We start from the raw sequence: 57671 nt of genomic DNA, 5'->3' as shown, positions 1-57671 counted from the left end.
AGAAGTCTCCAGTGGAAACGGAGCCGGCAAGTCGAACGGCAGCTTCATGACGGTGCCGCATCGCGGTAAGCTGCGCCCATGAATGTCGTGTCGTTCTGCGTCCTGCGCGCCTCCTTGTTCCCCTGGCAGCCGCGACGGGACGCGCACGCCGTCACGGTGATCTGCAAGGCGACCTTCGAGCTCGCGCCCGGCGAGTCGCCGCTCGCCGTGAAACGAGAGGCCGTCTGGGATACGAAGAGCCCCGCGAGCGACATGGCCCCGTTCAAACGAAGGGCCGATGTGCTCGTGCTCGGGCGCGCCCATCCGCCGAAGCCGCCCGCCGTCGGCGCGCCCGCCGCGCTCGTCGCGCAGCTCGGCGTGGGGACCTTGCAGAAGGCGATCGAGGTCCGCGCGGATCGCGGCTGGGTCGCGGAGGGCTTCGGCCCCGTCGCGCCGACGTCGCCTGCGCGTCTTTCGCTCCTCGGAAAACACGCGGCGAGCTGGGATCCCGGCACCTGGAACACGAAGCCGCTGCCCGAGGACGTGGACGGCGCGTACTTCAACCTCGCGCCCGCCGATCAGCAGCTCGCGAACCTCGCGGGGGACGAGCCGATCGTGCTCGTGAACCTGCACCCGTCGTATCCGCGGCTCGAAACGAAGCTCACCCGCGTCGTCCCGCGCGTGACCGTGGAACGCATGGGTGGGCCGCCGCAGGAGGTGCGGCTGCGCTGTGACACGTTGACCATCGACACGGACCGGCAGATCGCGATGCTGGTGTGGCGCGGCGTGATCTTGCTCGCGCATGCGGCGGAGGTCGGGCTCGTCGCGGTCTCGATGGAGGGCGCGGGGCCGATCGCCGGAGGCGACGTGGAGGCGACGATTCCGCTCGCGACGTCGGCGGGGAAAAACGCGCCGCAGGCGCCCGTGCTCCCGTTCGTCGCGGGAGGGCCGGGGCTGCCGAGCATCGCGATCCGCGACGAGGCCCCGCGCGCTTCACCTCCGCCGAAGGACGAGGACGAGGGATCGGGCCCGCGAACGTTGACCCACGTCCCCGCCCTGGCAGCGTCGAAGCCGGCAACGCCGTTCGAGCCGACGAAGCGCCCGGCGCCGGTGGAGGTGACCTCGGAGGCGCCCGATACGAAGCCGCTCGACGTCCCGGCGAAGGAGGAGCGGACGAACGTGCCGCCGATGCCCTTCGACGTGCCCCCGCCGGCGCTCTTCGGCATCGTGGGGAAAGTCGAAATCGAGGCCGCGCCGACGACGGCGCGGGCCGTGGAAAAACCCGCGATGCTCGGCCCCCTCGCGAAGAGCGAACCTACGCCCGCGGAAACCCCCGCCGCGGCCGCAGCGGCCAGCATCGAGCCTGCGCCGACCACGGAGCCGGCGGGCAAGCTGAAGGCGGCGCCGGCCGAGCCCGAGCCGGAGGCGCCGATCGAGCTCACGATCGAGCAGACCGCGGCCATCGCCGCCGAGATCGCCGAAGGGAAAAAGGATCGCGCGAAGGTGCTCGAGGCGCACGGCCTACGCGAGCGCTCGTGGCGCAAGAACGAGCGACGCTGGGCCGACGCGATCGAGGCGGAGTCGGCGCGCGGGACACACAAGCTGCGCGAGGCCTACGACGCGGCGTACGTGGCGAAGGTGGAGTCCTTCCGCGGCCCGATCACGCTGGAGGCGTTCACGCGCCTGCTCGTCGCGATCGAACGTGGCAAGGCGAACGAGGTGCTCGACGCGTTGCGGATCCAGCGCCCCGCGCTCATGCCGATCGTGCGGCTGTGGACCCGGAAGGTGGCGACGGACATGAAGCTCGGGGACGCGGCGAACGACGCGCTCCGGGCCGCGCGGCGGGCGTGAGGCGCGCCTCAGGGCTCCGGGATGCGGAACGGGCCGAGGCCGGGGACACCGATCTCGTGGGTCCGCTCCGCCGCGGCGGCGAGCCGCTTGGCTTGCCGCGCGTGGTGTTCTTCCCAGGTGAGGGGCATGGGCGGTTCGTCCGAGTTGAGCCGCACGCGCTCGCCGGTGATGGAGACGTCGTCGTTCGCCTTGACGACCACGCCGCCGGGCGCGGCCTCGATGCTCACCTCGCGGGCGCGCTCGATGGACGCCTTGCCGACCTCGCGGATCGCGCTGCCGCGCGTGCGCTCGTGCAGGCTCCCGCCGACGTCGAGCGTGGCGTCGCCGGACGTCTGGATCGCGAGGGTGTCGCTCTTCAGGGCGAGGTGCTTCTGGGCGGCGATCTCCAGGGAGACCGCGGAGAGCGAGAGGACGGGCCCCTCGTCGGTCAGGCGAAGCGAGAGGACGAGGTTTCCGTCGGCCGAGCGGACCTTGATGTGCTCTTCGCGGCCCGTCTCTTCGATTTCGATCGATCGTCCGGAGGCGAGCCCGATCGTGCGCGCCGGCGCGGCGAGCGTCTCGCCTCGCGTGGACGCGAGGGCCGCGGGCGGAGCGTTTTTTTCGGCGTCGTCCTTCACGGGGCCATGATAACCGAGTTCGGGGAACGGGTGGCATGACGAGCACGCAGGCAGTCGCGAACGCGAAGAGCACGGACGGCAAGTTGTGGCTCGTCTGCGTGGCGAAACGGGCTTACTCGTTCGGCGGGGGCAAGCTCAGGCTCGCGGACGAGCAGGTGCCGGTGCGGAGGGAGCCGGACCTCGAGGTCGGCGACGACGGCCGCATGCGCGGGCTCCGGGACGACATGGACCTCTTCCCGCCGAAGGTCGCGACCGACGTGATCGTGACGGGGCGGGCGTATGCGCCGGGTGGGAAAGCGCGCGAGGCGGCGGTGCGGGTGGCGGTCGGGAAAAACGCGCGCGTGCTCCGGGTGCTCGGGGAGCGGCGGGCGGAGGTCTCGATCGACGGAGCGGTGCGGTTCTCGGATCCGGCGCCTTTCGAGAGCGTGCCGCTCGCGTGGGATCTCGCGTATGGCGGGTACGACGCGTACGCGCACGACGAGCTTTGCCCGCCGAAGCGGCGGAACGGGCGGAGGATCGAGCCTTCGCCGCGGCAAGAGGGCGTCTTCGCGTACCCGCGGAACAAGGTGGGGCGGGCTTATTTCATCGACGTGGACCGGGATCGGGCGGATGGGGCGTTGCTCCCGCAGATCGAGGATCCAGGCGACCCGCTGACGCCGTCGCGGTTTTTCGTGCCACACTGGAAGAAGTGGCTGGATCAGCCGATGCCTGCGGGGATCGGGTGGGTGCCGCACACGTGGTATCCGCGGATGATGCGGCTCATGGGCGGGTTTCTGGAGCACGATCCGGCGACGAAGCCGATCCGGGAGATGCAATTCGCGGACGGCGAGGATCTCGCGGGTCCGTTCCGGAAAAACGAGGTTTTACCGCGTGGGCTGCAGGGGGCGGCGCCGGGGATGGCGGTGGAGCGATTGCGCGGGGACGAGACGGTGATCTTGCAGGGGCTCGTCGAAGGGCAAGCGGAAACGAGGTTTGCCCTGCCGGGGGAGCGGCCGCGGATCGAGGTGATGCCGCCGGGCAGCCCGAAGGTATTCACGCCGGAGACGGTGCTGCAATCGGTGCGGGTGGATGCGGAGGCGAGGCGGGTCGTGATGACGTGGGCGGGGGTGGTGCGGGTGATGGCTGCGATGGACGCGGCACAGCTCACCCAAACCAAGTTGATCAGCAAGTGGATCTGAAGCGACGTCCCGGGAGCTATTCCTTGTGGCCCGATTCCGGTCGCCAGTGATATCGGGCCGGGTTGCGGACGTATTCGCCCACCGAAATGTACTGTTCCGGCGGAAGCTCCAGAGAAACAGGCCCGCTGGCGTACAACTCGAGATGACAGGCGGCCTGCGGCCAGGCGAGCCCGCAATCCATGCAGTACCTGGCCAACGCCCCCTTGGTTTGGTCCTCCCTCCACGACCTGGTCAAGGTGATCGTATTTCCTCGACACGAGCGAGCAAATTCGCCAGGACAATCAGGGTCGTACAGGCTCGCCTCGAATCGGCCTCCACGGACCATGGCAAACCTCAAGATGGCGAGACCTGCCACGTACAGGTCCCCCGCGACCGCCGCATCGGCTGGGGCCGGCACGGAAGGCCACGCCGGGTCGTCCGGGCAGGCGAGCAACGTCAGTCCCCAGACCTGAAATTCGACCGTCTCGGGGAGTATCCAGCTCGGCTCGAAAAGGACCGTGGCCTCGGTGAAATCGACCCTGTCGAACCTATCGGCTGTGAGATCGAGCATCGCAATCACCCGCCGCCGCAGGGCTTCCTGTAGATACGAGTCCTGGAGTTGTCGGTTTTCAGCGGCCTTCCATCCGTCAGTTTTTGTTGTCCGAAGTCGTGTTCGGGGATCATGCTTCTTTCTTCGACGAACTCGAACCCGCCCTCTTGGGCCAGCGCATCCAGGCGCTGATTGGCATACTTGTTGGACGGTGAGCCCGTAACATAAAGCGTGCCACCTGGCTTCGTGACCCGAGCGACCTCTGCACTGGCGGGGTTGAAGCCGTAGGGATTGATCGCGTGCACCTCGTCGAACGTGGCGTCGGCGAAGGGGAGGCCATTTGCGACGCCGCCGTCGCCGAATTTCACGTCCGGATGCCCGGGGTTGATATCGACGTTCTCCGCTCCCACCATCGGGTTGTCTCCGGCGGCGATGTTCAGCTTGGTCGTGAGCCCCAGGGGATCGACGACGTGGGTCGGACTGCCATCCAGCGCATACGCGTTCACGCCGCCACGCAGCCCCTTGGGATCCGCGCTGCACCACCGGCCGACATCGGGGTCGAAGTACCGGAACCTCGTGCAATGAAGGCCCGTTTCTTCGTCCTCGTATTGACCGAGGAGCCGGAACGGTGATTGCACGGTCCGTGGGTGTCGATCCGTACGATCGGCGTCGCGGTACGTGTTTGTCACCCGCCCCCACGACGAATGCTCCGCCGACCACGCGATCCGCCCCTCCCGGTCGATCAGCTCCTTCGGTACCCCCACCTGATCGACGACGTAACTGAACACCTCCCCCCGCTCCGACTGGAGCAGCGGCACGAACGTGCCTGGTGCATGGATGAAGCAGCGTTTGCCGTGCCGGTCATCGATGTCCTGCGCCAGGACATCCCCATCCCAGACGAAATCGACGGCGTATCGCCGTTCTCCGTATTCGTCGTGAATCTCCTTCCGCATCCGCCGGCCGAACGAGTCATACGTGAAGAGCACCCGCTCGCCCGACGGTAGAACGACCTCGCGCAGCCGATCCCGTGCATCCCAGCGATACGTGGTCCGCTGGCCCGCTTCTTCCTTCGATACCCGACGCCCCCGCCGATCGTACGAATACTTCGCGCGATCCGTGCGGAGCAGCAAGTTCCCCTTGCCAATCTCCCACGGCTCGGCCTCGTCCGCCTGCGCCGGGTTCGCCTCCAGCCCGTCGAGCATCCTCTGGATCGACCCCGCCGCATCATACGCAAACACCTCGCGGAGGCTGCCCCGCTGCGCCTCCACGAGCTGCCCGACCGGATCATATCGATACGCCGTCGCGCCCCACCGCGCATCCTCGACGAGCTTCGCCCGCCCCAGCGCGTCGTATTGCCAGAGCCGCTGCACCACCGCCTGCGGCACGCCGCCGCCCGGTCTCCGCGCCTCGACACGTTGCTCGATGATCCGATCCCTCGAGTCGTATTCGCTCCGGATCGAATACCTCCCCGCGCCGTCTCGCCGCGCCGTCTCCCGCCCGAGTACGTCGCGATCGAACTTGATCTCGTGGCCGTCGTGCGAAACGCCGGCGAGGTTCCCGGGCGCGTCGTACCGATACCGCGTGGTCGCGCCGTCCGGCATCACGCGGGCTGTCCTTCGGCCATGCGCGTCGAGCTCGTACCGGATCCGCTTTCCGTCCTGGATCTCGGCCACGACGCGGCCGAAGCGGTCCCGCTCGAACACCGTGACGACCCGCTTCCCGTCCTGCTCCAAGACCGCGCCGAGGATCCGGCCCTGGTGATCCCGCTCGAACGAGATCGGGCCGTCCGTCGTATCCTCGCGGCGCACGTTGCCGAGCCGGTCGTGTTCGAAGGCGCGATGGCTGCGATCCGGATAATCGATCCGCCCGAGCCTCCCCGCCTTCGTGTACCCGTATTTCAGCACCCGCCCGTCGAACGTGGCCTCCTCGACCACCCTCCCTGCCCCGTCGTAAACGAATTCGTACTTCTCGCTGCGCGGATTCTCGATGCAGCGGAGCTTCTCTCCGGCAGAATACTTGAACCGAAAGGTCTGCCCGTCCGGCTGCACGAGCTTCGTGAGCACGCCCGTCCCGCCGTACTCCATCTGCGTGACCTGCCCCGACGCGTCGACCACGCGGATCGGATTGCCGAGCGGATCGTACGCCGATTGCGTGCTCGTGCCGTCCGGCCTCCGCACGGAAAGGGGTTGCCCCAGGCGATCATACTCCACCGCCGTGAAGCGCCCGAGGGCGTCGGTTCGCCGCACGGGCCGGCCGAGAACGTCGTGCTCGTACGTCGTCCGGGCGCCACGCGCGTCGACCTCGGCCACGACGTTGTGCTGCGCGTCGTGCGTGATCTCCACGAGGATCCCCTCGTCCCCGCTCACGCACGTGAGGCGCCCCTTTTCGTCGTACCCGAGCGAATACCGGACGCCCGTGGGATACTCGACCCGCTGCAGCGCGCCGAACACGTCCCGCGAAAACCGCGTCGTGAGCTCGTCCGGACCGACCCGCAACACCGCGAGATCGTCGTCGTACTCCCACCGGGTCACGTTCCCCGCGGGATCGACCTCCTCGACCTTGTTCCCCCTCTCGTCGTACCGGTACCGCGTCGCCTCGCCGGCGCCGTTCGTCTTGCCAACCAGGTAATTGTGCGCGTCGTATTCCCACGTGCCGATCAGGGTCCCGTCGGGCGTCTCCTCCCGGACGACGAGCCCCGACTCGTTCCAGTGAAGGATCCTCGGCTCCTCGTTCCCCTCGACCCGTGTGATTCGTTTTTCCAGGTCGTACGTGAGGACCAGCGTGTGCAGCCCCTCGTCCCCCCACGTCTTCTTGCAACGCCCGGTCTCCGGATCGTACGCATAATGAAAACTCACGCCGTTCTTCAGCGTGGTCTTCACCATCCGGTGATCCTCGTCGTACGCGTACCGCTCCGTTTGCCCGAGCGCGTCCGTCACGCTCTCGAGCTCCCCCATCTTCGCGTAGGTGTAATCGACCCACTGCTCGAACGAATCACCGACCCAGACCTCGAGCCGCGCGATACGCCCGCCGTGCGTCGTCTTCACGCGCACCTCGCGGCCGGCCGTATCGATCACCCGGCGCAGGCGGCCGTTCGTGTATTCGAGCTCGATGGAGTTTCCGTACGCGTCCCGGATCGACTGGAGAAGCGCCTTTTCGCCCGGCGCCTCGGGGGCGAAATGCCGCACGAGCCGCGTCTTGTGGCTCGTCACCTCGAACGCCCCGCCTTCGAGCGCCCGGAGCGTCAGCCGATCCATCCGGTGGAACGCGCGCTCGCCCACGCGGAGCGCGCGGAAATACACGTCGCGCCCCTCCTCGCTGCGCAGCGAGAGCAGCCCGTCGTCCGTGCGCTCGATCCATTGGTCGAAATCGTGCGCCCAGCCGCCGCGGCCGAGCGAGGTCCGCCGGAGCGCGCGTTTCGACGAATAGTGCCTCTTCCATTCGAACGGAATGGCCCCGGGCAAGACCAGATCGACCTTTCGATCGACGACGTCTCCGCTCGTCAGATCCACGGGGTGCCCGCCTTCGCAACGCACCTCGTCGCAGAGATCGGAGGCTTGCCCGTCCGCGTTCTTCGCCGCGCCCTCCGCCGCCTCCCCGGCCACCTCGTCGCTCTGTTTGGCCGCGGATTCGAGCCCCTCGCCGAGCACCTCGTCCGCGTTTTTCGCGACCCCCTCCACGGCCTCGTCTGCCTTCTTGAAGAACGGGGCAATGAGTCTGTCGCCGAACTTCTTGAGCGCCGCGCCGCCGACGTTCATGACGACCTCGAACGCGAGATCGATCACGAGGTCGACCGCGAGCGAGACCGCGCCCATGAGGAAATCCATCACGGTGGGCGTCGTCTGCACCGTGCCCGGGTCCTCGACGAGCGACGTCGGCCATTTGCCGTACTCCCAGCAATCGGCGTTGAGCGACATCGCTCCGCCGATCACGCAACACGTCGCCTGCTCCCCGCAGATCTGGACGGCGCCCCGCGGCAGCCAGCATTTGTGCGAGCCGAAGAGGATGTGCAGCGGCGTCATCAGATCGAGCGGGCTCGGGAAGATGCCGATGTGCGGCCACAATTTCGAGGGCTCGTGCCCGTGCGTCACCGACGGCACGCCATTGAACATCACCGTCGGCTTCTGCTTGTCGCCCATCGAGAGCGGGTGCAGAAGGTTCAGCTTGAAGAACCACGTCGGCACGAACGGCCAGTGGATTCCATTGTGCCCATCGATCCCGACGAGCAGCCATCCCGCATCGGTGTGGAAATTGTTCGCCATGGCCGCTCACCCCTTCGGGAAAAACTCGCTCGGCGAGAGCACCGCCCGCCGCTCCTCGAATTGCACGAGGCCGTACGTCGCCTTGGCCCGGAAGAGGAACCGCGCTTCACACGCCTCGGCGTCGATGTCGACCGCGTCGAGCCGCGGCACGATCGTCTCGCGCATGTTCCCGACCGACATCGCGATCACGACCGGCGATCGTGGCACCACGAACGCGAGCACCGAGCCTCCGGGGCGCATTCCTGCGAGCACGATCTCGGTCCCTGCGCCGATCGTGTCGAACGTCATTCGCGGCGCCGCGCGGCTGCCGAGCTTGCGGACGCCCGTCATGTCGAGCTCTTGCCCCTTCACCACGTGTTTCGCCCGCATGCCGCCCCAGAGCGGATACGGCGCGAAACAGACGGGCTCGGGGTGATCGTCCCAGGAGCGCACGAGCGCCGCGGGATCTTCGAGCTGCGGGAGCGGCTGATTCTCGGCGCGCGCCTCGTCCGTGTAAAACCCCTTGCCGTCGAAGTTCAGCGGATACCCCGACTCGTGCTCCGGGACGAACGCCTCCTCCCCGTCCATCTCGACGACCGCCGCGGGCGCCTTCGTCACGCCGCCGTACGCATTCTCCCAGCTCATCGCCACCCGCTCGAAGGGGATCGGCGAGCTCGACGCGAGCCCCCCGAGCGCGCCCCGCTGCCAGACCCGCGTCCCGAACACATGAATGTGCAGGTCTGACGAACCCACGCGCAGCGACGCCGTGGCCTCCCGCGCGCGGTCGCCCCGGCGCGGATACACGAAGCCCGTCGCGCACACGGACGTGACCTCCTTCGAGAACATGGCGTCGTGCGGTACCTTCGACCGCGCGTCGAGCAGGAGCGGCCGTTGCCCGGGGACGAGCTCGAGCCCGCCCGGCGCGATCCGGTACGTGATCGCGCAGAGGAACAGCGCCGTGATCCGATCGTCCTCCTCGCCGTTCGGAACAATCGCCGCCGGCAGCGGAGTCTCGTTGACGAATTTCATGCGCGCTCAGTTCAGCTTGATCAGCCCGGCCGTCACGTTCACCGCGCCGCCGCCGTCGATGTCGACCGGCGAGCCCTTCACGCTCACCGTGCCGCCGTTGATGCTGATCGCGCCGCCGTTGATCGTGATCGTGCCCGCGGTGATCACCAGGCTCGCCGTATTGATCTGCGTGAAGGCGGCCCCGTTCAGGGTGAGCATCGTGGTCTCGACCGTCGCCATTGCTGCGGCGTTCACCGTGAGGACCGTCGATTTCAACGCTTGCGTGCCGTCCGCCTTGATCTCCTGCGCCGGCGCCTCGATCTTCTGGCTCGCCCCCGATTTGAGCCCCTGCGGCCCCGTCACCTCGATCGTCTGCTCGCCCCCGATCTGCGCTTTCTGATTCCCCGCGACCGTGATGTCCTGCGTCGCGCCGTAGTTCTCCGTCTGCGCGCCCGTCACGTGGACGTCCTGCGTGCCCGTCACCGTGAGCTTGTCGTTGCTCGAAATGGTCGATTCTCGGTTGCCCGTGACCGTCTCGGTGTGATTGCCCGCCACGGTGACCGACTGGTTCGCGCCGACGTCGACCGACCGATTCGCGCCGACGCTGACCGACTGGTTCGCGCCGACGTTCATGTTCTGGTTCGCGCCGACCGTGACCGACTCGTTGCCCCCCACCACCTCGGCGTTGTTCCCGCCCGCCATCGTGGTCCGGTTCGAGCCCGTCATCTCGTTGCGATCCACGCCCGCGGTCGACGCGCTGTTGTTCCCCACCTTCTCGGTCCGATCATTGCCGGCGTCCGAGTTCCAGTTGAACGGCGTGTGCATCTTGATTTGCTCATTGCCCGCCGTATCGTCGAACGTGAGCTCGTTGAAGGCCCCCGAGGACGGGCTCGACATCGTCTTGAACGTGCTCACCGTGGGCGCTCCGCCCGGCGGCCGGTTCTTCCCGTTGTACACGCGCCCCACGATGATCGGCCGATCCGGATCTCCCTCCTCGAAATCGACGATCGCCTCCACCCCGACCCGCGGATGAAATACCGCGCCCTCGCCGACGCCCGCGAACACCTGATTCACGCGCACCCAGCACGACGTCGGCTCCTTCGCGTGCCGCGCCGTGTCCGTGTCCCAGTGAAACTTCAGGCGGACGCAGCCGATCTCGGCGCCCGGGGGCCCTCCCACGTGGATCTCTGCTCCCTTCGTGCTCGGCTCCGCCGTGACGAAGGCCGTCTGCGAACCGTGAATGCGCGGCTTCGGCGTCACGCGCGCCGGGCGGAACCTCGACTCCGCCACGGAGCCATTCTTCCCGCGCCGCGCGCATTCGAACGTCACGACATACGGCACGCCCGAGAGCGGCATCGCCGTCGCCACGCTCGGCGGCAACACGCCCGCTTGCTCGGCGCGGACCTCGATCTTCGTGACCAGGTATTCGCCCTCGTAGCGTGATTGCGGGTGTTCGAGCGCGAAGATGCTGCCCGCCGCGATCGTGCGGCACGAGCTCTCGCCGACGGCGTAACTCGCCTCCACCTCCAGCCGATCGAGCGTCGCCGCCGCGAGCGGTTTGCCCATGGCCGGCGTCTCCGTGTAGCGCCCCGGATACTCGTGGTAGACGAGGTCCGCGCTCGCCGGCCGCGCCGGCTCGGCGACGGCCATGTCGAGCGTGGGTTGTTTCCAGTTGTAATCGAGGAGCGAGACCTTGCGCGGGCGCATGCGCGCCCCGAGCTTCATCGACTGCACCGCGCGGCCCACGATGCCGGGGCCGAGCGGCTCGAACGGGTCGAGGCGCGTGCGGCCCGCGTCGTTGTCCGAGAGGACGAGCAGGCAAACCCCGTCGCCGTTCTCGTAATGGAACGAGATACCCTCCTCCTCCAGAAGCCGACAAACGAAGGCGAAATCGCTCTCGTTGTACTGGACGCAATACCCGCGCGTGGCCACCTCGTCGATGCGCGAGGCATCCGCGATACGCCACGTGTACCGCTCCATCGCCGGCGAGAAACTCAGATCGTCGCCGCCGTCGGGCTGCGCGTTTGCCCCGACCGCGAGCGTGAGCTCCGGATCGCCTTGCAAGACCGCGTCGATGATCTGCCGCGTGGTCTTCTCCAAAAAGATGCGGCAACGCATGCGGTGCATCGCGCGCGTGAGCGGGGGCGCGAGCACGAGGCGATAGAGCATGCCCCCCGGCACGGGCCCGAGCTCCTCGGCCTCGACGACGATGCCGTGCACGACGCGAAACGAAGGCAACGTCGTCGTGGCGATCCGCAACGTCGCGCGTGCTTGAATGAGCTCGTCCGGATCGAGCTCGGGCGCGGGCTCGCGGGCGAGGGCCGTGATTTCATAACGATACAGGCTCGAGAGGGCCTCGGTCCCGCGCACGGACACGACACGCAGGTGGCTCCACGGCCCCTGCGGCCCGGCCGCGTTTTCCCAGGCGAACGTGAGGTCGGTCCCACCCAGCGCGCCGCCGCCCCCGCCCAGGCCCGCCGCGCCCGCGCGGCTCGCGAGCTCCTCGAACGCCGCGCCGCCCTTCGCCTGGAATGCGCTCACGGCTTTCTCGGCCACGCGTGACGTGATCGCCTTCTCCTCGAAGATCGGCAGCTCCGGCTCGCGCAGGCCGCCGGCCATCTGTGTGGGGTCCCCTCCCGGGCGTTTGACGAACGACATTCTTCTTCTCCCCCGGGTCCACACGAAGCCGCCCGGACGTGTGGGCGCATCCTAAACTCCCTACGTGTACAAAGGAAGAGGAGGACAGCCGCAAGCCGACCGACTCGCTGGCATTGCGGGATTCCCAGCGCTGTCGTCGCTCCTTATGTACCGCGACGCCCACCACTCATCCAGCGACACGAGAATCATCCCCCACAGCCATCCTCCCCCTTCTGCCGCGAGCGCCTCCCCTCTATCCTCCTCGATCTTCCCTTCCGCCACAGGAGGAGCACGCCATGCGTTCCCGCGCGAAAAGCCGACTCTCGCTCGCGTTCCTGATCAGCCTCCCGCTCGCCGCCTTGGCGACGGGTTGCTCCGACGACGCGCCCTCGACCTCCGGCACGACGAACCCCGCCGGCAGCGGCGGCGCGGGCGGCGTCGGAGGCATGGGCGGGAGCGGCGGCGACGCCGGCATGGGCGGGAGCGGCGGCAGCGGCGGCGCGGGCGGACAGGAAGAAATGCGCGGCCCGGTCTCGTTCACCACGATGCCCGTGCTCACCGCGCGCGTCGGCGACCCCTACCTCTACGCGTCGCAGGCCGTTCAGGAAAAAGCCCTGCCCGGCGACACGATCACCTACTCGCTCGCGACGAAGCCCGACGGCATGCAGGTCGACGCCGCCACGGGCGAGGTCACATGGACACCCTCCGCGGGCCAGGAAGGGCCGCAGGCCGTCTCGCTCGTGGCCACGGGCCCCGACGGGCAAAGCGCGAAACAGGACTACACGATCGAGGCCGAGCCCTCCTTCGGCGTCGCCGGCATCCACCCGGCCGCGGGCAGCGCCGCGGGCGGCGAGATGGTCACGATCAGCGGCTACGGCTTCCTCGGCTCCGTCGCCGTCCTCTTCGGCAACATCCCCGCGGCCGACGTCATGGTCCTCGACGACGCCACCCTCAGCGTCACCACACCCCCCGCCGTCGCGAACACGCGCGTCGTCACGGTCAAGATCGACGGCTTCCCGCCGGCCACCTTCTCCCCGGGTTTCACCCACCTGCCCGTCGCCGGTTCGACCGACGTCACGCAGGCCAAACTCTCCTCCACGCTGAAGGTCCAGGGCCTCGGCTTCGACCCCGCGTCCGTCGACACGAACCAGCTCGCGATCCCGGGCCGCAGCGGCACGCGCCGCAAGATCGTCACGAACCAGGCGAACCCCGGTGACCTCGCCTTCGCGCTCGGCGTCGGCAACTCCGAGTCCACGCTCGCGACCGGCGCCATCGCCATCGAGGTCAACGGCCTGCGCTCCAACTGGCTCCCGCTCACGATCACCGACGCGTCGATCCCCGCCGAGCTCGCGGTCACCGGCGTCGACGCGCCCCACGCGCCCGGCGAAACCATGACCCTCACCGGCGCCGGCTTCGTCGGCCTGCAGCCCCAGGACCTCACCGTCACGTTCGCCGGCGCCGCCGCGCCTGCGCCCGTCACCTCGATCAACGCCGCCGGCACGCAGGTCGTCGTGACCGTCCCCGCGGACGCCGTCACCGGCCCGGTGAACCTCGCCGCACCGGGGCGAATGCCGGCGCGGAGCTACGTCGCGGCCACGATCACCGGCACCACGCCCGTCCTCTCCGTGCTCGACACGACCCCGGCCGGCGGCGCTCCCGGCAGCGCGCTCGTCCTCCGCGGCACGGGTTTTTCCGCGAACGCCGCGATGAACAAGGTCACCTTCGACGGCGTGCAAGCCGTCGTCCTCTCCGCCGAGCCCGATCGGCTCGTCGCGGAAGTCCCGGCCGTCGACTTCGGCCCGGCCGAGATCCTCATCGATTCGGCCGGACAAACCACGAACGCCGGCGTCTTCGGCGTCTCGGGTGATTACGACATCCTCGCCGGCGGCGGCCCCGAGGAGACCGAGATCGGCGACGGCGCCGATCCGCTCCTCGCCTCGATCGAAGGTGGGTTCGTCACGACGGACGCGGCCAACAACTATTACGTTGCCGATCGCAAGCGCGTCCGCGTCATCAACGACGGCGCTTCGCCCGTCACGATGTTCGGCAAGACGATCCAGCCGAAGACCATCCAGACCGTCGCGCAGGCGCCCGAGGGCGTCGTCGCCGTCGCGATCCACCCCGTCACCCAGGACGCGTATTTCGCCAGCGGCTTCCGCATCTTCCGGGCCAAGCGCACCGACGGCACCGTCACGCCGTACGCCGGCACCGCGTCGAGCGGCAACGGCGGCAACGGCGGCAATCGCCTGAGCGCGAGCTTCAACGGCATCAGCGACCTCGCCTTCACGGCCGACGGCGCCATCCTGCTCGTCGCGGACAACAGCAACGGCACGATCCGCGCGATCAATACCACGGGCACGGCCACCACGGCCTGGGGCGTCACGCTCGCGGCCGACGCGGTCGATCAGATCGCGAACATCGGCGTCGTCAATCCGCTCACCGTCACGCTCGACGCCGAGGGCAGCATCTACACCGCGACCTCCCTCCAGCTCCGCAAGATCCCCGCGAACCGCCCGCCGGTCGGCGATCCGATGTACGTCGAGAGCTTGCACCTCGCGGGGAGCGGCAACAATTCGAGCCTGCCCGCCGAGGGTTGCCCTGCGATCACCACGCCGCTCGGCATCAACAGCGGCGCCATCGTCGATCCGGTCCGCGGCGACCTCTTCGTCGGCAGCCGCCACGGCCTCGTCCGCCGCATCCGCCCGACCGGCGGGGCCTCGCCGACGACGCTCGACGAAAACGACTGCATCGATTTCGTGGCCGGGAGCTGGGACATCGGCAAGGCCATCCCCAACGCTGGATACACGGGTGACGGCGGCCCCGCGAAGAGCGCCGCGTTCGCGCTCTTCTCGCGCCCGTTCGTCGATCGCAACGGCTCGCTCCTCGTGCTCGCCGAGGGCCGCCTGCGCCGCGTCCTCTTCGACGCCGCCGGCAATCCGGGGCTCGTCGAGACCGTCGCCGGCACGGGCCCGACCAAGCTCGACAACCTGCCCGGGCTCTCGCTCCGCGCCCTGAACAGCCTGAGCTCCATCCGCGTCGACGCGGCGAACAACCGCTACGTCTACACCTCGGACGCGCGTGTCGTGGCCCAGGATCGCACGACGAACCTGCTCACGCCCCTCGCCGGCACGGGCTACACCGGCAACACCATCGGCCCGAACGGCATGGCGCTCGCCTCCGATCTCGCCACCCTGCGCGGCATCGAGCTCGCGGGCGGCGCGATGTACCTCCTCGAGGCGAGCCTGCCGCGCGTCTCGAAGGTCGACCTCGCGACGGGCATGCTCTCCGTCGTCGCCGGCGACGGCCGCGCCGCCACGACCGCCGAACAGCAGGCCGCGGGCCTCGCCGCCGCTGCACGCGTCGCCATCAACACCGGCGCGGGCAAGGCCACGATCGGCCCGAGCGGCGCGCTCTACTTCGCCGACGCGAACTACCTCCGCATCATCAACGTCACGAACCAGGCCATCACCACCTTCGGCGTCACGCTCCAACCCGGTTACATCGACGACCTCCCGCTGAGCCTCGGCCCGAACATCAGCGGCATCGCCTTCGCGCCGAACGGCGACCTCTACGTCGCCTCGTACGATTCCAACGCCGTCCGCCGCATCCCCGCCGCGGGCCCCTTCACCGCGGAAAACGTCATCCCGGGCGACAGCCAGCGTTATGGTGTCGCCAAGCCCGGCGCCCTCTCCGACCTGCGCCTCAACCGCCCGAGCGACATCACGTTCCTCCCGACGGGCGAGCTCGTGATCGCGAACGACTTCGGCCACACGCTCGTCGTCGTCGAGCCCGACGCGAATGGCGTGATCGGGCCTTCGAGCCTCTTTGCGCACGTCTTCGGCAGCGGCGCGCCGGGCCGCCTCGCGACCTCTGGCGCGCCGCCCCTCTCCGTCACGCCGCGCGGCGTCCGTGCCGTCACTGCGGACGGCACGGACCTCGTCCTCATCGCTGGTGAGCGCGTGGTCCGACTGGCAATGCCTTGATCCCGTGCGACTCCCCGGGCCCCACCTCGCAGGCCCCGATGCTGTGCTCCTTCTCCCGCCGCAAGCGTGATTTCCCCATGAAATCCTGGTGCTCGTCCACCGCATCCGCCGTCGCCGCCCGTGCCGCCGGAGACGCGGGCAAGAGCGTGTAATCGCCCCGCGCCGGATCCACGAAGAGCCGCGTCAGCGGCAGCGAAAGCGAATGCCCGTCCTTGCCGGCCTGCTTTCGCCACTCCGACAGCGACCGCACCTGCTCTCCGATCGCCACCCGATCGAGGACGTTCCCGTCGCTCTCCACGAGCTTCGCGTCCTTCTCCGTCACGAGCTCGAGCCCCGCGCGGCGCGAATCCCGGTGATACAGGATGTTGTTCCGCACCACGTTCGGCCCTGCGCTCAATCGAACCTGCAGCGCGCTCCGCGCTCCCTCGGGCATCACCACCGTGTTGTGCACGATCGAGAGCCCCTTCGGCCCGAAACGACCGTCCCCGTCCTCCTCCGCGTCCTGCTCGCTTCCATCCGCGTCGCCGAACGCCACGATGCCCGACGCGGCATTGTCGTAGAGCACGTTCCCCTGGACGATCGAGTCCTGCACGCCGTCGAGGTTGATCCCCGCGCCTTTTCGCTTCTTGTTGTTCGCGAGCAGGCCGGCGCCATTGCCGATGATCAGGTTCCGCTCGATGGTGGCGCCGGTCACGAGCCCGTCGGCCACGCCATCGTAAAAGCTCTTGCCGGACTTGTCGATCTCGGGCCGCTCGCGCATGTCGGCGTTGATCTGCAGGCCGCAGCCGTCGTTGTCGCGCAGCACGTTCGCCCGGACCACGGGCCTATCGCCGCTGTTCGACAGATAGATCCCGTGCTCGCGCCGGCTCCGCCGGACCTCGTTGTTCTCGACCCGGAGGTCGTCCGCGAACGACGAGACGATCCCCCAGCGGCCGTTGTCGACGTACGTCCCGTTCCGGATCACCACGTTCGTCCCGTAAAACACCGCCACCGAGGCCCGCGGCGCGCCGTACGACGAGATCCCGTCGAGGACGACGTGGTGCGATCTCTTCAGGATGATGTTGTCCCGACAAGCGTTCTTGTTCTTGCAATCGGGATCCGGCCGGACGAGCGCGCGCTTGCCGATCGCGAAGATCGTGATGGGCCGGCCGGGCTCGCCGCGCAGCCCGTCCACCGTGAACCGCGAATACTCCCCGTCTTCCACGAGCAGCACGTCGCCGGGCGCCGTCGCCAAGGAAATGCCTCGCTGGATTTCCCGGCACGGCTTGCCGTCCGAGCAATCGTTCGCGTCGCTCCCGAGCGGCGAGACCCGGAATCGCCGCCCGCCCTGCGGCGGCAGAGGCCTCGTCGTCGCGGGCCCGATCGATGCCAGGTTCTGCATGCGCGGCGGCGCGGACGCCGCCTCGCTCGACTCGCCGTGATCACCGGGCGAGGCCGAGCGCGAGCACGCAAGGAGCAAGACAAGCGGAGCGGCGCCCAAGAAAATGCGCATCACAGCACCTCCGCGTGAGTCCTCGAAAGGTAGCGCCCGCATTCGACCCCGTCACGACGAATTGCGAGACAACGCACAAAGCTAGCCGTCCAGGACGCGCGGGAGAGCACTCCGGACGGGGTGGGTTCGTCCGGACTGCGTGAATTCGCTCACGTCGTCTGCTTGGACGAACCCCTTGGACGCTCGGGGGCTACGCTCGGACAAGCCGAGCTACGCCTCAAACCCCCTCAGACCCCCTCGACCCGCGCCTTCGATGCGCCTAGACTCGCGCCGCCTCGTCGCGGGACGCGGCATCCATCCAATTCCAACTCTCCCTGGAGTCAGCCGTGGCCGCCGGACGAACGCGCGTTCAATACGATTGCACCAAATGCGTGGCATTTTGCTGCTCCATCTACGAGCGCGTCGAGGTGACGGCTCGCGACGTCAAGCGGCTCGCCGCCCATTTCGGCGTCACGCCCGAGGTCGCCGAGAAGCGCTTCACCGTGCACCGCTTCGGCGGCCGCATCCTCCGCCGCAAGAAAGATCCTTTCTTCGGCAAGGCTTGCAAATTCCTCCACCCCGAGACCCGCGGCTGCACCATCTACGAAGGCCGCCCCCAGGCCTGCCGCGAATACCCCGGCAAGAGCCGCTGCGGCTACTACGACGTCCTCCAATTCGAACGCGAAATCCAGAACGACCCCACCATCGTCCCCATCGTCCGCCTCACCTTCAAGAAACAGCTCGCGGCCCGCTGAACCGGGCGCGATCCACTGCTGCCGCAGGATGCCCGGCCACCGCGCACGGGCCGCGGCGGGCCCGGTCACGACGAGCCCCTCCCACCGCCGCGAATCTACACTGCCGGCGTCATTTTTCACGGATAGCCCATCGGGCCCTCATGACGCGGGGTGTCGATATGCCTTCGCACGGCTCGGCCCCCTTGCATGCTTCACCTGCCTTTTCGTAGGCTGTGCCAATGGCGATCCTCGATCTCTCCTTCGAGTCCGGCGAGCAGAGCCTCTCGGTGCGGCACTTCTCGGTGCACGAAGGCATCTCGACGCTCTTCAGCGCCAGCATCGTCGCGCGCTCGCCGAAGGAAGACATCGACCTCGAATCGCTCGTCGGCAAGGCCGGCGGCCTGCTCGCGATTGGCAACCTCAACGTGCCTCGCGGCTGGACCGGCGTCGTCAGCCACGCCGAGCAGATCGACGTCGAGCCGCCGACGGGCACCTCGCTCGGGCTCTCCACGTACCTCATCCGGATCGTGCCCACGATGTGGCTGCTCACGCAGCGCAAGGGCAACCGGATCTTCCAGAAGACGTCGATCCCCGACATCGTGAAGAAGGTCCTCGGCGAGTACGGCATCGAGCCGAAGATGAAGCTCACCGAGCCGCACCCCGAGCACGAGTACCGCGTCCAATACGGCGAGACCGATTTCGCCTTCGTGAGCCGCCTGCTCGAGGAAGAAGGCATCTCGTACTGGTTCGGCCAGGCGATGAGCGGCGACAAGATCGTCAGCGAGTTGAACCTCGCGGACGCGCCCACGCGCGGCGAGGCGCGCAAGCCCATCCGCCACGCGGAGAACCCGAACCAGCCCGGCAACAACGAGTGGATCTGCCGCGTCCACCTCGCGCACCAGGTTCGCCCCGGCGCCGCGATGATCCGCGACTACGACTTCGAAAAACCCAAGTTCCTCCTCCGCGGCGAGGCCGAGAAGGCCAAGAAGGAGGACTTCTTCGAGCAATACGTCTACGAGCACGGCGCCTTCACCGACGACAAGGAAGGCAAGCGCCGCGCGGACATCCTGCTCGAAGCCGAGCGCCGCACGAAGCGCGTCGTCTCGTACGAGGCGAACGCCTTCGATCTCGCGCCGGGCGTCATCTTCAGCATCGACAACCACCCGCGCGAGGACCTCGATCCGGGCAAGAAGCTCCTCGTCCTCGAGGCGATGCACGAAGGCACGCCCGACGGCGAGTGGACGCTCTCCGGCGAGGCCACGTTCATCGACGTCCCGCACCGTCCCGCGCAGCGCACGCCGCGCCCCAAGATCAACGGCCTGCAGAGCGCGTTCGTCGTCGGCCCGAAGGGCGAGGAGATCTACACCGACGAGTACGGCCGCGTGCGCGTGCAGTTCCACTGGGATCGCGACGGCAAGTACGACGAGAACTCGACCTGCTGGATCCGCGTGAGCCAGGGCTGGGCCGGCGCCGCGTACGGCATGATGACGATCCCGCGCATCGGCCAGGAGGTCCTCGTCGGCTTCTGGGAGGGCAACCCCGACGAACCCGTCATCGTCGGCCGCCTCTACAACGGCAAGAACCGCGTCCCGTACAAGCTGCCCGACGAGAAGACGAAGAGCACCTGGAAGACGAACAGCTCGCCGACGAACGGCGGCTTCAACGAGATCATGTTCGAGGACAAGGCGGGCAAGGAGCTCTTCTTCGTCCAGGCGCAGCGTGATCTCTCGAAGCTCGTCAAGCGCAACGAGACGGAGCGCACCGGCGCGAACCGCACGATGGTCGTCGGGGCGAACCGATCGAGCGTCGTCGGCGCCGTCGACACCACGCTCGTCGGTTCGAAGTACGCGCTCATCATGGCCAAACCCAAGGACCTCAAGGTCGAGGCCATGGGCAGCCCCGACGTCGAGAAGCAAGAGACCATGATCGAGATGGTCGACGGCAAGATCACGCTGACCACGGGCAAGGCCACCATCACGCTCGACGGGGCCACGATCACGCTGAAGGCCGACGGCGACATCAAGCTCAACGCGGGCGGCGAGGTCGTGATCCACGGCGGCCCGTTCGTGAAGATCAACTGCTAGGAGACCGCCATGCCGCAAGCCGCACGCAAAGGCGATCTGACGGTGCACGGCGGCGTGCTCGCCGAGGGTTCGCCCGACGTCACCATCGGCGGGATGCCCGCCGCGCGCCTGACCGACAAACACGTCTGTCCGCTGCACGGCCCCGGGCCCGTCACGCAGACGTCGTTCACGGTCTTCATCAACAAGGTCGGCGCCGCGCGCGTGGGCGACGCGTGCACCTGCATGATGCCCTCCACCGCGGTCGGCGGAGGCGACGCGGCCAAACCCGACCAGGCGAAGTGGACCTTCAAAGCGGACGGGTCCGCGACGAAGGAAAACAAGTACGCCACCGAGGGCGAGGGCACGGGCAAGACGCTCGGCGAAGCCTGGGACCAGGCGAAGAACAAGGCCGGCGACAAGGCGATCGATCAGGTCGTGAACGGCCGCGATCCGAAGGATCAAGCGTGGAAGCCCAAGGTCGCGCTCGGCGCCAACAAGGAGCTCTGGAGCGCGACCACCGTGCCCAAGGGCCCCGACGGCAAACCCGTCGACAACTACGCGCAGTTCTTCTCCGGCTCGACGAAGGGTTCGTACGGAGCGAGCGCCGAGATCGAGAACGTTCGCAACATGAAGGCGAACGCGGGCGGCAAGGCCGAGGTCGAAGGTTCACTCTTCGCAGCCTCGGGCAAGGCCGGCGACGCGAAGGGCTGGGGTGAAGTCTCCGGCGAGGCGAAGGTCCTCACGGCGAAGGCCGACGCCGCCGCGGGCGGGCAGTTCGAGGTCAAGAACGGCAAGGTCGAGTCCGCGTACGTCGAGGCGGGCGCGGGCGCGGGCGCGTCCGTCGTCGAGGGCAAAGCCTCGGGCAAGAAGACGTTCACGATCCCGCTCGTGAACCTCGACGTCAGCATCGGCGGCGAGGCCTCGGGCGCGCTGCTCACCGCGGAGGCGCGCGCGAGCGCGTACGCGGGCTACCGCGACGGCAAGTTCCAGATGGGGTTCGGCGCGAAGGTCGGCGCCTTGCTCGCGGGCCTCGGCTTCAAGCTGAACATCGAGATCGGCCCCGCCGAGGAGAAGAAGGAGCCCCCGAAGGCGCCCGGCGTCCCCGGCGTCGCGGGCATCGATCCGATCGCGATCGGCTGCATGACCGTGCTCATCGGCGGCACCCCGCCTCCGTACGTCCCCGGCGCGCCCCCGCCCGATCAACCGCCGGGCGTCATCGTCGATGCGGTCGGCATCCGCAACAAATCCCAGGCGCTGACGCTCAAGGCCGCGAAACGCGCGGCGGCGCCGTTCACGCCGATCAAGTGCGACTTCTGAGAGGGAACGAGGCTCGATGGACACCGGCATGAACGAGCACGAGTCCCCCCTCGTCACGACCGCGGCCTTCGCGGACGGCATCGAGCGCCTCGCGCGATCGGGCCGTCTGTTCGCCGCGGTCGACGCGGCGGACGCGCCGTTCGTCGCGGAGAAGGCCACACAAGCGGGCCCTCACGCCGCGGTCTGTCTCTACAAACCCAAGGACGCGAGCGAGTGGGCCGACGCCGCGCCGTACCTCTTCCAGGTCGATCTCGCGACATGGAGCTGGCTGCGCGAGGGCCTCACCGAGGATCCGAGCCTCTGCATCTTCGCGATCGCCGACACGAACCTCGAAGGCGTGCGCCGTCATTTCCGCCGCTACCTCCTGGTCCAGTCGCCGGCGGGCACGAAGATGAACTTCCGCTTCTACGATCCGCGCGTGCTCGTCACGTGGCTCGACTGCTGCACCGCGCAGGAGCTCGACGACTTCTACGGCCCCGTGAGCGAGTACGGCATCCCCACGGAGGACGGCCTCGGCGCGCTCTTCTGGAAGCGCCTCGTCGAGGGCGCGCCGCGCAGGCGCGAGGAGCTCCTCTACAAGCTGCGCCCGGCGCAGATGCGCGCCTTCTCCAAGGCCTCGGAGGAGCGCTTCACGGATCGCACGGTGAACTTCCTCCAGGCGCAGTTCCCGGACGCGCGGGAGGAGCCGAGGCCTTCGCTCAAGTTCTTCGTCGCCGACCAGATCGATCGCGCGCGCACGCTGCACGGCTTCACGACGGAGCTCGAGCTCGTCACGTACGTGATCACGGCCTGGGCGCTCGGCGGTGATTTCGATACGGCGATGCCGGCCGTGGCGGACACGCTCGCGGCCAAGCACCTCTCGTCCGGTGACAAGGCCGCGTGGATCTCGGACTTCACGCGCAAGCTTCTTCGTACGCTCGAGGAGACCTGAGTCATGCCTGGTGGCGGTCTATTGCAGAGAGCTTTGGGCGCGGCCTCGAACGCAGCCAAGAAGACGGCCGGCGCGATCACCGGCGGCGCCAAGATGGTCGGCGACGGCATCGTCAGCGGCGCGAAGGCCGTCGGCAATGCCGTCGTGACGGGCGCGAAGGCCGTCGGCAATGCTGCCGTCGCGGTCAAGGACACCGTCAAGGAAGGGGTCCGGGGCGCGACGCGGGCCGTGGCGGACGCCGGCTACAACGCGATCGGCGCCGGCAAGGACGCGCTCGACTCCGGCGCGAAGGCCGTCAGCGACGCCTACGCGAAGGCCAAGGAGCATTTCACGGGCAAACCCCCGGCCCAGCCTTGTATTGCGTGCACCGGCAAGGACGTCGACCACGACGGGGCGATCTTCGGCTACGTGAACGGCAAATGCGTGCCGCTCACGCAGAAGGGCCAGGAGGTCACGCGGGCCGACATCGAGAACGCGAAGAAAAGCGGCTACAACCCATCGTCGAAGACCCATTCGGCCTACGATCCCGAACGGCCGGACGATCCGACGCGGAACACCTCGCAGGCGACGAAGGATTGCTGCGCGAAATGCACCGAGGGCAAACCTCCGCGCACGATCTTCTACGTCAACGGCATCAACACCACGCGCACCACGCATTGCGAGACGCTGAAGCAGCTCGGCGACATGACGTGCGCCACGGTCGTCGGCGTCTACAACGCGACCGAGGGTTTCGCCAAGGACGCGCAGCAGACCTCGAAGGATCGGCGCCTCATCCGTGAAGCGGCGGCGGGCAAGAAGGACCTCACGACGGACGGCCGAAACCCCGCCGTGAACACGCTGAGCGACCTCATCGTGGCCGAGCGCGAGTCGGGTCAGCCGGTCGAGATCTTCGCGCACAGCCAGGGCGGCGCCGTCACGAGCCTCGCGCTCTACGACGCGAACAACACGCTCAAGGCGGGCTCGCCCTCGCCGAACGCGGGCCTCGACCAAAACGTCAAGGTCACGAGCTTCGGCTCCGCGGCGCCGCAATGGGTGAACGGGCCGAAGTACACGCATTACGTGCACGTGAACGACGCGACGCCGATGGTGTTCGGCCTCGGCGACAACCCGAGCAATCACGCGAAATACGCGGGCGGCGGCAACGTCGTCACGTTCTCGGGCGAGCGCGGCCAGGCGGCCGATTTCGAGACGAACGGCAAGAACCTCGACAAGCACTGGCTGCCGGGCATGACCGAATACCACGGCATCGACGACGATCTGTATTTCAAGGCGTACCAGCAGCAGAACCGGAACACCGGCGACACCTGCGGCTGCGGCAAGAACAAATAAGGCGCCGAGGCGGAAGGCAGAGGTACGAACATGGCGACGAACAGCGCGATGCCGCCGGGGCGGGACAGGGCCGAGGCCCTCATGCAGTTCTACGCGCGCAAGGAGAACCGCTACGACGCCGCGTTCGACGCGAACGGGGACGTCTCGTTCGGCGAGTTCGGCTTCCGGCACGAGCCCGAAAAGGACGCGCTCGTCGGGCGCGTCTTCGTGGCGAAGGCGTGGCGCGACGGCGCGCCGGAGGCGCAGATCGACGCTTTCATGAAGGTCGGCCGCGCGCTCAACGATCCGGCGATCGGCGGGCTCTTCGACCAGGGCGGGGGGTATTTCCACCTCGACCCGGACAAACGCATGTATTTCCTGAAGAAGGATTTCCCCCTCGCCACGACGACGCGCGAGGTGCTCGACGAGGGCATGGAGAGGCTCCGGGATCTCGCCGCCACGTGGACGACGCGCTGGTTCGCGCGCGTCGCGGACATCACGCACGGCCGCGCGCTCCCGCCCTTGCGCCCCGTGAAGCAAGACGATCCGGACGACACGATCTGACGTAACCGACGAGGCCGATCATGGCGCTGCTGGAGCTTGCCTTCGAAAACAATGAAGACTCCCTCTCGGTGCGGCATTTCTCCGTCCGGGAGCCGATTTCGGGCTCGTTCGACGTGGGCGTGCTCGCGCGCTCGCGCCTGCCAGGGCTCGATCTCGAGGGGTTCGTCGGGAGACCTGCGGCGTTCCTGATGATGGGCGGCCCGCTCTCGGGCCCGCGCGCATGGTCGGGCGTCGCCAGCCACATCCAGATGGTGCAGGCCGAGCCGACGGGACTCTCGACCTATTTCGTGCGGATCGTGCCGCAGATGTGGCTCCTCAAGCTGCGCAAGCGGAACCGCATCTTCCAGCACATGACGATCCCGGCGATCGTCAAGCAGATCCTCGACGAGTATTCGATCGTCCACCAGATGAAGACGGTCGACGAGCATCAGGAGCACGAGTATCGCGTCCAGTACGAGGAGAGCGATTACGACTTCGTGAGCCGCCTGCTCGAAGAGGAGGGCATCTCCTATTTCTTCAAGCAGGTCGGCGGCGGCAACGCCGGCACGTACACGACCGAGCTCATCCTCTCGGACAAACCCGAGGCGGGCGAGGAGCGCCCCACCCTGCCCTTCGTATACGCGCCGAACCAGGACGCGCGCAAGGAGTTCGTCCGCAACGTCAAGATCGCGCACCGCATTCGCCCCGGCGCGGCGGGCTTCCGCGATTACGACTTCGTGCGCCCCGATTTCCACCTCCTCGGCGACGCCGAGAAGGCCTCGAAGCCCGAGGATTTTTACGAGCTTTACCGGTACACGCCCGCCGGGCTCGTCAAGGATCGGCGCGAGCAGCCGCGCGTCCCCGCGGACACCGAGGGCAAGCTCGTCGCCGACATCGACCTCGCGGCCGCGCGCCGCGGCAAGCGCGAGCTCCAGTTCGACGCGAATGCGTACGACCTCGCGCCGGGCCTGCTCTTCAAGGTCGAGAATCACCCGCGCAGCGACGTCTCGGCGGGCCGCTTCCTTTGCACGGAGGTCACGCTCGAAGGCACGCACGACGGCGAGTGGACGCTCTCCGGGTATGCCGCGTTCGTCGAGGAAAAGACGCGGTTCCGGCCGATGAAGGTCACGCCGAAGCCCGTCGTCGAGGGCGTCGAGAGCGCGATCGTCGTCGGCCCGAAGGGCGAGGAGATCCACACGGACGAGCACGGCCGCGTGCGCGTGCAATTCCACTGGGATCGCGACGGGCAATACGACGATCAATCGTCCTGCTGGATTCGCGTGAGCCAGGGCTGGGCCGGCGGCGCGTTCGGCATGATCGTCCTGCCGCGCGTGAGCCAGGAGGTCTTGATCGCCTTCCTCGAAGGTGATCCGGATCAGCCCGTCCTCCTCGGCCGAGCGTACAACAAGGTCGCGCCCGTGCCGTTCAACCTCCCCGAGCAGCGGACGGTGAGCACCTGGAAATCGCAGTCCTCGCCGAAATCCGAGGGCTGGAACGAGATCACCTTCGACGACGCCGCGGGCAAGGAGGTGCTCTACATGCAGGCCCAGCGAAACCTCTCGAAGCTCGTCAAGGCGAACGAGAACGAGCGGACGGGCGCGAATCGCTCGATCTTCGTGGGAGCAAACCGGAGCTCCTTCATCGGCGCCGTCGACAACGTCATGGTCGGCCAGCGCAGCGTCGCCGCCATGGTCGAGTTCCGGGAGAAAGACCCGGACAAACCGAACGAGCCCACGATGGTGCTCAAGGAGACGATGATCGAGACGATCCACCCGAAGATCTCGCTCACCACGGGCAAGGGCACGAGCATCATCGACGACGCGAACATCAATTTGCTCGCCGATCGCAACGTCGTGCTCAAATCGGGCGGGGACGTCATCATCGAGGGCAAACACGTCTACATCAACACGAAGAGCGTGCCCGGCGGAGCGCCCAAGGTCGAGGGCAGCGCGAGCGACGGCGCGCGAAGGCCTCAGGGCCGCACGCTCGGCGCGGTCCTGGAGACGTTCGGCCAGCCGAAGTCCAAGGCCGTGCGCCTCGCGATGCAGCGCCAGATCATCGGCTTCCGGCCCCCGACGCCGCAGATGTTCAAGATCGCCGCGGAGAAGGGCAGCAGCGTCGCGCAAATGGCCGCCCGGAAGAAGATCGCGCTCCACTTCTACAAGGACAACGGCCAGAAATTCGACAAGGCGCTCGGGAAGGTCCGCAATTACAACTACCCGCAGGAGATCAACGAGATCCTGAGCCACATGCGGGGCATCGATTTCAAGGAGCCCATCTCCGTGGGTCCGCCGCCGCCCGCGCCGAAGCGGCTCACGCAATGGCAGGTCCCGGACGGGTTCAAGGGCAATTACTTCGCGAGCTCCATGGCCACGCCGCCCGACCTCGGCATTGGCAAGCTCGGGACGAAGCAGGATGGCAAGGTCGTCGAGAAGATCGCGAAGCCGTATGCCATTCCCCCGTCCACGCCCTATCTGAAGACCACGGCGGCGAAGATCCTCGACACGTGGAGCGTGCAGAACAAGCCGGTGATGACCCCGGGCGGCATGACCCAGTATTACATCGGCAACAACTCGAACATCCACGAAATCGGCGCGAAGCCCGCCGCCTGATCCCGCATGAACCGTCCGCTCGACAACCGGAAGGATTTCTTCGACGTCCTCGCGCAGACGCAGATCGAGGCCGAGGCGCGCTTCCAGGGGGCGCCGCGCTCCGTCACCTACGAATCCATCGCCCGCCAGCTCGCCGCCATGCAATCGATGACGGCGAAGGGCCGCACGCCCACCGAGGACGAGCGGGAATCCATCACGATCGGCCTGCTCGCCGTCCGCGAGCTCGAGCCGACGCAGGATCCGGACCTCGCTGATTTCATCGAACGCCTGCACGAGCTCAACGGATATTTCACGGCATGGCCACCCAACTAGCCGGACTCCGCTACCAGCACCGCACGCTCCAAGCGCCCGTGCCGAGCGACGCCGTCCTGCGGCTCTGCCGGCTCGCGCCCTCCGGCCATCGTATCGCCTTCGTCCGCGAGGACGGCCCCGAGGGACAAACCGGAATCTGGATCGGCGAGATCCACAATGCCCACTCGGCCCGGCTCCTCGTCCCCTTCAAGCCCGGCCGTATCGAGGACCTCGCGTTTTCCCCGGACGGCTCGCACATCGCATATCGCGTCGCGCCGCTCCTCGGATTCGGCGCGCGCGGCACCATTGGCTGGGCGAGCGCGGATGCGCCGGGCGAGATCCGGCGCGTCGAAGGGACGGGGTTTGGCTGGACAGCCGGTGGCAAAGCGCTCCTCGTCGCGGATCCTTACCGCAAATCGCTGCTTCGTTATGCGCTCGACGAGGAGGAGCCGCGCGCGCTCGGCCCCTTCGAGGACGACGCCGATCCCTCGTTCCCCGCACGTATCGTGGTCTCGCCCGACGGCGAGCACATCGTGTACACGGCCGGGCGCGAGGGCGAGGAGATCTCCGAGGTCTGGCTCGTCAAGCGCGAAAAGGGCGCGGTCGTGACCTCGATCTTCACCGAGATCCCGGGCGGCAACGTCCACATCCTGCCCTTCTGGTCACCCAAGGGCGCGACGCTCGGCCTCTTCTGCGTGCACGAGGAGCAGGAGAAGACCGCGCTCATCGTCGTCCCGCGCCTCGAAGGCGAAGGGCACGTCCTTTACGAGAGCAGCTACCTCGACCCGGCAGAGACGCCCGCATTCACGCAGAGCGCCCGCTCCATCGCCTTCTTCCGCACGGAAAAGCCCGGCGACGAGGAGCGCCCGGCGACGACCCGCCTCGTCCTGCTCGACGTCAAGCGCGAGACCTTCGCCGCGCTCGCCGAGCCGGACGAGGTTTTCGGTACGCCCCGCCTGTTCGACGACCGCACGATCGCCGTCGACGGCGAGGCTCTCGCGCACCTCTTCGTCTTCGACGATCCATCGTGACGAAGGTGCTAGACTCGAATCCAGCAAGGAAGAGCTCGACATGGCGCTCGACGATCCGGATCTCCCGACCCAAGGCGTCTTCCCGAACGAGGAAGAGCTGAAGGATTGCATCACCGTCACGGTCCGGCAGCCTCGCTCGGATCTCGATTTCAGCGTTCTCCTGCCCGACGGCTGGTACCAGCAGCCTGCGCCGGTCGGCAAGATGGACTTCTCCAAGGAGTCCGAGTTCGTCCCGCTCGCGCTCTTCAGCGCGGCGAAGGAGATGCTCCCGCCGATCATCTTCTCGGTCGGCGTCCGCCCTGCGCCGAAGAAGGGCAACGTGGCCGAATGGCTCGAGCGCCAATGTCATCTCCAGCAGCTCGCGCTCCAGCGCATGAAGCTGAACAAGTTCCCGTTCGGCTGGGCCGCGGAGGCGGTCGCGCTGCAGGCGAGTGATTTCGGCAAGCTCAAGCTGCGCATCACGATGTTCGAGGACGGCAATCGCCTGTTCGCGCTCATCGGAATGGCGCCGCTCGACGTGTGGGATGTGTGGGTCGTCCCGCTCGGCCTGTGCGTCAATACGTTCGAGCTCCTCGAGCCGAAGGGGCAGAGCGCGCCGCTCGCGCCGAAGTACGAAGACAAGAAGCCGGACGACGAGTAGCCCGGGGGGCCCGCGCGCCGGGCCCCGGGTGCGCCGGGCACGGAATGGGCATTGCTCTCGGCTGGCGGGCATGAAAGACTTGGCATCCATCGTCTCGAGGAGTAGCCATGTCGACGCAGCGCAACCCGAGCTTTTATTGCCAGGCGTGTCGCATGCAGGTGCAGCTCGTGCACCACGGCGAGCACAAGTACCAGCAGCAGGACGGGGCCACGAAGGACTACGTCTTCGGTCATTGCGCCCGCTGCAACCGCGTGGGGCTCGTCGAATACGAGCACGAAACCGACGGCGCGGCGGCGGAGCCGCGGCAGCTCTGGCCCTCGGTGCTCCGGCCCATCGATTTCGAGCTCCCGCCGCGGGTGATGGAGTCGTACCAGGAGACGCTGCGGTGCGAGGCGGCCGGCGCGTGGATGGCCACGGCGGTCATGGCGCGGCGCACGCTGGAGGTCGTGGTGCGCGAGTTCGCGCCCGATCACGAGCGTTTCCTCGACGGCCTGCGTGCGCTCTACACGAAGGGCCTCATCAGCGAGGAGCTTTGCCGCTGGGGCGAGGAGCTCCGGTTCCTCGGCGACGTCGGCGTCCTGCCCACGGACCCGAAGGCCTCGCACCAGGACGCGAAAGAGGCGCTCGAATTCCTCGGCGCGCTCCTCGAGACGCTTTATCACCTGCGGGAGAAGTTCCGCCGCATGCAGGCGCGACGCCAGCGGGGCCGGCTCGGGGCAGACGCGCCCGAGCGGCCCTCCTGACCGGCAGGCTATAGCTCGATCTTCGACGCGTCGAGCTCGTCGTTCACTGGATCCGCGGCCAGCGTCTTGCTCGGCGGCGGCGCCGTCCCCTTCTCGGCCCATTCCACGAGGGCGTCGAACGCGCGCTCTGCGTAGGGCTGCAGGATCGTGAACTTGTCCTGCGCGCCCTCCTCGGCCCGCGTGCCGTCGAAATCGAAATCGAGCACCCCGTCCGAATGCAGATCCACGTGGCCGCCGCCGGCCACCACGTAGAGCCGATACATGTCCGGATCGCCGTACGCGGTCACCGCGTCGCGATAGGCCTCCGCGTTCGCGATCACCCCGAGCAGCCCGTCCGCGTCGCCGTGGATGCTCACGAGCGGCGCCGAGAACTCGCCGGTGTTCGCGTTTTTCAGGGCAAACGACACGCTCTCCGCCGTCCAGCCCGCGTCCGGCGCCGAGGCCAGGTATGCGTAGAACGGCGGCGGATCCATGTCGTTCGGCGGGAAGCAGCTATACGCCGCGCTCTCGGCCAGATCGTGGCCGAGCAGCTCCGCCTTGAAGTAATACGCCGTGAAGTTGTAGTAACCGATCCCCTTGAATTGCGGCAGCGTCGCCTTCAGCGAATCGAACGCCGTGTTGTAGGCGCCCCAGATCGTCGCCGACGGCGCGCCGAAGCCCGCGGCGATCATCGCGTCCTCGGCCCCCGAGAACGGCGGCATTTGCGTGTACGCGTCCGGCGTCGACAGCGTCGCGGGATCGTAGGCCCACTTCATGGCCAGCGCCGCGCGCTCGTTCGTGCTCACGAGGTGGTTTGCCGCGGCATACTCGGCCGGCGTCACCGTCCCGTCCTTGTCCTTGTCGAGCACCCGCGCGTCGGGCCAGTACGCGCCCGACCAGTCGAGCCCGCCGGCGAAAATCTTCTTCCCGCCGGCCTTCTCGCGCTCGTGATCGAGCTCCAGCGCGCGCCGCACCTGGTATCCGCCGTTCGAGAGCCCCACCGCATACACGTGCGTCGGCGCTTTGCACGTCACGATCTCCAGCGACGTCGCGGCCCACTCCGCGAGATCCAGCATCATCGCGCCCCAGTGCTGCGTCGGGTGCGTCTTCGTCAGGAGCGTCGCGTTCCCGTCGACCCCGCCGTTCGTCATTCCCTTGTTTCCGGCCACGTACGCATATCCGCGCTTCAGCACCCAGGGAACGATCGTCCCTTCGTTCGCGAATTCGCTGCGCGTCCCCGGCGTCCCGGCCACCACGAGCTTGCCGTTCCAATCATTCGGCACCTTCAGCACGATCTCCTGCGTCCGCGTGACCCCGCCCTCGGTCACCGCGAGCGTGCCCGTGACCTCGACGCCGTACACCTCGTCCTTTGGCGCGAGCTTCAGCGAGTGCAGGAGGCTCGCCTGCATCTTCTTGACCTTCGCTTGCTCCTCGGCCGGAAGATCGTCGAACTCGGGCATCCCTGCCTTGAGGCCCCAATACGTGATGTGCGCGAGCCCCCCGCCGCCGCTGCCGTTGTAGAACGTGCGCAGCGAGGCCGTGAGCCCGCCATCGAGCCCTTCGAAGTCCATCGCCGGCACGCACATCGGCCCGGGGGGATTGCACGCATCACCCACGCAGGGCGGGTTTTGCGCCGGATCGTCGCTGCACCCCGCGAGGGATATCGCCGTGAGGGCCACGGCTGCCTGGAATGTGTTTGCCCGTCGAACCAAGGATCGGAAGGTCGTGATCATCGGCCGAATCTAGCAAGGACACCCCGGGCCCCTCAACGTTGGCCTCGGCACGGCGCGCCACGTGCGCAGCCTCGTCGGCAGGATCTCGCGCCGCGCCGCGTCCGCCCTTTCGCAGCCACCTGTCGAATTTCCGCCGGTCGGCGTCGATGTTCTGCACTTTCCGAACAGATGGATCCTTTTTGCCTCCCCCGCCGTCTTGCCGGCACGGCGCGTGCTTCTCCCGTGATAGCTTGCTGGATGCAGCGATCTCCTTTTCGCGCGCCGGCGCCTTCGCCACGAGGTAACACCGTGCGATCACCTCCTCGACGCCTCCTCTTCTCCGCGCTGCTCACCGCCCCGCTCCTCGCGCTCGCGGCGCCTGCCGCGGCGGACGACGCACCGCCTGCGCTCCGCTGGGATCAGCCCGTAAGCTGTTACAACCTGAGGGACGGCAAGACGCTCCGCGTCCAATGCACGCAGGACGCCAAAGGAGAGACGTGCCTCGTCGCCCCCGGCGAGATGGTCGGCATCGGCGATCCGCTCGACAAGGTCCAGTCCTGCACGCCCTACAGCGAGGACACCTATCGCGCGCTCGCGCGCCGCGCCCGCATGGTCCCCGCGGTCGCCGAGGCGCCGCCCGGTTATGCGCGTGGCGAGAGCGGCCGCGCCTTCCAGGTCAAATTCGACCTCTTGAACCGCTTTTACATCGGCGTCGGCTGGGCCCCCACTTTGCAATCGAGCCGCGGCTTCGCCGTCCCCGCGGGCTTTCCGTTTGCCCGGGCGAACGCCGAGATGGGCATCCACCTCAGCATTCTCTCGCCGCGAAAGCGCGCCCGGCACGACCTCCGCATCCTCGAAGGCAGCGCGACCTTCGCCGACCTCGAGCTCCGCGGCACCCTCCTCTCCTACGATTACCAGCACGAGCACAGGCGCCCGCTCTTCTGGCTCAGCACCTTCTTCGGCGAGCCCGACGTGCACCCGATTCTTCCGCGCATGGGCTTCGGCTTCCGCGTCCTCTCCGTCCTCGATCGCCAGCCCTCGTTCCGCGACGCCCTCGACATGGAGTTCGGCGAGTTCCACCTCGCCTGGAACCCCTGGCAATCCGACGACATGTACAGCCACCTCCGCATCGAAATCGGCGGCGATTTCGGCGCGCACTGGCAGGATCGAAAGATCGTCTCCGGCAAATCGGGCAATTATTTCATCGGACCCACGGCCGCGATCGAGTCGCGCGTCAGCCTCGGCAAGGGCGGCCTGCATTATCTCTTCAGTGATCTCACGTTCCGCCGCCCCACCATCGTCTCGGGCGACCTCACGGGCGAGTCCGTCAATCGCCTCGCGGGCTCGCTCGCGTACGAGGGCGTGCTCGTCGCGATCAACGACCAGCCGATCTCGGTCCGCCTCGCCGCCGAGGGCCGCACGCAGAACGATTTCGTGCGCGACGTGCGGGCGGTCGAGCTCCGCTTCTTTGCGGGCCTGCGCATGTCCTTTGGCGCCCCGCCGCGTGTCTTCGAGCCGATGCCTGCCTTCGAGGACCCGTGATCCGACGTTCCCTCACCGCCGCGATCGCCGCGATCGCCGTCACCACCGCGCCCATCATGGCCGCGGCGGATGAGGGAGACTTTCGTCATTCACCCAAGGGCCGCACGTTCCGCGTTCATTTCGATCCCGAAAGCCGCATCCGCCTCGGCGCCGCCGCCTCCGGCGCCCGCACGGAAAATGGCCGGATCACCCCTGCCCTCGAAGTCCACGCAGGCACCTCGGTCCGCCGTCGTTATGCCTTCGGCGAGGGCCCCGCGCGGGTCGAATGGCAATTCGATCAACGCGTCCTCTCGGGCTTCGTCGCGCCCTTCGTCCGCCCGTTCGGCGACATGCCCGCCTTCGACGCCGTGCTCTACGGCGCCGCCGCGCACCGCCACGACCTCTCGCCGCGTATCGTCCTGCCTTCCTCACCGCCGCTCAGCATCCCTTTCCCGTTCGACATCGGCTTCGACGGCGAGATCGGCCGCGTCACCGTCCCGCGTGCCATGCCCACGGGCGCCGCGGACGGCGCGGCCATCCCCTTCCTCCGCGTCTCCGTCGCCCGCGCCACCGCCTACCTCGATCCTTTGCGCTCCAACCATCCCGGCCGCAGCATCGAGATCGGCGTGGGCGTGCGGTACGACCTCGACGTCTACGGCCCCCAGCGCGGCACCGGCCCCGCGGACTCGATCGCGCGCCCTCGCCTCGTGCATCGCGTCGCCCCCGGCACGGCCGGCTCGATTCGCTTCCGCTTCGAAACGCAGGACGGGCTCCTCTCGCTCGACACACGCGCCGAGATCACCCCGCACTGGACCAGCGAGCGCACGTGGAAGCTCGGCGCGCTCGGCCATGCCCGCGTCGAGCGGACGATCCTCGCGATCAACGACGAGCCCATCTCCGCCTTCTTCGAGGGCAGCTATCGCCTCGTCCCGCCCGCGCTCGAGCTCGCCCCGCTGCACGACGTGCGCGCGAGCCTCGGCATCGCCTTCGGGCTCGACCTCACGCCGAACCCACGCGTCACCAAGATCCAGCCGCGCTCGCGGCGGATCCCGGGGACGACGCCCGCTCCCTGAGCGTCGCCCCTTTCCTTGGAGCTCGAACGATCAATGCGCAGGAGGCGCAGGCGCGGGCGCAGGCTTCGCGGCCTTCGTCTCCAGGGGTACGTTCGGGAAAAACAGGGCCCCGATGAACGCGAGGACGCCGAGCACCGCGATCATCCAGAACACCGTCCCGAGCCCCGCGTCGAGCAGCCCCGCGATCCGCTGCACGACGTCGGGCCCGAGCGCGTTCATCCCCTCGCGCGAGAGCGCGCGACTCGCCGCATCCTTCGGCAGCGACGCGTCCTTCTCCAGCGCGGTCACGATCACGCCGCCCATCACGCCGACCGCCACGGCCCCGCCGATCGTCCGGAAAAACATCGAGCTCGCGGTCGCGATGCCTCGCTGCTCCCAGCCGACCGAGGTCTGCACGCCGATGATGAGCGCCGTGTTGGCCAGGCCCATCCCGATCCCGAAGAGCGCGGTCACCACGCGAAGCCCGAGCGGCATTCGATCCGCGACGAGGGGCAAGGCGACCGCGGCCACGCCCGTGCACCCCATGCCGAGGCGAACGAGCGCCCGGAAGCCTACCCTCGGAATGAGCCTGCCGCCGAGCGTGCTCGCGATCGGCCACGTGACGAGCATGGGCGTGATGGAGCTGCCTGCCTCGGTCGGCGTGCCGCCGCGCACGCCCTGAATGAACAGGGGCACGTACGTCAGGATGGCGACCATCGCGCCGCCGATGACCGCGCCGATCGCCGAGGAAAACGCGATCACCCGGCGCGTGAAGAGCCCGAGCGGCAAGAGCGGCTCCTCCGCGCGGGACTCGACGAACAGGAAGGCCCCGAGGAGCAGAACCGTGGCGAGGACGAACGCCCACCTGGACTCGTCGTGCACTCCGGAGCTCGCGAGCAGCAGCGCCGTCACGAAGCTCGCGAGCAGGAAAGCACCTGCGAGATCGAGCTTTCGTTTCTTCCGCTCCACGCGCTCGTGCAGCGCCGTCGTGATGAGCGCCGCGGCCGCGACCCCGAACGGCAGGTTCATGTAGAACACCCACCGCCAGGACACGTTCTGCACGATCACGCCGCCGATGATCGGCCCGACGAGCCCGAAGAAGCCCCACGCCGCGCCGAAGAGCCCTTGCAGCCGCGATCGCTCCTCGATGCCGAAGATGTCGCCGATGATCGTGATCGGCATCGGCTGCATCGCCCCTGCGCCGAGGCCCTGGATCGCGCGGAACGCGATGAGCGCGGGCATCGACTGCGCCGCCCCGCTCGCCGCCGATCCCAGGAGGAAGATCGCGATCCCTGCGAGCAGCACGGGCTTTCGACCGTGCAGATCCGCGAGCTTGCCGAAGATGGGGACCGAGATCGCCGACGTGATCAGGTAGGCGTTCGTGACCCACGCGTAATACTCGATGCCGCCGAGATCCCCGGTGACGGTGGGCATCGCGGTGGCCACGACGGTCGCCTCGAGCGCGGCCATGGCGAGGGCGAGCACGAGGCCCGCGACGGTCAGGCCTCGATGCGTGCGTCGTTCGTCTGGAACCGACATGGCAAGGCCGTGTGGTTACTCCGCCACGACCACACGCGCAACCACGGCTCCGATCAGAACACGCCGAATTGCCGCACGAGCCCGGCGATCTCTTCGTCCTCCAGGAAGAAGACCTGATCGAGCCCGTCCTGGAAGGTGTAGGTCAAGTTCGTCGCTTCCTTCCAGAGCGCGTCTTGGTTGAAGGCTTCGAACGGGAGATCGGAGAGGTGTCGACGTTTGTCCTCGTCCGAGAGGATGGCCATGAAGGCGTCGTACGAGCTCATCACCTTCTGCGCGGTCTCGACGGAGATCGCAGGCCGAAGCAGGACCTCGCACATCTGCTCGAACGGCGAGAGGCGGAGACGCTCACGGAGGTAGCGGACGACACGTGTCGGATCCAGGCCGCCCTCACCGCGCCGAAACTCGCCCTTGCCAAAGAGCTCGAGCGAGAAGCACGCCAGCATCCCGCTCGCGAAGAGCAGCTTGCGGCTCATGCGCAGCTTGATGTTGCGCAGCGCCCAGCCGCCCTTGAAGCCCTGCTTGTTCACGAAGTCGACGGTGATGGTGCGCCAGTACCGGATGATGTCGTTCAAGAGGACACGCGGCACGAGCTTCGAACGCTTGGAGAACAAAAGACCACGGTCGTCGGAGACGTAGCGGTGCAGCACGAGGTCGACGACCCGATCGAGCGCCTCCCTCTGGCCGATCGCGATCGACTCGAGCAGGAGCAGGATGCGCTGCGTGGTGTTGCGGTTCGTGTCGTCGTGGCCCCCGATGAGGTGCAGCAAGGGGTGGCTGAAGGACACGTTGTCGAACACGCCGAACGGGCTCGGCGGCTGGAACTTCGCCGCGTCGAGGATACGCGTGATCGCCACGGCCTCTTCGAAGTGGACCCGGTCCGCGCGCCCGTCGACGAGCAGCGTCCAGTCGATGTCGCTGCCAGGCGTGTACTCGCCGCGAGCAAACGAGCCGAAGACGACGATGCTCGCGTCCTCCGGATCGTGCCCGCGGAGAAGCTCGCGGAGCTTTTCGAGCGTCCGCGCGGAGAGGTCACGCGCGGCGAGCACGTGCGGAAAGGCGCGGTTCGCCTTCGCTTCGAGCCGCTCAATCACCTCGGATTTCGCTTCCATTCCCGTTTTCCTGAGGGGTCCGGACACTAGCACATGCCTCCCGTGGACATCGCGACGATGAGCCGACTATCCTCCGCCCATGGCGAGAGACGTCACGCGCATCCGTTCGAGGGACGAGTTCGTCGCGCTCCTCCGCCGCGTCGCCGACGCGGTCGAGCGAGGCGAGCCGTTCCGCGTCCAGGTCGGCGGCGTGCGGGTCACGGTCCCGTACGACGCCGAGCTCTCGGTCGAGCACGAGGCCGAAGGCGACGCCGAGGAGATCGAGTTGCAGCTCCGGTGGCGCCGCGGGCAAGCCACGAGCGACAGCGCCGACGACACATGAACGACGGCACGACACGCGGGCGTATCTCCGTTCATCCGAGAGGGTTCGGCTTCCTCGTCGCCGAAGCCCCGGCGCCCGTATCCGCGTTCATCGCGCCGCCGGATCTGAACCCGTTCCTCGACGGCGACATCGTGACCGCGCGGCTCACGTCCGAGGGCAACGGCCGCTTCGTCGCGAGCGAGCTCGCGCTCGTCAGCCGCGCCCGCGCCGAGGTCTTCGGCAGCGTCGTCCTGCGCGGCGGCAAGCGGTACCTGCGGATCGATCGCTCCGTGGCGAACACCGACTGGCCGCTCGACACCACGAACGAGCTCGCCGAGGGCACGCACGTCGTGGCCGAGGTCTCGGGCGATCGCCTCGTCGTCGCGCGTGTCGTCCCCGAGGGAGCCGATCTCGGCGTCGAGCGTTGCATCGCGCGGCACGGCCTGCGCGCGGTCTTCGCCGAGTCGCTCGAGCGCGCCGCCGAGGAAGCAGCCACGCGGCCGATCCCCATGGAGCGGCGGCGCGATCTGCGGAGCGTCCCGACCGTGACCATCGACGCGGCCTCCACGCGGGACATCGACGACGCGCTCTCGGCGTACCCGGCCGATGCGAGCGGCGCGCTCCGCGTGCTCGTCTCCATCGCCGACGTCGACGTGTTCGTCCCCGAGCGCTCGCTCCTCGATCGCGAGGCGCGCCTGCGCGGCACGAGCGTCTACCTCGCGGGCCGCGTGCTCCCGATGCTCCCCGAGGCCATCTCGTCGCGCGCGGCGAGCCTCGTCGAGGGCGAGGACAGGCCCGCGCTCACGGCCGAGCTCCGCATCGATCCCGAGGGTCGCATCACCGCGGTCGACGTCTACGAGAGCCTCGTCCGCTCGCGCGCGCGCCTCACGTACGATGCCGTCGACACGTTCCTTTCCGAGGGCCACGCCGAGGGCGTCCCGCACGCCGTCGAGAGCACGCTCCGCTGGCTCCGCACCGCGGTCGCGCGCCTCAGCACCGTCCGCGCGGCGCGGGGTGGCGTCAACCTCGCGCGCGAGGAGGCGCGTATCGAGCTCGACGCGCGCACCGGCGAGCCCACCGCGATCGAGGCGCGCCGCGAGACCCCCGCGCACAGGCTCGTCGAGCGGCTCATGGTCGCGGCGAACGAGGCCGTCGCCGAGTGGCTCGTCGCGCGTGGCCTCCCGGGCATCTTCCGCGTGCACGACGAGCCCTCGCCCGAGCGCGTCCGCACGCTCGCGCAGCTCGCGCACAACTTCGGCATCGAGGCCGGCTTCGGCCCGCGCCTCTCGGCCCGCTCGCTCGCCGCGTTCGAGACGCAGATCGCCGGCGCGCGCTTCGAGCCAGCGATCCGCACCGTGCTCGGCCAGGCCCTCGGCCCGGCGCGCTACACGCCCGATCCCGGCCCGCATTTTGGCCTCGGCGCGCCGCTCTACCTGCATTTCACCTCGCCGATCCGCAGATACGCCGACCTCCTCGTGCACCGCATCCTCAAGCGGTACCTCGAAGGCCATCGCGATTACGAGGACATCCGCGCCGGGCTCGCCGTCCTCGCGGCCGACTGCGACCGTTCCTCGCAAAACGCGGGCAAAGCCGAGGCCGAGCGCCACCGCATGCTCGTCGCGCGCCTTTATGCCGGCCGCCTCGGCGAGGAGGTCTCGGGCAACATCGTCGCGCTGAAGCCGTTTGGCCTGCTCGTACAAATCGCCGGCACGGGCGCGATGGGCTCCATTGCGATGGAAGCCCTCCCCGGCGGCCCTTTCCGCACCGACCTCGCCGCGCAGGCGCTCATCGGCCACGGACAGCGGTTTGCCGTGGGCGACCGCATCCAGGCGACCGTCGCGGCCGTGCATGAGGAGCTCGGGAGGATCGACCTCGTCCCGACGCGATGACGAAGGCGCGTCGGAGGAGGACGAGGGCGCTCCGCGTGATGACGACGGCGTTCGGCGGGATGACGACGGCGTCCGGACGTGATGACAACGGCGTCCGGCGGGATGACGACGGCGCTTGCCGATGGGTCGGGGCCGGATGACGACGGGCTCGGGGCCGGGTGACAACGGGCTCGGGGCCGGGTGACGACGGGCTTGACCCCGATCGAGGGGCGAGTAACGAAGAGCGTGCCCGCATGAGGATCTCGTCTCTGACGCTGACGCACTTTCGTGGCTTCGAGAGCCTGGAGCTACGCTTGCCCCCGGAGGGACCGGCGGTCCTCATCGGCGTGAACGGTGCGGGCAAATCGAGCGTGCTCGATGCGATCGGCATGCTCCTTTCGACCTTCACTGCGCTCGCATTCGGGGACTCGGTGCGTCGCGCGGAGGTGAAGCTCAGCGACGGCGACATCAAGATTGGGCATGAGGGCGTGGTCGTCGACGCGACGGTCCGGATGGACGAGGAGGACGCACACTGGGGACTTCGCTCCGATCGCTCCCGCCGGTCGCCTGCTGCGAAGAGAGAAATTCTCCGAGGAGCGCAGGTTCTCCAAAAGAACCTGGCGTTGGTTAGAGACATAAACATCCCCGTGCTCTGCTTCTACTCGGCGAACAGAGCACTCGCGAGCGAGGTCCACGGAGAGCCGACGACCGCTCCGTACCCGCAACTCCAAGCTTATGATCGAGCCTTCCGACACGGCGTCGGAGCATTTCAGGATTTCGTCCGCTGGTTCCGGCTCGAAGAGGACCTCGAGAATCAGGTCCGCCTGCGTGAGCGCCCGGAGCATCGAAACCCTTCCCTCGAAGTCGTCCGGTCCGCGCTCACGCGATTCCTACAAAACCTCGGCGGGGCGCGGTTCTCCGATCTGCGGATCGAGCGGAGCGCCGCGGCGAGGGAAGGCTCGCTCGTCATCAACAAGGACGGCGTTCCCCTGCGGATCGAGCAGCTCTCCGAGGGCGAAAAAAACACCCTCCTCCTCGTCTCCGATCTGGCCCGGCGCCTCTCGATCGCCAACCCGCGTCAGGAAAATGCCCTCCTCGGGGAGGGCATCGTGCTCATCGACGAGATCGACCTGCACCTCCACCCGGGCTGGCAACGCGAGATCTTGCCCGCCCTCGGCGAGACCTTTCCGGGCATCCAGTTCATCGTCAGCACCCACTCCCCGCAAGTCCTCAGCCGGATTCCCAGGGAGCACGTCTTCATCCTCGAAAACTTCGGGCTCGTTCGGGTCACGCCGCCGACGTACGGCCATGACGCGAGCTCCATCCTCGCGGAGGTCATGGGGCTCTCGGCGCGGCCCAAAGACGTCGAGGAGAAGATCCGCAATGCCGCGCGCCTCATCGACGAGGAGCGCATCGACGAGGCGAAGGCCGCATTGAACGAGCTCATCGCGCTCCTCGGCGAGGAGGACGCCGACATGGTCCGGCTCCGCGCCCTCCTCGGCTTCCTCGACGGCTGACCATGCGCACGATCGAGAAGGGCAAGGAGCCGCAGAGCCTCCGGCTCCATCGCAAGGCCGGCGGCACGTACGAGACCTATGCGCAGACGGACGAGCTGCGGGCATCGCTGCTCGCGGCGCAAGGGCACATCTGCTGCTATTGCATGAAGCGGATCTCGCTCCGGACGATGAAGATCGAGCACTGGGCCTCGCAGAGCGACAACGAAGACAGGACCGTCGATTACGACAACCTCATGGGCGCCTGCACGGGCGGCGACGGGGAGCGGAAGGCCCTCCAGCACTGCGACACATCGAGGGGCAATACGCCGCTGAAGGTGAACCCGCTCGATAGGACGCAGCGCTGCGAGCGCCTCATCGGGTTCCTCGCCAACGGGGAGATCTTCTCGACGGATCCGGAGATCCAGAAGGATCTCAACGAGACGCTCAACCTGAACAACGAGCGCATCAAACCAGCCCGGCAGAAGATCCTCGACAGCCTGCGCCATCGGCTCGGCAAGGAGACACCGGGCTACTGGACACGCGAGATGCTGGAGCGTGAGCTCTCCGCGTGGAAGAAGCTCAATGCAAGCGGGATGTATCGCGAGTACTGCCAGGTCGCGATCTACTTCCTCGAAAAAATGCTGAAGCATCGCGGGACATGACCCGACGCGCGGTGCGCCATCCTGCTCTCGCCCACATTCCCCTTGACACGGCTCGCCCGCTCGCCGAATTCTCCCGCCATGCCCCTGGAGCCCAGCGACGACCCGATCCACACCCTCGAAATCCTCGCCGCGAAGGTCGGCGCGCCCCCGGCGGGGCTGCTCGACGCGCTGCTCGCGGGCACCGATAATGAGCAGCTCACCGAGAAGGGACGCGCGATCGCCACGAGTCGGCTCGTCGTCGATGGCGTGCGGCTCTATCAGGAGGCGTACAAGTTCTGGCAAGACGCCGCCGACACCCAGAAGAAGCGCCTCAAAGGGTTTTCGCTCCCCCTGCTCGCCGTCGCCGTGCATCAGCTCCACGCGCTCCACGCGCAATCGCAAAAAGTCGCGAACGACGCGACCGACGAGGTGAAGACGCGAGCCAAACGCGCGGCCGAGGCGAGCCGCGCGGCCGCGCACGGGGTCGCGCTGCGTGATCAGGCCGCATCGTCCATGCGCGACGCCGCAGGCCTCGATCCCGCCTTGCGCGCGGAGGTCGACAAGGTGGTGGGCACGGCCGATACGCCGGACACGCTCGCGCGCGGGCTCCACAACCTCGCCGAGGTCCTCGACGCGTGGCTGAAGTCGCCCGCGGGCTCGCCCATCCACGCGCGGATCACGCTGGCGAGCCTCGATGCAGCGTACGCGGCGGAGCTTCGCGCCGCGGCGAACGCCGTGCAAACAACCGCGGCGCAAGCCGGCGAGCGCAACGCCGCGCGTGCCGCCGCGCAAGCAGGGCTCGATCGAGAAGACGGCGTCGCGATCCTCCTGCTCGGGCAGATCGTACGTGCCTTCGACGCAGCGAATGATCTGGATCCGACGATCCCGCGCCTCCTTCCGAACTCGACGCGGCGGCTGTTCTCCCGGCGGACGAAGAAGAAGGAGACAGGCGCGGCGGAGGCGTAATCACTTCCCCCGCCTCACCACCTCGAACGCCATTCTCCGAAGCGCCGCCCGCAATCCATCCCGCAACGTCCCGTACGTCGGCACGCCCGAAAGCGGCGCATCGATCCCCACCAGCGTCCTTGCCACCTCCGGGCTCACGCCGACCACCGCGCATCCCGCCCCGAGCAGCCGCGTCGCGCTGATCGTTTGCAAGAGCCGATGCGCGGCGCTCTCGTCCACCGACCGCATCCCTGTGATGTCGAGCAGCACCTCGCGTGTCTGGAGCCGCTGAATCGCCTCGAGCACGTCATCCGTCACCCGCTCGCCTCGCCGCTCATCGAGCGTCCCCACGAGCGGAACCACGAGCACGCCGTCCCACACTTGAATGATCGGCGCCGAGATCGCCTGGATCAGCGCGATCTTCTCTTCGAGCTCGGCCGTCCTCGCGGCCACCATTCGTTCGAGCTCGGCTCGATGCTCCGCGACGAGCGCCTCGTTGCGCTTCTCGGTCGTGATGTCCTTCACCTGCACGAACACGCCGATCGCCGCGCCGTCTTCGCCGCGCACCGGGGCATACACGTTCTCCCAGTAATTCCGCTGCAGCGCCTCGTCGCCGTACGCCTCGATCACCGTGAATGCCTCGCCGGCGAGCGCGCGATCGAAGTTCACGCGGGCTTTCTCGCGATCCGCGGGGGCCTTGATGGCCTCCAGCATGCTCAGACCGAGGCGGATATCGACGCCCCAGATCGCCCGCATGACCCCTTCGTGCCGGGGATTGAAATGGATGTATCGGTATTCCCGATCGAGCGCGAACATGATCGCGCCGGGGATGTTCTCTCCGATGGCTCGGAGCACGGCCGCCGCGGCGTCGCCTTGGATCTTGCTCATCGATCGAGCATCATCGATCCACGGCGTTTCGCGCGCAACCGGCTCGTCACCGCGTGGCTCCACCTACTTCTGCAGCACACCGGCCACCACGAGCAGCTTGATCGCGATTCCCATCAAGCTCTCGCCCGCGATCCACCCGCTCGACACCGGGACCGTCAGACGTTCGCCGAGGGCCGGCTTCGTCTTGCGCAGCACGTGCGCGATCGTCGCCCCGATGAACATCGCGATCGCGTTGCTCGCCGGGATCACGAGCGCGATGCCGAGGCCCGAGGGCGAGGGAATGAACGGGAGCAGCTTCTTCGGCGCGAATCGCTCCGCGAGCGCGAGCACGACCCCGAGCACGAGGCCGATCACCATCGCCCGGTCCGCCCCCGCGGGCAAACCGCCGAGCCCGCCTGCGAATGCCTTCGAAACGCCGGCCCACACGAGGCACGAGGGCGCGGGCCATTCCTCGCTGCCGAGCACGGACGGGTCCGGCATGATGAGCCAGAAGGCCGGCACCACGACGAGCGCCCCGGCCACCACGCCGAAGAGCTGCCCTTTGAGCTGCTGCCGCGGGCTCGCGCCGAGCAGCCACCCGCTCTTCAGGTCGGTCAGCAAATCCGCCGAATGCAGCCCGACCCCGCCCGTCACGTTCGCGCTCATGATGTTGCCGGCGAGATTGCCGGGCGTCAAAAGCCCGTACACCGCCTGCGTCACCGGCCCGAGCGCCTTCGTCGGCGTCACGTCCGTCTCGCCCGTCACGCGCGCCGCGACGAACCCCATCACGACCGCGAGCGGCACCGCCACGATCCCGGCCCAGAACGGGATCTTGAAGAGGAAACCCATCAAGAGGATCACGATCGGCGCGAGCACGGCGAACCCCGCGGGGAACCACCAGGCCGGGCACTCCACCGCCGCGATCGGCTCCTCCTTCTCGGATTTCTTCGCGCCGCCCGTGAATATCCCCGACAAACCCCGGAACGACCGGACGATGCTCTTGTAATCGAGCAAAAAGCTCGTCAGGCCCGAGGCCACGAGGATCGCGGCGCCTGGCCAGAGCGTCCACCCGACGATCGCCTTGTAGCTCACCTCTTTGATCGCGTGCTCCGCCGCGAGCCGCGGCGCGAGGATCGCGTAGCCGGCCATCCCCGACAGCAAGAGCGACCATGCCGTGCGGAAGCTCATGAGCGCGCCCGCGCCGACCAGCACGAGCTCGCAGTTCAGCATGATCGTCCAGTCCTTCGCCGCGCGCCCCGCGATCGTGAAGGGCAGCGCGATCGAGCTCGGCAGGTTGAACGGGATCCACGCCGCCTTCGCGTCCCGCAAGAACGCGAGCAGCGCGCCCATGAGCCCCGCGATCCCGAGCAGCCGCGCCTTCTCCTTGCCCGCGCCCGCGCCTTCGGCGCCCGCGTCTCCGTGGTGCACCGCATCGTGCATCGAGCGCAACGTCTCGGCCGTCGCCGTCCCCGTCGGGAAGGCGAGCGCCTCCTTGTTGATGAGCTGCCGCTTGATCGGGATCGCCGCGAACACGCCCATCGCCGCGATCACGCCGAACCAGAGCATGAGCCAGATCGCGCTCGGCCGCATCGTCGTGACCATGAGCAGCGCGCCGAACGCCGCCATGTTCCCGCCGCCCGTCATGTACCCGGCCGCGGACGCGACCGAGCCCATCGCGTTGTTCTCCAGGATCGTGAACTCGCTCCTCGTCAGCTTCGCCGCGCGAAGCAGCTCGAAGACGGCGAACGCCAGGATGCACGCGGTCAACGTGACGCCGAGGCTCCACCCCGTCTTGAAAAAGACGTAGAGGTTGGACAAACACATCACCCCGCCGATGAGCATCCCGGCGACGATCGCGCGCGGCGTGAGCTGTTTTTCCCCTTTGCGATAGACCGTATCGAGCCATTGTTGCTCGGGGTCCTTCGCGGGTGCGTTCTCCGTCCGGGCGGCGGACTCTTCAGGCGCGGCGGGCTCGGCGGTGGGGTCCATCGTGGTCATCGCGGGTTCGGCGCGAGCGTACCGGAGATCGTTCGAGGTGCGAAGAAAAACCTACTCGTCCAGCGCCGGGAGGATCGTCACTTCCAGCGCGCTCGGCATCGCCTGGGAGCGATACACGCGGTGCGTCGCCTTCGTGTAATCACCCGGCTTGGCCTCGAAGATGTTCGGCACGAATTTCTGCGGGTTTCGATCGATGAACGGGAACCAGGTCGATTGCACCTGGATCACGATCCGGTGCCCGCGTTTGAAGGTGTGGAACACGTCGTTCACCGCGAACTTCACCTTCGTCGGCTCGCCCGGGACGAACGGCTTCGGCGCCTCGTAGCTCTCGCGGAACCGGCCGCGGAACGGCTCGCCGCGCACGAGGGTCTGCTGGCCGCCGCGGTCCTTCTTGCCGTCCCACCGGTCTTCCTTCTTGAACCCCGGCATCTTTCCGGGGTTCTCGTCGATGAGCTTCACCACCCAGTCCGCGTCGGAGCCCGTCGTGCTCACCCACAGCTCGGCTTCGAGCGGACCCGCGAGCGTGACGTCCTGCTCGAGCGGCTCCGAGCGATATTCGAGCACGTCGGGCCTGCGCGACGCGAACCGCTGATCCTCGGCCATGTAGCTCGACGACCAGCCATTCGCCATCTCCTGCGTGTACGGCACTGGTTTGTCCGGGTCGCTCAGGTATTCGTCGCTCTCGGCCTCCGCGTTCTTCGGCGGCTCGAACGACAGCGCGCCGCTCCCTTGCAGATAAAGCCGCCCCTTCTTCGCCTCGCGCGGGGGCCAGGCGTCGAGGCGCCGGAAGCGATTGGCGCCCGCCTCGAAGACCAGCGCCTCGGCGAGCTCCGGGTCCGGCCCGTCCTTCAGGTGATGCTTGAAGAACGCGAGCTCGAGATCCTGGAGCACGGTCGACGTCGCGAACCCGAACTCCGCGTCGCCGAGCTTGTCCCCGGGCCCGTGGTTCCAGCCTCCGTGTTTCCACGGCCCCATCACGAGCGAATTCTTCGCGCCCGGGTTTTGCGCCTCGATCGCGCGGTACGTGGCGAGCGGGCCATAGAGATCCTCGGTATCGTAAAACCCTCCCACGACGAGCACGGCGGCCTTGATGTTGCGCAGGTGGGGCAGGATGTTCCGGGCTTGCCAGAACGCGTCGTAGTTCGGGTGCGCCACGATGTCGCGGAAGAACGGGCGCTCGCCCTTGAAATGCTTCGCCTCGGCCTCGGACAAGGGCCCCGCGGAGAGGAAAAACCGATACGCGTCCGGCGTCCCGTAGTCGACCCCCTCCCAGTCGTCCTCGCTGTCCTCCGTGGGCTTCGGCCGCGGTTTGTCGAACGAGCCGAAGAAATGGAACGCGAGCTGCAAATTGAAGGCGCCGTGCCGGTGCATGTCGTCGCCGCGGAACCAGTCCCCGATCGGCGCCTGCGGCGAGATCGCCTTCAAGGACGGGTGCGAGTCGATCGCGCCCGCCGACGAATAAAACCCCGGATACGACACCCCGAGCATGCCCGCGCGCCCATTGTTCCCGGCCACGTTTTTCGTCAACCACTCGAGCGTGTCGTACGTATCCGTGCTCTCGTCGATGTCCTTCGGCCCCTTCTTGTCGAGGTGCGGGCGCACGTTCACGAACTCGCCCTCGGACATGTAGCGGCCGCGCACGTCCTGATGCACGAAGATGAAGCCCTCCTTCTCGAAGGCCTCCGTGAGAAAACGCCTGCGATACCGATCGGCCCCGTACGGCCCCACGGAGTAGGGCGTGCGCATCATGAGGAACGGATACTTCCGTGATGGGCTGGCGTCGTTCGGTACGTACACCGCCGTGAAGAGCCGAACGCCGTCGCGCATGGGAATGCGATACTCGTATTTCGTGTAGCGCGACCGGATGAACTCCGCGCGCGCGTCCCGCGCCTCGCCCTCGCTCGAAGGCGCGGGCGCGGCGGCGGGCGCGGCGAGCGGCGGCGGCGTCGGGGCGGCCTTCTCTTCGACCCGACACGCGGGCAAGGCGAGGATCGCGAGGACGAGCGGGGACGTGCGGGCGAGAAGAACACGAGCGGACACGAACGAACCTCCTGGGGGCGCCGGGGGCGCACAGGATAGACGCCAGCCCGGGCCGTTGTGACCAAAATTCAATCGACGTGCCTCGTGCCGCGGCAGTGGTAGCCTCGGGACATGACGAACAAGCCGGAAAAGCGCCCGGAAGCCTGCCCTCGGCCCGGACGCGAGGAGGCCACGCCTGCCCTCCGCGTGCCCCCGATGGCCCTGCGCGCCGCGCTCCTCCTCGCCCTCCTCGTGATCGTCGCCCTCCGCATCCGGGGGTTCGTCCCGAAAGACCCACCGCCGAGCGCGTCGCCGCAAGGGTTTTCCGTCGATCGCGCCGCGGCCCACGTCACGCGCCTCGCCGCATCTCCGCGACCTCCGGGCACCTCGGGCCACGACGACGCGCGGGATTTCATCCGCGGCGAGCTCGCGCGCCTCGGCATTTCGGTGGAGATCCAGCGCGCCACGGCGCTCGGCACACACTGGGGCGTGCCGTACGACGTCGCCCGCGTGGAAAACCTCGTCGCGCGTTTGCCCGGGCGCGAGCGGGGCCCGGCCCTCGCGCTCGTCGCCCATTACGATTCCGTGCCCAATGCCCCCGGCGCGGCCGACGACGCGAGCGGCGTCGCCGTCCTGCTGGAGACGGCCCGCGCCCTCCGCGAGGGCCCGGCGCTCCGCAACGACGTGATCTTCCTGTTCACGGACGCCGAGGAAGCCGGCGTCCTCGGCGGGAACGTATTCGTCCAGGAACACCCGTCGTTCCGCGACATCGGCCTCGTGCTGAATTTCGACGCGCGTGGCACGCGCGGCCCCGTCGGGCTCATCGAGACGAGCGCCGGCGCCGGCGCGCTCGTGCGGCATTTCGCGGACGCCGTTCCGGATCCCGTCGCGTCGTCGCTCTTCCCCGAGATCTCGCGCCGCCTCGGCCACCAGACCGATTTTTTTCCCTTCCGAGAGGCCCGCGTGCTCGGGATGAATTTCGCGTTTGCCGACGGCGCTACCCATTACCACGCGCCCGTCGACGACCCGGCGCACCTCGACCGGCGGACCCTCGCGCACGCGGGGACGCTCGCGCTCGCCCTCGCGCGACGCTTCGGCGACATCGATCTCACGACCCTCGGGGCCGAGCCGGTCGTCTATTTCGACGTCCCAGGCCTCGGCCTCGTCGTGTACGGCCGCGCATGGGCGCTGCCGATTGCGATGATCCCCGCGGCGCTGTTCGTCCTCGCGCTCGTTTTCGCGATCCGGCGCGGGCAAGCGCGCCCCGCGCGTGTGCTCGCCGGGCTCGGCGCGCTTCTTGGCTCGCTCGTGGTCGCGGCCGCGCTCACGGTCGGGATCGTCGCCGCGCTGCGCGCCCTCGCGCCCGCGTGGGGCGTTTTCCGCGGAGATCCCTTCGATCCCGGCCTCGCGCGTATCGCCTTCGCCCTGCTCGGCGCCACCGTGTATGCCGCCGCCTATCGGTTTTTCCGGGCACGCCTCTCCCCATTCGAGCTCGCGCTCGGCGCGGCCGCGGCCTGGCTCCTCCTCGCCCTCGCGACGGCCGCGCTCCTCCCGGGCGCGAGTTTTCTTTTTGCCCTCCCGCTCGCCGCGTCCCTCGCGGGCTTGCTCGTCTGGCAAAGGCGCCCTTCTCCGCAATCGCCGTCGAGCGGCCTCTGGCTCCTGCTTTCCGCGCTTCCCGCGCTCGTCCTCGTCGTCCCGGTCCCTTACCTCCTCTTCATCGCCCTCGGGTTGCCCCGCGCCGCGCCGGCGGTCGCCGTCGTCGTGCTCCTCGCAGGCCTCATCGCCCCGCTCTTCGAAGTCCTCGGCGCGGGCGCCTCTCGAAAACCCGCGCTCGGCCTCACCGGCGTTTGCGTGGTCCTGCTCGGCCTGGCCGTCGCGACGAACCCATTCTCGCCGGCGCAGCCCCGCCCTGCATGCCTCGCATATGCTCTCGACGCCGATCGACGTGAAGCCGCCTGGACGACGACCGATCAAAAGCCGGCTCCCTGGACGGCCTTGCACATCCCGGAAGCCACGCGCCGCGCCCCGCGATTTTCATTCCACGGCCAGGGCACGCTCAGGCACGAGGCCGAGGCGCCGCCGCTCGACGTCCTGCCTCCCCAGCTCGAATCCCTCGGCGACACCCTTCACGACGGGATCCGCACCCTCCGCTTTCGTCTTCGCTCGGGCCGGAGCGCGCCGTTCGTCCTCGTCTCCGTCACCTCCGAGGCGCCCATTCGCGGCGGCACGATCGACGGGCGCCGCGTGGACGAGCCGAGCGAATTTCGCCCGACGACCGACGAGCCTTGGGGTTTCACCTTCCAGGGTTTGCCCGCGGAGGGCATCGAGTGGTCCATCGACATTACGCCCGGCGCGCCCGTATCGGTGCGCGTGGTCGATCGGACCTATGCCTTGCCCGAGCAGCTCCTCCGCGCGCCGATGCCCGCGGACCTGATGCCGATGCCCTTCCGGATCGCCGGCTCGACGTTCGTCGCCGTCGAGCGCCGCTTCGGCGCGGGCCCCTGAATCAACCTGCCTTCATCCTCGCCCTTTTTCTCCTCTGCCCGCTCTCGGGCTTCTTCGTCTCGACGCGCAGATGCTCCCAGAGCGGCAGCGCGGGCACGATCGGATCCTCGGCTTCCGTGATCGCGCGGCGAAGAGCCTGCGTATCCAGCGGCCCGCCTTTGGGCCACAGCACCTCGCCTTGACCATCGGCCACGTTGTGGAGCGCGTCGATCACCTTTCCGCGCGTCACGCCGAGCGTATCGTGCACCAGAAGCCCAGGACGGAAAGGCTCTTCACGCTCCACGAGCGCACGCTCGAACGCCTCCTCGTCGAACGCCGCGTTGCCCTCGGTCCCGAACCCGAGCTCCTGCGGCGAGGCCGCGATCGTCTTTTTTTCGTACGTCTGGACGAGCCCCTTGTCGATCGCGACGCGCTCGCCCTCCCCGTCGATCATCGCGCGGCCGTCGAATCCGTCGGGCGTAAAACGCATGGCCACGTCGTAGTCGTTCATGTCCGACGACGCCCACGCCACGTATTGCCAATCGCGCGCGCCTGCCCTCCGGAGCGCGTCGGCCGGCGCCGCGGCCCAGTCGTCCACCAGGAACACCTCGCAGCCGAACGAGAATGCCTGCGATTTGAGCCGGAAATTTCCGGGGATGTAGAACACCGCCTCGACGCGCGGGCTCACGGCGACACGCACGAGGCTCTCGCCCGCGAAACCCGGCTCCGCGTCGGCCCACGGATCCGCGATGGTTTTCGCCGAGCAGCGACGTTTGTCGTACAGGTACGCGACGAACAGGTAGCTCACGGTATCGAGGAAAGCATGGTGCAGGCTGGATGACAACTCGTCCCGCCGACGAACCAGCGCCGATGGTACGAACATGAAGCATCTATCGCTGGTCTTTTCCGTACTTATCGTCGCCTCGTCGATTTCGTGCCTCGTCTCGGACACCCGATAGCTGCAACCCCCGCGGACGACGACGGCGGCGGCCTCCCCCACGACGGCCGCCCCGGAAGCGCCGCCGCCAGCGCGTAGTGTCAAGTGACACTTGACACTTGGCAGACCCGACGGGTAGAAGCGAGCCATGGAGCTCGACAAGGCCCAGAGCGGCGGCGAGAGGGCGAACGAGGCGCGAAGAGGCAGCGGGCCCGCGGCGCTCCTGCCCGCCACGATCGTCGTCCGGCTCGAAGCGCTGGTGCGCGACGTGCGCACGGTCTTGAACGACTTCACCGGCGCGCGCCCCGCGCCCTACTCGGTCCGCGAGCCGCTCGCCCGGCACCTCATCGCCGTCACGCCCGAGCCAAGCCCCGGCATCACGCCGCGCAGGCTCCGCGTCACCCGCGTCGTGCGCGAGACCAAGGACGCCGTCTCGCTCACGCTCACCGATCCCGAAGGCCGCCGCATCACGTTCGTGCCGGGCCAGTTCTTCACCGTGCTCGTCACGCTCGCGAGCGGCGAGGTGCTCCGTCGCGCCTATTCGATCTCGAGCCTGCCCGACGAGGACGGCGCCGCCGCCGAGGTGACGATCACCATCAAACGAATGCCCGGCGGGCGCGCCTCGAACCACCTGAACGAGCGCGTTGCGGAGGGCGACGTCCTCGACGTGCTCGGCCCCTCGGGCAACTTCATCGTGACGCCGGACCCCGCCGCGCGAAGGCATCTCGTGCTCATCGCGGGCGGCAGCGGCATCACCCCGCTCGCCTCGATCACGCGGACCACGCTCGCCCGCGAGCCCGAAAGCCGCGTCTCGCTCGTGTACGGAAACCGCGGCGAGGCCGACGTCATCTTCCGCGAATCGCTCGAATCCCTCGCTCGAGACCACGCGGACCGCTTCACGCTCCGCCACGTGCTCTCCGATCCACCCGAGGGTTTCACCGGACGCACCGGCCTGCTCGATCACGACAACGTCACGCGCGAGCTCGACGCGATCGCCGCGTCCTCGGGCCTCGACGCGGACGCCGCCGAATATTACGTCTGCGGCCCCGAGCCGATGATGATCGCGGCGCGCGAGGCCCTCCTCGCCCGCGGCGTCGAGCCCGCGCGCATCCACGAAGAACGATTCTCCGCGCCCGCGCGTCGCACGACGCCCGAGCTGCCCAAGGCCTCTGCCCTGGTCGAGATCCGCCTGCGCGGCCGCACGAAGATCGTCTCCGCGGCTCCCGGACAAACCCTGCTCGAAGCGGGCCTCGGCGCGTCCCTGCCCATGCCTTTCTCGTGTACGATGGGCGGGTGCGGCGTGTGCAAGGTGAAGCTCCTCTCGGGGAACGTGACGAGCGAAGAGCCGAATTGCCTGCACGAGGAGGAACGGAGCCAGGGGTTCGTCCTCGCGTGCGTGTCCCACGCGGCAGCGCCGTGCACGGTGGAAGTCCCGTGATGGACGTCGCGATCGCGAGCAAGGAGCCCGCGCGTCCCGCGGTGGACCGCGAGGCCTATCCGTATCGCATGAAGGACCTCTGCGAGCGGACGGGCCTGCCGCGGCAGGTCATTCATTTCTACATCCAGCAAGGCCTCGTGCCGGAGGGCCACAAGACCGGCCGCAACATGGCCTATTACGGCGAGCCGCACCTCGCCCGCATCCTCCTCGTGCGCAAGCTCCAGCACGAGCGCTTCCTCCCGCTGCGCGCGATCAAGGCCCTGCTCGAGGAGCGCGACGAGGCCTTCAGCCCCGCGCAACGCAGGTTCGTCCACGAGGTGAAGGCGCGCCTCAGCGCCACGCTCGGCGCGCGCGCGGACAAACCCACGACCGCGGACGCGAACGAGCTCATCAAGAAGCTCGGTCTTTCACGGAAAGATCTCGAGGACATGGTCGAGCTCGGGCTCATCGCGGCCGCCGAGGAGCACGACGCCTCGGGCCGCGCGCGTCTCGTCGTGGCGAGCGACGACACGTGGATCCTGGAGACGTTCGCCGAGTTCCGGCGGATCGGCTTCGACGAGTCGATCGGTTTTTCGGCGCGCGACATCCTGATGTACGAGGAGGCCATGGGCGCGCTCTTCACCCGCGAGGCGAAGCTCCTCGCCGAGCGCCTCTCCTCGCTCTCGCCCGAGCAGGCCGCGTCCATGGTCGAGCGGGCGTTGCCGCTCATCAACGCCTTTCTGGTCCGCTACCACGACGCTCTGGCGAGGAACTTCCTCGCGACACTTTGAGGTGCAACGGTTTTCGGAGGAGACACGACATGTTCGACACGAGCCGGCTCACGAGGTTCCTGCCGCCGAGGATGCAATCGCAGATCGACGCGTATTTCGAGGCCCTCGACGTCCTCCTCTCGGTCAAGGATCCCAAGGTGCTCGGCGCGCTCGGCCCCTCAGGCGTGCGGGGCTTGATCCTGCACCGCGGCAAGCAAGGCACGCCGACGGACATGCCCGCGACACACGTGGCCCATTTCGACTGGACGTACCCGAGCGATCAGCCCGAGATGGCCGACCTCTACCGCCGCGCCAAGGTCGGGCAGTGGAACGGCGACGACCTGCCCTGGCACACGAGCGTCGATCCTTTTGATCCCGAGCGCCCGCTCATCCCCGAGGAGTTCCTCTCGTTCGAGGAGATCGAGGCGCTCGGCATCAAGATCGACAAAAACGAGCGGACACAGCTCAGCTACAGCATGTGCGCCTGGATGCTGAGCCAGTTCCTGCACGGCGAGCAGGGCGCGCTCTTCGCCGCCGCGCAGGTGACCGAGGCCGTCCAGTTCTTCGACGGCAAGCTCTACGGCGCCACGCAGGTGATGGACGAGGGCCGCCACGTCGAGGTCTTCAACCGCTACCTCGATACGAAGCTCCACAAGCTCTACCAGATCAACGACAACCTCTTCGTGATCATCGACTCGCTCATGACCGACGGCCGCTGGGACATGAAGTTCCTCGGCATGCAGATCATGGTCGAGGGCCTCGCGCTCGGCGCGTTCGGCACGCTGTACAAGCTGACGAAGGAGCCGCTCTTGAAGGAGCTGCTCAAGATGGTCATCCAGGACGAGGCGCGGCACGTGCATTACGGCGTGTGCGCGCTGCGCGAGCACTTCACGAAATACATCACGGAGCGCGAGCGGCAGGAGCGTGAGGACTGGGCGTTCGAGGTCGCGCTGCTCATGCGCAACCGCTTCGCCGCATACGAGGTCTACGACGAGTGGTTCGAGGGCCGGATGACGCGCGCCCAGTGGCGAGGGGTGGTGGACCGGTCGAAGGGGATGGTGGAGTTCCGGACCACGATGTTCAGCCGCCTCGTGCCGAACCTGCGCGAGATCGGCCTGCTCTCGCCGCGGATCATGCCGCGGTACGAGGAGGCGGGCCTCATGCGGTACTTCGGCGGGCTCGCCGCCGACAAACTCACGGCGGACAAGCTCCTCGCGGATCTACATTGAGTCAGGGCGAGACGGAGATCGTGACGGTCGTCTCGTCGGGGTAGCTGAACGTCCCTTTGACCTCGAACGGATCGAGCCCGGTCTGGCAGCCGCCCTCGCAGTTCTCCATGGCGTTCGCGAAGAGCGGCACCGTCGCCTCCACCATGCCCGGCGCGACGGCGAAGCCCTGGGAACACTCGGAGGGCTTGATCCCAGCGGGATCCGCCTTTTCGTAACAGCTCGCAGGCATGGCGACGCGCTGGTAGAGCAGGCCCTTCCAGGGAAATGTCACCGTCGCGCCCGGCTCGATCGAAGGCAATGACGAGTCGAAGCAATCGAGCGGGAACTGTTCGAGCGTTCGGCCGTCGTCACACGTGACGTCGAGGACCGTGAGCTCGGCCCTTCCCGATGTCGCCCCCGCAGGCTCCCCGAGCGGCTGGAGGGAGAACTGCGCGTCGCACATACCGCTGCGCAGGTAAACAGGCGTGGAGCGGTCGTTCCGGACGACGATCTCGACCTCGCCCGCGGAGGCCTCCGACATGAAAGGCGCGCAAACGTCGGCCGGCTCGTTCGTCCCGGAGCCCCCCTCGCCGCCGCTGCAGCCGGAGAGCGCCGCCGAGAGCCCTCCGAACACGAACAGCCATTCTTTTTTGATCACGTGTCTCTCCGTGCCCATCACGATCCCTCGAGTCCGCGCCAAGGCTTCGGGAAGAAGCGCCATTTGCCATTCACGAACGTGAGCCCGTCGAACGCCATGCCGATCGTCTCGCCGGGCTTGACGAACTTGAAGCGATACCAGCGCACGCCCGGCTTCATCGCCTCCACGGCCTTCTTGTATCCGCCGGGGAAATTCGGCCCGTCGCCCTGGCCCGCCGCGATCTCCTCCGTCGTCGCCGAGAACAGGAGGAGCTGGGTTTGTCCGTCGTTCGGCTTGACGGCCGCGTTCGGGTCGGACCACATCTTCTTGTAATGCGATTCGAGCTTGCCCGCGGCCTCTTCCTTGAAGACGGCCTTGTAATCCTCGGCCGTCGGTTCGAGCGGCTTCGTGAGCGCCGCGTGATCGACGCCGGGCTTCAAGAACTGTTCGAGTAGCGCCTTCGCCGCGTCCATGTCCCCGCCGCCCGACGGCGCCGCCGCGCTCTCACCCGCGCCCTTCTGCCCCGGCGCGGCCTTCCCCTCGGCGCCGGACGCCGAGTCGGATTTGCTGCACCCGGCGGAGCAGAGCATCACCAAAGCGAGCGATATCGCAGACAACGAACGAATGGACACGGACACCTCCCTCGGGCGCGCGAGCGCCCCGGCGCGCGAGTCTAGGCGACGAGCGCGCCGGCCGTAAACCCTGGCCCGCGGGAAAAAGGCGCGGGAACGTGCTCAGAACACCTGCCCGGACGCGCCCGCGGTGCCCGCGCTCCCGGGCGAGGTGCCGCCCGCGCCGCCGGTGCCGGGCGTGAGCGTGTTGCCAGTGACCGAGACCAGGGGGCTACCGACACGATACACGGCAAACGAGGGGCCGCCCGCGCCGCCGCCGCCGTGCCCGCCATTGCCACCCTTGCCGCCCGTACCACCATTGCCGCCCTGGCCCACCTCGGCCGTGCACGTCGCCGCGCCCGAGCCGCCGCTCCCGCCGGTCCCGCCCGTGGCGCCCGCGCCGCCGCTCCCGCCGGCCCCGCCCTTCGCGCTCTTGATGGTATTGCCCGACAGGGCCATTCCGTTCGAATTGATGATGAAGAGCCCGAACGATCCCCCGCCCGCGCCGCCGCCGCCGCCGCCGGTGCCGCCGCATCCACCCGCGCCGCCGCCGCCGCCGCCGTTGCCCGTGCCATTGATGACGAACGCCCCGGTCTGGCCGCCGCCGCCGCCGCCGCCGCCGCCGCCATTGCCGTGCGTGCCGGTCACGCCGGTGACGCCCGCATTGCCGACCCAGAACAGGCTCGCGGTCGATCCGCCGCTGCCGCCTGCTCCGTTTCCGCCGTTCGGCCCCGCCGAACCATTCTGACCGCCGGCGCCGTCCGTTCCCGTGTTGCCAGCCGAGCCGCCGATGCCGCCGGCCGTGCCACCGACGCCCGAGAGCCCTGTTCCGCCGGCGGACGCGTCGCCGCCCTTGCCACCGAGGCCGCCGGTGCGGCTGCACGTGCTCGTCCCGCCCGAGCCGCCGGCGGCCGGCGTGCTCGAATCGCAGGCGCCGGGCCCGCCCGCGCCCCCGTTGCCGCCGTTGCCGCCGACCGTCCCCGCGGCCCCGGCCGCCCCCGGCCCGGCTGCCCCGGCGGAGAGCGTGCTGTTTTTCAGGACGAGCGACGCGCAGTTGTTGCAATACATCGCATAATTCGAGACGCCCGCCGTGTTCGTGTCGAGCGTCTGGATCGTCATCCGATCGACGGTCATCGCCATGACGAGGTCCTTGCCCTCGACCGCGCTCACGCGGCCGTTCAGCACGGTGCTCGATTGAATGGTGGCGACGTAGGCCGCGCTCCGGGCCCAGTTGTTCTGCGCCGAGTACCCGCCGTACACGGATACGCCGTTCGCCAGCACGACGCGGCCGTCGTAGAGGCCCTGCGACACGTAGACCTGCTTCTTGCCCTGCACGACGGCCTTCGAGATGCCGGCGGAGATCGTGGCCATCGGGGACTCGCGCGTGCCGGCGTTCAGGTCGTTTCCGGTTTTCGCGACGAACACGGCCGCGGAGGCGTCGCCGTCGATGCCGTCGCAGTTCGTGTCGGCGAATCCGTCGTCGGGCAGGTCGGCCCCGACGAACTGGCATTCGCAGCCGTTCTGCGGGGAGCCGTCGACGTCGACATAACCGGGCAAGCAGGAGACGAGCTGGCACATGCCGGACGAGCACGTCGATTGCGCATTGGGGATGAGCATCCCGCAGTTGTTGTTGCAGCCGCCGCAGTTCGACGCGTCATTGAGGAAGTTCGTCTCGCAGCCGGTCGCGCCCATGCCGTCGCAGTTGCCATACCCCATGGCGCAGACGCCGAGCGTGCACGCGCCGGACACGCACGACTCGGAGGCGTTCGCGAGGTCGCAGGCGGCATTGCACGCGCCGCAATGGGCGAGGCTCGTCTGCACGTTCGTCTCGCAGCCGGTCGAGCTCACGCCGTCGCAGTTGCCGAACCCGCTGTCGCAGGCGCCGAGCGTGCAGGCGCCCGAGACGCACGACTCGGCGGCGTTCGCGAGGTCGCAGGGCGCGTTGCACGCGCCGCAGTGGGCGAGCGTCGTTTGCAGGTTCGTCTCGCAGCCGTTGCCGGGCATCTGGTCGCAATTGCCGAACGGCGCGGCGCAGACGGCGGGCACGCAGGTGCCCCCCATGCAGGCCTCGGTCGCGTTCGGGAGATCGCAGGCAGCATTGCACGCGCCGCAATGCTGCACGTTGCTCGTCACGTCCGTCTCGCAGCCGTCGCCGGCCACGTCGTTGCAATCCCCGAACCCCGTGGTGCACGCGCCGGGCTTGCAAGATCCCGCGACGCAGACGGCGGTGGTGTTCGGCAAGCTGCAGGCATTGTCGCAGCCGCCGCAATGGTCCGTGCTCGTCATGATGTCCGTGTCGCAGCCATTCGTCGGATCCGCGTCGCAGACGGCCTTGCCATCCGGGCAGCCCTCCGCGGTCCCGACGATGGGCACGAGGACGTCGGACGCGCCGGCGCCGCCGATCGTCGCCGTGACCTGCACGTCGAGCGGGTCGAGCGGCTCGGCGAGGCCGGGCGAGGTATACGTGACCTCGAAATAAAGCGACGTGCCGGGCGGCCGGTCGAATGGCAACGCGACGGGCACGCGGATCGGCGGATTCGGCGCGTCGGGCACGTACCGGACCACCGCGACGGAAAAGTCGGGGTTCGCCACGCTCACCGACTGGAACGACGCGGTCGCGTTCGAGGCATTGTCCACGCGGAAAAGCCGCATCCGTGTCGTCCCCGCGGGCACGCTGCCATACGAAAGCTCCTCGGGGCTCGCGCAAACGCCCTCCGGGCCCGCGTCATTCAGCACGCAAAGCTCGAGCCCGGCCACGGGCCCGCCGCCCGCGCCGCCCGCGCCTCCAGCGCCGCCAGCGCCTCCCGCGCCGCCAGCGCCGCCCGCGCCCCCTGTGCCGCCCACGCCGCCGGCTCC

40 protein-coding genes and 1 pseudogene are annotated in these 57671 nt (G+C 68.4%); 25 read left to right on the top strand and 16 right to left on the bottom strand.

Annotated features, from left to right (window positions below):
- Positions 1 to 78 precede the first annotated feature (78 nt).
- Positions 79 to 1830 (top strand): DUF2169 domain-containing protein, encoded by a 1752-nt coding sequence (locus QHF84_RS46430; protein ID WP_281320068.1) that lies wholly within the window; start codon positions 79 to 81, stop codon positions 1828 to 1830.
- Positions 1831 to 1838: 8 nt separating this feature from the next.
- Here the strand turns inward: QHF84_RS46430 and QHF84_RS46425 are convergent, their stop codons facing one another.
- Complete coding sequence (locus QHF84_RS46425) at positions 1839 to 2447, bottom strand: hypothetical protein (RefSeq protein ID WP_281320067.1); 609 nt, start codon at positions 2445 to 2447, stop codon at positions 1839 to 1841.
- Between the two features lie 35 nt (positions 2448 to 2482).
- Here QHF84_RS46425 and QHF84_RS46420 point away from each other — a divergent pair, with 35 nt between their 5' ends.
- A complete protein-coding gene (locus QHF84_RS46420; protein WP_281320066.1) occupies positions 2483 to 3625 on the top strand; it encodes a DUF2169 domain-containing protein in 1143 nt (380 codons plus the stop codon).
- Between the two features lie 16 nt (positions 3626 to 3641).
- On the opposite strand, the gene QHF84_RS46415 is transcribed toward QHF84_RS46420, so the two are convergent.
- Genes QHF84_RS46415 through tssI (QHF84_RS46400) form a run of 4 tightly spaced genes read right to left on the bottom strand, consistent with a single transcriptional unit; the run spans position 3642 to position 12058 of the window.
- Positions 3642 to 4175, bottom strand: a complete 534-nt coding sequence (locus tag QHF84_RS46415; RefSeq protein ID WP_281320065.1) for a hypothetical protein — start codon at positions 4173 to 4175, stop codon at positions 3642 to 3644.
- Positions 4176 to 4180: 5 nt separating this feature from the next.
- Positions 4181 to 8413 (bottom strand): DUF6531 domain-containing protein, encoded by a 4233-nt coding sequence (locus QHF84_RS46410; RefSeq protein ID WP_281320064.1) that lies wholly within the window; start codon positions 8411 to 8413, stop codon positions 4181 to 4183.
- Positions 8414 to 8419: 6 nt separating this feature from the next.
- Positions 8420 to 9421 carry a DUF2169 domain-containing protein gene (locus tag QHF84_RS46405; protein ID WP_281320063.1) on the bottom strand — a complete coding sequence of 334 codons (1002 nt, stop codon included), beginning with the start codon at positions 9419 to 9421 and terminating at the stop codon, positions 8420 to 8422.
- Between the two features lie 6 nt (positions 9422 to 9427).
- Positions 9428 to 12058, bottom strand: coding sequence for a type VI secretion system tip protein TssI/VgrG (tssI, locus tag QHF84_RS46400; RefSeq protein ID WP_281320062.1), 2631 nt, complete (start codon positions 12056 to 12058; stop codon positions 9428 to 9430).
- A gap of 275 nt (positions 12059 to 12333) precedes the next feature.
- Between tssI (QHF84_RS46400) and QHF84_RS46395 the strand changes: the two genes are divergently transcribed.
- A complete protein-coding gene (locus QHF84_RS46395; protein WP_281320061.1) occupies positions 12334 to 16020 on the top strand; it encodes an IPT/TIG domain-containing protein in 3687 nt (1228 codons plus the stop codon).
- Here QHF84_RS46395 and QHF84_RS46390 read toward each other — a convergent pair.
- Entirely contained in the window at positions 15980 to 17512 is a 1533-nt protein-coding gene (locus QHF84_RS46390) for a right-handed parallel beta-helix repeat-containing protein (protein ID WP_281320060.1), read from the bottom strand. The genes QHF84_RS46395 and QHF84_RS46390 overlap by 41 nt on opposite strands.
- 326 nt (positions 17513 to 17838) lie before the next feature.
- Between QHF84_RS46390 and QHF84_RS46385 the strand changes: the two genes are divergently transcribed.
- From QHF84_RS46385 to QHF84_RS46335, 11 genes are all read left to right on the top strand, one after another.
- Positions 17839 to 18246 (top strand): YkgJ family cysteine cluster protein, encoded by a 408-nt coding sequence (locus QHF84_RS46385; RefSeq protein ID WP_281320059.1) that lies wholly within the window; start codon positions 17839 to 17841, stop codon positions 18244 to 18246.
- 218 nt (positions 18247 to 18464) lie between these two features.
- Positions 18465 to 20309: a type VI secretion system tip protein TssI/VgrG gene (gene tssI / locus QHF84_RS46380; protein ID WP_281320058.1), complete on the top strand. Its 1845-nt coding sequence runs from the start codon at positions 18465 to 18467 to the stop codon at positions 20307 to 20309.
- 9 nt (positions 20310 to 20318) lie between these two features.
- The gene (locus tag QHF84_RS46375; RefSeq protein ID WP_281320057.1) at positions 20319 to 21605 is read left to right on the top strand and encodes a PAAR domain-containing protein; all 1287 of its coding nucleotides are present in this window, start codon (positions 20319 to 20321) and stop codon (positions 21603 to 21605) included.
- A gap of 16 nt (positions 21606 to 21621) precedes the next feature.
- Positions 21622 to 22536, top strand: coding sequence for a DUF4123 domain-containing protein (locus tag QHF84_RS46370; protein ID WP_281320056.1), 915 nt, complete (start codon positions 21622 to 21624; stop codon positions 22534 to 22536).
- A 3-nt stretch (positions 22537 to 22539) separates the two neighbouring features.
- Complete coding sequence (locus QHF84_RS46365; protein WP_281320055.1) at positions 22540 to 23865, top strand: hypothetical protein; 1326 nt, start codon at positions 22540 to 22542, stop codon at positions 23863 to 23865.
- 30 nt (positions 23866 to 23895) lie between these two features.
- Positions 23896 to 24408 carry a hypothetical protein gene (locus QHF84_RS46360; protein ID WP_281320054.1) on the top strand — a complete coding sequence of 171 codons (513 nt, stop codon included), beginning with the start codon at positions 23896 to 23898 and terminating at the stop codon, positions 24406 to 24408.
- A 20-nt stretch (positions 24409 to 24428) separates the two neighbouring features.
- Positions 24429 to 26999: a type VI secretion system tip protein TssI/VgrG gene (gene tssI, locus QHF84_RS46355; protein ID WP_281320053.1), complete on the top strand. Its 2571-nt coding sequence runs from the start codon at positions 24429 to 24431 to the stop codon at positions 26997 to 26999.
- Positions 27000 to 27005: 6 nt separating this feature from the next.
- On the top strand, positions 27006 to 27311 hold the full coding sequence (locus QHF84_RS46350) for an immunity protein Tsi6 family protein (protein WP_281320052.1): 306 nt from the start codon (positions 27006 to 27008) through the stop codon (positions 27309 to 27311).
- Positions 27296 to 28321: a hypothetical protein gene (locus QHF84_RS46345; protein WP_281320051.1), complete on the top strand. Its 1026-nt coding sequence runs from the start codon at positions 27296 to 27298 to the stop codon at positions 28319 to 28321. Before QHF84_RS46350 ends, QHF84_RS46345 begins: the two co-directional genes overlap by 16 nt.
- A gap of 40 nt (positions 28322 to 28361) precedes the next feature.
- The gene (locus tag QHF84_RS46340) at positions 28362 to 28961 is read left to right on the top strand and encodes a hypothetical protein (protein WP_281320050.1); all 600 of its coding nucleotides are present in this window, start codon (positions 28362 to 28364) and stop codon (positions 28959 to 28961) included.
- A gap of 107 nt (positions 28962 to 29068) precedes the next feature.
- Positions 29069 to 29704 carry a DUF4145 domain-containing protein gene (locus QHF84_RS46335; RefSeq protein WP_281320049.1) on the top strand — a complete coding sequence of 212 codons (636 nt, stop codon included), beginning with the start codon at positions 29069 to 29071 and terminating at the stop codon, positions 29702 to 29704.
- Between the two features lie 8 nt (positions 29705 to 29712).
- Here the strand turns inward: QHF84_RS46335 and QHF84_RS46330 are convergent, their stop codons facing one another.
- Entirely contained in the window at positions 29713 to 31416 is a 1704-nt protein-coding gene (locus QHF84_RS46330; protein ID WP_281320048.1) for an alpha/beta hydrolase domain-containing protein, read from the bottom strand.
- 288 nt (positions 31417 to 31704) lie between these two features.
- On the opposite strand from QHF84_RS46330, the gene QHF84_RS46325 reads away from it, so the two are divergent.
- Both QHF84_RS46325 and QHF84_RS46320 read left to right on the top strand, forming a co-directional pair.
- The gene (locus tag QHF84_RS46325) at positions 31705 to 32937 is read left to right on the top strand and encodes a hypothetical protein (RefSeq protein ID WP_281320047.1); all 1233 of its coding nucleotides are present in this window, start codon (positions 31705 to 31707) and stop codon (positions 32935 to 32937) included.
- The gene (locus QHF84_RS46320; protein WP_281320046.1) at positions 32934 to 33989 is read left to right on the top strand and encodes a hypothetical protein; all 1056 of its coding nucleotides are present in this window, start codon (positions 32934 to 32936) and stop codon (positions 33987 to 33989) included. Before QHF84_RS46325 ends, QHF84_RS46320 begins: the two co-directional genes overlap by 4 nt.
- A 30-nt stretch (positions 33990 to 34019) precedes the next feature.
- Here QHF84_RS46320 and QHF84_RS46315 read toward each other — a convergent pair whose 3' ends face one another.
- On the bottom strand, positions 34020 to 35507 hold the full coding sequence (locus tag QHF84_RS46315; protein ID WP_281320045.1) for an MDR family MFS transporter: 1488 nt from the start codon (positions 35505 to 35507) through the stop codon (positions 34020 to 34022).
- 53 nt (positions 35508 to 35560) lie between these two features.
- The gene (locus QHF84_RS46310; RefSeq protein ID WP_281320044.1) at positions 35561 to 36616 is read right to left on the bottom strand and encodes a nucleotidyltransferase domain-containing protein; all 1056 of its coding nucleotides are present in this window, start codon (positions 36614 to 36616) and stop codon (positions 35561 to 35563) included.
- A 79-nt stretch (positions 36617 to 36695) separates the two neighbouring features.
- Here QHF84_RS46310 and QHF84_RS46305 point away from each other — a divergent pair, with 79 nt between their 5' ends.
- From QHF84_RS46305 to QHF84_RS46285, 5 genes are all read left to right on the top strand, one after another.
- Positions 36696 to 36938, top strand: coding sequence for an amphi-Trp domain-containing protein (locus QHF84_RS46305; RefSeq protein ID WP_281320043.1), 243 nt, complete (start codon positions 36696 to 36698; stop codon positions 36936 to 36938).
- Positions 36935 to 38806, top strand: coding sequence for a ribonuclease R family protein (locus QHF84_RS46300; RefSeq protein ID WP_281320042.1), 1872 nt, complete (start codon positions 36935 to 36937; stop codon positions 38804 to 38806). The genes QHF84_RS46305 and QHF84_RS46300 overlap by 4 nt, the downstream gene beginning before the upstream one ends.
- Positions 38807 to 39039: 233 nt before the next feature.
- Positions 39040 to 40302 (top strand): AAA family ATPase, encoded by a 1263-nt coding sequence (locus QHF84_RS46295; protein WP_281320041.1) that lies wholly within the window; start codon positions 39040 to 39042, stop codon positions 40300 to 40302.
- Between the two features lie 2 nt (positions 40303 to 40304).
- Complete coding sequence (locus tag QHF84_RS46290; protein WP_281320040.1) at positions 40305 to 40943, top strand: retron system putative HNH endonuclease; 639 nt, start codon at positions 40305 to 40307, stop codon at positions 40941 to 40943.
- A 78-nt stretch (positions 40944 to 41021) separates the two neighbouring features.
- Positions 41022 to 41888 (top strand): hypothetical protein, encoded by an 867-nt coding sequence (locus tag QHF84_RS46285; RefSeq protein ID WP_281320039.1) that lies wholly within the window; start codon positions 41022 to 41024, stop codon positions 41886 to 41888.
- Here the strand turns inward: QHF84_RS46285 and QHF84_RS46280 are convergent, their stop codons facing one another.
- From QHF84_RS46280 to QHF84_RS46270, 3 genes are all read right to left on the bottom strand, one after another.
- Positions 41889 to 42755: an STAS domain-containing protein gene (locus tag QHF84_RS46280; protein WP_281320038.1), complete on the bottom strand. Its 867-nt coding sequence runs from the start codon at positions 42753 to 42755 to the stop codon at positions 41889 to 41891.
- A 63-nt stretch (positions 42756 to 42818) separates the two neighbouring features.
- Positions 42819 to 44723 carry an OPT family oligopeptide transporter gene (locus QHF84_RS46275; protein ID WP_348652940.1) on the bottom strand — a complete coding sequence of 635 codons (1905 nt, stop codon included), beginning with the start codon at positions 44721 to 44723 and terminating at the stop codon, positions 42819 to 42821.
- Positions 44724 to 44783: 60 nt separating this feature from the next.
- Positions 44784 to 46772: a CocE/NonD family hydrolase gene (locus QHF84_RS46270; RefSeq protein WP_281320036.1), complete on the bottom strand. Its 1989-nt coding sequence runs from the start codon at positions 46770 to 46772 to the stop codon at positions 44784 to 44786.
- 111 nt (positions 46773 to 46883) lie between these two features.
- Here QHF84_RS46270 and QHF84_RS46265 point away from each other — a divergent pair, with 111 nt between their 5' ends.
- Positions 46884 to 49256, top strand: coding sequence for a M20/M25/M40 family metallo-hydrolase (locus tag QHF84_RS46265; protein WP_281320035.1), 2373 nt, complete (start codon positions 46884 to 46886; stop codon positions 49254 to 49256).
- 1 nt (position 49257) lies between these two features.
- Here the strand turns inward: QHF84_RS46265 and QHF84_RS46260 are convergent, their stop codons facing one another.
- Entirely contained in the window at positions 49258 to 50235 is a 978-nt protein-coding gene (locus QHF84_RS46260; protein ID WP_281320034.1) for a hypothetical protein, read from the bottom strand.
- Between the two features lie 85 nt (positions 50236 to 50320).
- Between QHF84_RS46260 and QHF84_RS46255 the strand changes: the two genes are divergently transcribed.
- Genes QHF84_RS46255 through QHF84_RS46245 form a run of 3 tightly spaced genes read left to right on the top strand, consistent with a single transcriptional unit; the run spans position 50321 to position 53588 of the window.
- Positions 50321 to 51610: a ferredoxin--NADP reductase gene (locus QHF84_RS46255; RefSeq protein WP_281320033.1), complete on the top strand. Its 1290-nt coding sequence runs from the start codon at positions 50321 to 50323 to the stop codon at positions 51608 to 51610.
- Positions 51610 to 52380, top strand: coding sequence for a MerR family transcriptional regulator (locus QHF84_RS46250; RefSeq protein WP_281320082.1), 771 nt, complete (start codon positions 51610 to 51612; stop codon positions 52378 to 52380). The genes QHF84_RS46255 and QHF84_RS46250 overlap by 1 nt, the downstream gene beginning before the upstream one ends.
- 29 nt (positions 52381 to 52409) lie before the next feature.
- On the top strand, positions 52410 to 53588 hold the full coding sequence (locus QHF84_RS46245; RefSeq protein ID WP_281320032.1) for a ferritin-like domain-containing protein: 1179 nt from the start codon (positions 52410 to 52412) through the stop codon (positions 53586 to 53588).
- 1 nt (position 53589) lies between these two features.
- Here the strand turns inward: QHF84_RS46245 and QHF84_RS46240 are convergent, their stop codons facing one another.
- The 3 genes and pseudogenes from QHF84_RS46240 to QHF84_RS46230 all read right to left on the bottom strand — a co-directional run.
- Entirely contained in the window at positions 53590 to 54225 is a 636-nt protein-coding gene (locus QHF84_RS46240; RefSeq protein WP_281320031.1) for a hypothetical protein, read from the bottom strand.
- 17 nt (positions 54226 to 54242) lie between these two features.
- Positions 54243 to 54836: a hypothetical protein gene (locus QHF84_RS46235; RefSeq protein ID WP_281320030.1), complete on the bottom strand. Its 594-nt coding sequence runs from the start codon at positions 54834 to 54836 to the stop codon at positions 54243 to 54245.
- A gap of 102 nt (positions 54837 to 54938) precedes the next feature.
- A pseudogene (locus QHF84_RS46230) lies at positions 54939 to 57671 on the bottom strand (hypothetical protein); the annotation flags it as partial.

Origin of the sequence: Polyangium sp. y55x31, assembly GCF_029946505.1 — a bacterium.
In the GTDB taxonomy this organism is placed as follows: domain Bacteria; phylum Myxococcota_A; class Polyangia; order Polyangiales; family Polyangiaceae; genus Polyangium.
The sequence above is the reverse complement of the archived record's forward strand: the minus strand, read 5'-3'. Positions and strand labels throughout refer to the sequence as shown.

Coding starts and splice junctions, on each gene's coding strand:
- QHF84_RS46310 (WP_281320044.1), bottom strand. CDS start 36,616: ATGGAAGCGAAATCCGAGGTGATTGAGCGGCTCGAAGCGAAGGCGAAC.
- QHF84_RS46335 (WP_281320049.1), top strand. CDS start 29,069: ATGTCGACGCAGCGCAACCCGAGCTTTTATTGCCAGGCGTGTCGCATG.
- QHF84_RS46295 (WP_281320041.1), top strand. CDS start 39,040: ATGAGGATCTCGTCTCTGACGCTGACGCACTTTCGTGGCTTCGAGAGC.
- QHF84_RS46305 (WP_281320043.1), top strand. CDS start 36,696: ATGGCGAGAGACGTCACGCGCATCCGTTCGAGGGACGAGTTCGTCGCG.
- QHF84_RS46315 (WP_281320045.1), bottom strand. CDS start 35,507: ATGTCGGTTCCAGACGAACGACGCACGCATCGAGGCCTGACCGTCGCG.
- tssI (WP_281320058.1), top strand. CDS start 18,465: ATGGCGATCCTCGATCTCTCCTTCGAGTCCGGCGAGCAGAGCCTCTCG.
- QHF84_RS46330 (WP_281320048.1), bottom strand. CDS start 31,416: ATGATCACGACCTTCCGATCCTTGGTTCGACGGGCAAACACATTCCAG.
- QHF84_RS46275 (WP_348652940.1), bottom strand. CDS start 44,723: ATGGACCCCACCGCCGAGCCCGCCGCGCCTGAAGAGTCCGCCGCCCGG.
- QHF84_RS46285 (WP_281320039.1), top strand. CDS start 41,022: ATGCCCCTGGAGCCCAGCGACGACCCGATCCACACCCTCGAAATCCTC.
- tssI (WP_281320053.1), top strand. CDS start 24,429: ATGGCGCTGCTGGAGCTTGCCTTCGAAAACAATGAAGACTCCCTCTCG.
- QHF84_RS46395 (WP_281320061.1), top strand. CDS start 12,334: ATGCGTTCCCGCGCGAAAAGCCGACTCTCGCTCGCGTTCCTGATCAGC.
- QHF84_RS46300 (WP_281320042.1), top strand. CDS start 36,935: ATGAACGACGGCACGACACGCGGGCGTATCTCCGTTCATCCGAGAGGG.
- QHF84_RS46415 (WP_281320065.1), bottom strand. CDS start 4,175: ATGCTCGATCTCACAGCCGATAGGTTCGACAGGGTCGATTTCACCGAG.
- QHF84_RS46265 (WP_281320035.1), top strand. CDS start 46,884: ATGACGAACAAGCCGGAAAAGCGCCCGGAAGCCTGCCCTCGGCCCGGA.
- QHF84_RS46375 (WP_281320057.1), top strand. CDS start 20,319: ATGCCGCAAGCCGCACGCAAAGGCGATCTGACGGTGCACGGCGGCGTG.
- QHF84_RS46405 (WP_281320063.1), bottom strand. CDS start 9,421: ATGAAATTCGTCAACGAGACTCCGCTGCCGGCGGCGATTGTTCCGAAC.
- QHF84_RS46250 (WP_281320082.1), top strand. CDS start 51,610: ATGGACGTCGCGATCGCGAGCAAGGAGCCCGCGCGTCCCGCGGTGGAC.
- QHF84_RS46245 (WP_281320032.1), top strand. CDS start 52,410: ATGTTCGACACGAGCCGGCTCACGAGGTTCCTGCCGCCGAGGATGCAA.
- QHF84_RS46290 (WP_281320040.1), top strand. CDS start 40,305: ATGCGCACGATCGAGAAGGGCAAGGAGCCGCAGAGCCTCCGGCTCCAT.
- QHF84_RS46430 (WP_281320068.1), top strand. CDS start 79: ATGAATGTCGTGTCGTTCTGCGTCCTGCGCGCCTCCTTGTTCCCCTGG.
- QHF84_RS46420 (WP_281320066.1), top strand. CDS start 2,483: ATGACGAGCACGCAGGCAGTCGCGAACGCGAAGAGCACGGACGGCAAG.
- QHF84_RS46410 (WP_281320064.1), bottom strand. CDS start 8,413: ATGGCGAACAATTTCCACACCGATGCGGGATGGCTGCTCGTCGGGATC.
- QHF84_RS46360 (WP_281320054.1), top strand. CDS start 23,896: ATGGCGACGAACAGCGCGATGCCGCCGGGGCGGGACAGGGCCGAGGCC.
- QHF84_RS46350 (WP_281320052.1), top strand. CDS start 27,006: ATGAACCGTCCGCTCGACAACCGGAAGGATTTCTTCGACGTCCTCGCG.
- QHF84_RS46345 (WP_281320051.1), top strand. CDS start 27,296: ATGGCCACCCAACTAGCCGGACTCCGCTACCAGCACCGCACGCTCCAA.
- QHF84_RS46255 (WP_281320033.1), top strand. CDS start 50,321: ATGGAGCTCGACAAGGCCCAGAGCGGCGGCGAGAGGGCGAACGAGGCG.
- QHF84_RS46390 (WP_281320060.1), bottom strand. CDS start 17,512: ATGCGCATTTTCTTGGGCGCCGCTCCGCTTGTCTTGCTCCTTGCGTGC.
- QHF84_RS46370 (WP_281320056.1), top strand. CDS start 21,622: ATGGACACCGGCATGAACGAGCACGAGTCCCCCCTCGTCACGACCGCG.
- QHF84_RS46340 (WP_281320050.1), top strand. CDS start 28,362: ATGGCGCTCGACGATCCGGATCTCCCGACCCAAGGCGTCTTCCCGAAC.
- QHF84_RS46365 (WP_281320055.1), top strand. CDS start 22,540: ATGCCTGGTGGCGGTCTATTGCAGAGAGCTTTGGGCGCGGCCTCGAAC.
- QHF84_RS46280 (WP_281320038.1), bottom strand. CDS start 42,755: ATGAGCAAGATCCAAGGCGACGCCGCGGCGGCCGTGCTCCGAGCCATC.
- tssI (WP_281320062.1), bottom strand. CDS start 12,058: ATGTCGTTCGTCAAACGCCCGGGAGGGGACCCCACACAGATGGCCGGC.